46 protein-coding genes and 1 tRNA gene (1 of these 47 running past the window's edge) are annotated in these 57,671 nt (G+C 71.0%); 23 read left to right on the top strand and 24 right to left on the bottom strand.

Features of this window, described 5'->3' with window-relative positions:
• Positions 1–638 carry the 5' portion of a translational GTPase TypA gene (gene typA, locus JNK30_RS05735; protein ID WP_293481018.1) on the bottom strand. The gene continues 1,198 nt to the left of window position 1, outside the view, so only the first 638 of its 1,836 coding nucleotides appear in the window; its start codon is at positions 636–638; its stop codon lies off the left edge, out of view.
• Positions 639–918: 280 nt separating this feature from the next.
• A complete protein-coding gene (locus JNK30_RS05730) occupies positions 919–1,575 on the bottom strand; it encodes a response regulator transcription factor (RefSeq protein WP_293481016.1) in 657 nt (218 codons plus the stop codon).
• 128 nt (positions 1,576–1,703) lie between these two features.
• On the opposite strand from JNK30_RS05730, the gene JNK30_RS05725 reads away from it, so the two are divergent.
• Positions 1,704–3,905: an ATP-binding protein gene (locus JNK30_RS05725; RefSeq protein ID WP_293481014.1), complete on the top strand. Its 2,202-nt coding sequence runs from the start codon at positions 1,704–1,706 to the stop codon at positions 3,903–3,905.
• Positions 3,906–3,908: 3 nt separating this feature from the next.
• Here JNK30_RS05725 and JNK30_RS05720 read toward each other — a convergent pair whose 3' ends face one another.
• Positions 3,909–4,814: an N-formylglutamate amidohydrolase gene (locus tag JNK30_RS05720; RefSeq protein ID WP_293481175.1), complete on the bottom strand. Its 906-nt coding sequence runs from the start codon at positions 4,812–4,814 to the stop codon at positions 3,909–3,911.
• A gap of 116 nt (positions 4,815–4,930) precedes the next feature.
• Between JNK30_RS05720 and cpdR the strand changes: the two genes are divergently transcribed.
• Entirely contained in the window at positions 4,931–5,287 is a 357-nt protein-coding gene (gene cpdR / locus JNK30_RS05715) for a cell cycle two-component system response regulator CpdR (RefSeq protein WP_293481013.1), read from the top strand.
• A gap of 67 nt (positions 5,288–5,354) precedes the next feature.
• Positions 5,355–5,429, top strand: a tRNA-Val gene (locus tag JNK30_RS05710).
• A gap of 185 nt (positions 5,430–5,614) precedes the next feature.
• Here the strand turns inward: JNK30_RS05710 and JNK30_RS05705 are convergent.
• The 3 genes from JNK30_RS05705 to JNK30_RS05695 form a co-directional block, all read right to left on the bottom strand.
• Positions 5,615–6,706 carry an alkene reductase gene (locus JNK30_RS05705; protein WP_293481012.1) on the bottom strand — a complete coding sequence of 364 codons (1,092 nt, stop codon included), beginning with the start codon at positions 6,704–6,706 and terminating at the stop codon, positions 5,615–5,617.
• 46 nt (positions 6,707–6,752) lie between these two features.
• Positions 6,753–7,763 (bottom strand): HWE histidine kinase domain-containing protein, encoded by a 1,011-nt coding sequence (locus JNK30_RS05700; protein ID WP_293481010.1) that lies wholly within the window; start codon positions 7,761–7,763, stop codon positions 6,753–6,755.
• Positions 7,764–7,848: 85 nt separating this feature from the next.
• Complete coding sequence (locus JNK30_RS05695) at positions 7,849–8,235, bottom strand: ATP-binding protein (RefSeq protein WP_293481008.1); 387 nt, start codon at positions 8,233–8,235, stop codon at positions 7,849–7,851.
• A 64-nt stretch (positions 8,236–8,299) separates the two neighbouring features.
• Here JNK30_RS05695 and JNK30_RS05690 point away from each other — a divergent pair, with 64 nt between their 5' ends.
• The gene (locus JNK30_RS05690; protein WP_293481006.1) at positions 8,300–8,737 is read left to right on the top strand and encodes a FecR family protein; all 438 of its coding nucleotides are present in this window, start codon (positions 8,300–8,302) and stop codon (positions 8,735–8,737) included.
• Positions 8,734–9,315 carry an OmpA family protein gene (locus JNK30_RS05685; protein ID WP_293481004.1) on the top strand — a complete coding sequence of 194 codons (582 nt, stop codon included), beginning with the start codon at positions 8,734–8,736 and terminating at the stop codon, positions 9,313–9,315. Before JNK30_RS05690 ends, JNK30_RS05685 begins: the two co-directional genes overlap by 4 nt.
• A gap of 16 nt (positions 9,316–9,331) precedes the next feature.
• On the opposite strand, the gene JNK30_RS05680 is transcribed toward JNK30_RS05685, so the two are convergent.
• Genes JNK30_RS05680 through JNK30_RS05670 form a run of 3 tightly spaced genes read right to left on the bottom strand, consistent with a single transcriptional unit; the run spans position 9,332 to position 12,766 of the window.
• Complete coding sequence (locus tag JNK30_RS05680) at positions 9,332–11,476, bottom strand: CHASE2 domain-containing protein (RefSeq protein WP_293481002.1); 2,145 nt, start codon at positions 11,474–11,476, stop codon at positions 9,332–9,334.
• On the bottom strand, positions 11,451–12,431 hold the full coding sequence (locus JNK30_RS05675) for an MBL fold metallo-hydrolase (protein WP_293481000.1): 981 nt from the start codon (positions 12,429–12,431) through the stop codon (positions 11,451–11,453). The genes JNK30_RS05680 and JNK30_RS05675 overlap by 26 nt, the downstream gene beginning before the upstream one ends.
• Positions 12,431–12,766 (bottom strand): STAS domain-containing protein, encoded by a 336-nt coding sequence (locus tag JNK30_RS05670; protein WP_293480998.1) that lies wholly within the window; start codon positions 12,764–12,766, stop codon positions 12,431–12,433. Before JNK30_RS05670 ends, JNK30_RS05675 begins: the two co-directional genes overlap by 1 nt.
• A gap of 368 nt (positions 12,767–13,134) precedes the next feature.
• Here JNK30_RS05670 and JNK30_RS05665 point away from each other — a divergent pair, with 368 nt between their 5' ends.
• From JNK30_RS05665 to JNK30_RS05645, 5 genes are all read left to right on the top strand, one after another.
• Positions 13,135–16,041 carry a TonB-dependent receptor gene (locus JNK30_RS05665; protein ID WP_293480996.1) on the top strand — a complete coding sequence of 969 codons (2,907 nt, stop codon included), beginning with the start codon at positions 13,135–13,137 and terminating at the stop codon, positions 16,039–16,041.
• Positions 16,042–16,379: 338 nt separating this feature from the next.
• Complete coding sequence (locus tag JNK30_RS05660) at positions 16,380–19,259, top strand: TonB-dependent receptor (protein WP_293480995.1); 2,880 nt, start codon at positions 16,380–16,382, stop codon at positions 19,257–19,259.
• Positions 19,260–19,480: 221 nt separating this feature from the next.
• Complete coding sequence (locus JNK30_RS05655; RefSeq protein WP_293480994.1) at positions 19,481–22,453, top strand: TonB-dependent receptor; 2,973 nt, start codon at positions 19,481–19,483, stop codon at positions 22,451–22,453.
• 265 nt (positions 22,454–22,718) lie between these two features.
• Positions 22,719–25,832 (top strand): TonB-dependent siderophore receptor, encoded by a 3,114-nt coding sequence (locus JNK30_RS05650; RefSeq protein WP_293480993.1) that lies wholly within the window; start codon positions 22,719–22,721, stop codon positions 25,830–25,832.
• A 278-nt stretch (positions 25,833–26,110) separates the two neighbouring features.
• On the top strand, positions 26,111–29,281 hold the full coding sequence (locus tag JNK30_RS05645; protein ID WP_293480992.1) for a TonB-dependent receptor: 3,171 nt from the start codon (positions 26,111–26,113) through the stop codon (positions 29,279–29,281).
• 69 nt (positions 29,282–29,350) lie between these two features.
• Here JNK30_RS05645 and JNK30_RS05640 read toward each other — a convergent pair whose 3' ends face one another.
• From JNK30_RS05640 to motA, 4 genes are all read right to left on the bottom strand, one after another.
• Positions 29,351–29,758 carry a DUF6491 family protein gene (locus tag JNK30_RS05640; protein ID WP_293480991.1) on the bottom strand — a complete coding sequence of 136 codons (408 nt, stop codon included), beginning with the start codon at positions 29,756–29,758 and terminating at the stop codon, positions 29,351–29,353.
• Positions 29,759–29,813: 55 nt separating this feature from the next.
• Complete coding sequence (gene mnmD / locus JNK30_RS05635; protein WP_293480989.1) at positions 29,814–31,589, bottom strand: tRNA (5-methylaminomethyl-2-thiouridine)(34)-methyltransferase MnmD; 1,776 nt, start codon at positions 31,587–31,589, stop codon at positions 29,814–29,816.
• Between the two features lie 72 nt (positions 31,590–31,661).
• On the bottom strand, positions 31,662–31,916 hold the full coding sequence (locus JNK30_RS05630; protein ID WP_293480987.1) for a hypothetical protein: 255 nt from the start codon (positions 31,914–31,916) through the stop codon (positions 31,662–31,664).
• Positions 31,917–32,150: 234 nt separating this feature from the next.
• The gene (motA, locus tag JNK30_RS05625) at positions 32,151–33,020 is read right to left on the bottom strand and encodes a flagellar motor stator protein MotA (protein WP_293480985.1); all 870 of its coding nucleotides are present in this window, start codon (positions 33,018–33,020) and stop codon (positions 32,151–32,153) included.
• 106 nt (positions 33,021–33,126) lie between these two features.
• Between motA and JNK30_RS05620 the strand changes: the two genes are divergently transcribed.
• Positions 33,127–34,434: an MFS transporter gene (locus JNK30_RS05620; protein WP_293480984.1), complete on the top strand. Its 1,308-nt coding sequence runs from the start codon at positions 33,127–33,129 to the stop codon at positions 34,432–34,434.
• On the opposite strand, the gene JNK30_RS05615 is transcribed toward JNK30_RS05620, so the two are convergent.
• Positions 34,431–35,723: a lytic murein transglycosylase gene (locus JNK30_RS05615; protein ID WP_293480982.1), complete on the bottom strand. Its 1,293-nt coding sequence runs from the start codon at positions 35,721–35,723 to the stop codon at positions 34,431–34,433. The genes JNK30_RS05620 and JNK30_RS05615 overlap by 4 nt on opposite strands.
• 142 nt (positions 35,724–35,865) lie before the next feature.
• On the opposite strand from JNK30_RS05615, the gene ykgO reads away from it, so the two are divergent.
• From ykgO to JNK30_RS05600, 3 genes are all read left to right on the top strand, one after another.
• Positions 35,866–35,991: a type B 50S ribosomal protein L36 gene (gene ykgO / locus JNK30_RS05610; RefSeq protein WP_111513452.1), complete on the top strand. Its 126-nt coding sequence runs from the start codon at positions 35,866–35,868 to the stop codon at positions 35,989–35,991.
• A 17-nt stretch (positions 35,992–36,008) separates the two neighbouring features.
• Positions 36,009–36,611, top strand: coding sequence for an HAD family phosphatase (locus JNK30_RS05605; protein ID WP_293480980.1), 603 nt, complete (start codon positions 36,009–36,011; stop codon positions 36,609–36,611).
• Between the two features lie 149 nt (positions 36,612–36,760).
• Positions 36,761–37,417, top strand: coding sequence for a PEPxxWA-CTERM sorting domain-containing protein (locus tag JNK30_RS05600; protein WP_293480978.1), 657 nt, complete (start codon positions 36,761–36,763; stop codon positions 37,415–37,417).
• 63 nt (positions 37,418–37,480) lie between these two features.
• On the opposite strand, the gene folE is transcribed toward JNK30_RS05600, so the two are convergent.
• Positions 37,481–38,065 carry a GTP cyclohydrolase I FolE gene (gene folE / locus JNK30_RS05595; protein WP_293480976.1) on the bottom strand — a complete coding sequence of 195 codons (585 nt, stop codon included), beginning with the start codon at positions 38,063–38,065 and terminating at the stop codon, positions 37,481–37,483.
• A gap of 134 nt (positions 38,066–38,199) precedes the next feature.
• On the opposite strand from folE, the gene JNK30_RS05590 reads away from it, so the two are divergent.
• The 4 genes from JNK30_RS05590 to JNK30_RS05575 all read left to right on the top strand — a co-directional run bounded on the left by JNK30_RS05590 (position 38,200) and on the right by JNK30_RS05575 (position 41,445).
• A complete protein-coding gene (locus JNK30_RS05590) occupies positions 38,200–38,469 on the top strand; it encodes a DUF2312 domain-containing protein (RefSeq protein WP_293480974.1) in 270 nt (89 codons plus the stop codon).
• Positions 38,466–38,789: a hypothetical protein gene (locus JNK30_RS05585; protein ID WP_293480972.1), complete on the top strand. Its 324-nt coding sequence runs from the start codon at positions 38,466–38,468 to the stop codon at positions 38,787–38,789. The genes JNK30_RS05590 and JNK30_RS05585 overlap by 4 nt, the downstream gene beginning before the upstream one ends.
• A gap of 81 nt (positions 38,790–38,870) precedes the next feature.
• Positions 38,871–39,671, top strand: coding sequence for a hypothetical protein (locus JNK30_RS05580; protein WP_293480970.1), 801 nt, complete (start codon positions 38,871–38,873; stop codon positions 39,669–39,671).
• An 85-nt stretch (positions 39,672–39,756) separates the two neighbouring features.
• Complete coding sequence (locus JNK30_RS05575) at positions 39,757–41,445, top strand: amidohydrolase (protein ID WP_293480968.1); 1,689 nt, start codon at positions 39,757–39,759, stop codon at positions 41,443–41,445.
• A 41-nt stretch (positions 41,446–41,486) separates the two neighbouring features.
• Here the strand turns inward: JNK30_RS05575 and JNK30_RS05570 are convergent, their stop codons facing one another.
• A complete protein-coding gene (locus JNK30_RS05570; RefSeq protein WP_293480967.1) occupies positions 41,487–42,965 on the bottom strand; it encodes a sigma-54 dependent transcriptional regulator in 1,479 nt (492 codons plus the stop codon).
• 233 nt (positions 42,966–43,198) lie between these two features.
• Here JNK30_RS05570 and JNK30_RS05565 point away from each other — a divergent pair, with 233 nt between their 5' ends.
• On the top strand, positions 43,199–44,641 hold the full coding sequence (locus JNK30_RS05565) for a PLP-dependent aminotransferase family protein (RefSeq protein WP_293480965.1): 1,443 nt from the start codon (positions 43,199–43,201) through the stop codon (positions 44,639–44,641).
• Between the two features lie 93 nt (positions 44,642–44,734).
• A complete protein-coding gene (locus JNK30_RS05560; protein WP_293480963.1) occupies positions 44,735–46,885 on the top strand; it encodes a PQQ-dependent dehydrogenase, methanol/ethanol family in 2,151 nt (716 codons plus the stop codon).
• Here the strand turns inward: JNK30_RS05560 and rocD are convergent.
• A complete protein-coding gene (gene rocD / locus JNK30_RS05555; protein ID WP_293480961.1) occupies positions 46,882–48,102 on the bottom strand; it encodes an ornithine--oxo-acid transaminase in 1,221 nt (406 codons plus the stop codon). The two genes, JNK30_RS05560 and rocD, sit on opposite strands and share 4 nt — an antisense overlap.
• Positions 48,103–48,113: 11 nt before the next feature.
• Positions 48,114–48,983 (bottom strand): dimethylarginine dimethylaminohydrolase family protein, encoded by an 870-nt coding sequence (locus JNK30_RS05550; protein WP_293480959.1) that lies wholly within the window; start codon positions 48,981–48,983, stop codon positions 48,114–48,116.
• A 118-nt stretch (positions 48,984–49,101) separates the two neighbouring features.
• Here JNK30_RS05550 and JNK30_RS05545 point away from each other — a divergent pair, with 118 nt between their 5' ends.
• The gene (locus JNK30_RS05545) at positions 49,102–49,527 is read left to right on the top strand and encodes an Lrp/AsnC family transcriptional regulator (protein ID WP_293480958.1); all 426 of its coding nucleotides are present in this window, start codon (positions 49,102–49,104) and stop codon (positions 49,525–49,527) included.
• A 49-nt stretch (positions 49,528–49,576) separates the two neighbouring features.
• Positions 49,577–51,367: a M3 family oligoendopeptidase gene (locus JNK30_RS05540; protein WP_293480957.1), complete on the top strand. Its 1,791-nt coding sequence runs from the start codon at positions 49,577–49,579 to the stop codon at positions 51,365–51,367.
• A gap of 4 nt (positions 51,368–51,371) precedes the next feature.
• On the opposite strand, the gene JNK30_RS05535 is transcribed toward JNK30_RS05540, so the two are convergent.
• From JNK30_RS05535 to JNK30_RS05525, 3 genes are read right to left on the bottom strand one after another with little or no spacing between them, the layout of a single operon-like run.
• On the bottom strand, positions 51,372–52,250 hold the full coding sequence (locus JNK30_RS05535; RefSeq protein ID WP_293480956.1) for a hypothetical protein: 879 nt from the start codon (positions 52,248–52,250) through the stop codon (positions 51,372–51,374).
• Positions 52,247–53,110: an ABC transporter ATP-binding protein gene (locus JNK30_RS05530; protein WP_293480955.1), complete on the bottom strand. Its 864-nt coding sequence runs from the start codon at positions 53,108–53,110 to the stop codon at positions 52,247–52,249. The genes JNK30_RS05535 and JNK30_RS05530 overlap by 4 nt, the downstream gene beginning before the upstream one ends.
• A 3-nt stretch (positions 53,111–53,113) precedes the next feature.
• Positions 53,114–53,473: a GntR family transcriptional regulator gene (locus JNK30_RS05525; RefSeq protein ID WP_293480953.1), complete on the bottom strand. Its 360-nt coding sequence runs from the start codon at positions 53,471–53,473 to the stop codon at positions 53,114–53,116.
• Positions 53,474–53,639: 166 nt separating this feature from the next.
• Here JNK30_RS05525 and JNK30_RS05520 point away from each other — a divergent pair, with 166 nt between their 5' ends.
• Entirely contained in the window at positions 53,640–54,683 is a 1,044-nt protein-coding gene (locus JNK30_RS05520) for an AraC family transcriptional regulator (RefSeq protein ID WP_293480951.1), read from the top strand.
• Between the two features lie 3 nt (positions 54,684–54,686).
• Here JNK30_RS05520 and JNK30_RS05515 read toward each other — a convergent pair whose 3' ends face one another.
• The 3 genes from JNK30_RS05515 to JNK30_RS05505 all read right to left on the bottom strand — a co-directional run.
• Positions 54,687–56,318 carry an EAL domain-containing protein gene (locus tag JNK30_RS05515; protein WP_293480949.1) on the bottom strand — a complete coding sequence of 544 codons (1,632 nt, stop codon included), beginning with the start codon at positions 56,316–56,318 and terminating at the stop codon, positions 54,687–54,689.
• A gap of 76 nt (positions 56,319–56,394) precedes the next feature.
• Positions 56,395–56,874, bottom strand: coding sequence for a GFA family protein (locus JNK30_RS05510; RefSeq protein WP_293480947.1), 480 nt, complete (start codon positions 56,872–56,874; stop codon positions 56,395–56,397).
• The coding region (locus tag JNK30_RS05505; RefSeq protein WP_293480946.1) for a hypothetical protein at positions 56,871–57,671 on the bottom strand (801 nt) is incomplete at its 5' end. The genes JNK30_RS05510 and JNK30_RS05505, both read right to left, overlap by 4 nt.

Genomic DNA, 57,671 nt, shown 5'->3' with positions numbered 1-57,671 from the left:
GACAGCATCTGGAAGGGCTCGGCCTTGCGGGCCTCGGCCTTGGGCGGCGGCACGTGGTCGACGATGAGGTCGAACAGCGGCGCCAGGTTGTCGTTCGGCTGGCTCATGTCGAGCGTGGCCCAGCCGGCCTTGCCCGAGGCGTAGATGTGCGGGAAGTCGAGCTGCTCGTCGGTGGCGCCCATGGCGGCAAACAGGTCGAAGGCGTCGTTGTGCACGCGGTCGGGGTCGGCGTGCGGACGGTCCACCTTGTTGAGGCAGAGGATCGGGCGCAGCCCCATCTTCAGCGCCTTGCCCAGCACGAACTTGGTCTGCGGCATGACGCCTTCCTCGGCGTCCACCAGCAGGACGCAGCCGTCCACCATGCCCAGGATCCGCTCCACCTCGCCGCCGAAGTCGGCGTGGCCGGGCGTGTCGATGATGTTGATGCGGGTCTCGCCGGCCTTGCCGTTCCAGAGGACCGACGTGCACTTGGCGAGGATGGTGATGCCGCGCTCGCGTTCCTGGTCGTTGGAATCCATGGCGCGCTCGACCGTCGCCTCGTTGGCGCGGAAGACGCCCGACTGGGCGAGAAGCTGGTCGACGAGCGTGGTCTTGCCGTGGTCGACGTGGGCGATGATGGCGATGTTGCGGAGGGACATGAGGCGGCGGAGGTTCTTTCGAGGGCGCGCGCTTGTACGGGAAGCCGCCGCCAACCGCCAGCATGTTGTGCGCCGCACCTACTTCGCGCGTGCGGCTGACGTAACGTGATTTCCTGATTTTGAAGGAAAATCAGCCCGGCGGGGCGATCCAGGCGAAAAAAAGATTCCTGGGCCTATTGCCAATTTGTGCATTGCACCCTAGCTTGATCCTGCCCTTCGGGGCGTTTCCTCCCTATGAACTGGCCGCGCCTCGTGCGCGGCTATTTTTTTGCGCCACGCCCTAGGTCAGCCCGCGCTGCGCGGCCGCCAGCGCCGCCTCGGCGCGGCTGGTGATGTGCAGCTTCTGGTAGATCACCTTCACGTAGCCCGCGACCGTCTGGGGCTTCAGCCCGAGAACGCGCGCGGCCTCGGGCGAGGACAGGCCACGGCCGATCAGGGCCAGGACCTCGGTCTCGCGCGGCGAGAGGCCGGCGTCGTCCGGTTCCGGCTTCGGCGTCGGCGGGCGCAGCCGCTCCAGCATCCGCCGGGCGATCGAAGGCGACAGCGGCGGCTCCCCGGCCTCGATGCGGCGCAGCGTCTCGGCCACCGCCTGCGGGTGCTCCTGCTTCAGGATGTAGCCCTGCGCGCCGGCGGCGAGGCTGTCGAAGAGGTGGGTGTCGTCGTCGTAGATGGTGGCGACGACCGGCGCGGCCTGCGGGAAGTCCCGGGCGATCTCGCGCACGAGATCGACGCCGGAACCGTCGGGCAGCCCCAGGTCCACCAGCGCCACCGACAGCTCGAAGGCCGGCCGGGCGGCGAGTTCGGCCAGGATGCGCCGGGCGTCCCGCAGCGACCCGGCGCCCGCCACGCGGATGCCGGGGAAGGCCTCGGCGACGACGCTCTGCAGCCACTCGCGCGTGTCGGGCCGGTCCTCGACCACCAGGCAGCCGCGCGCCATCGCGGCTTCGTCGGGGGCATCCGGGTGGGACATCGGCACGCAACGCCTGCTGAAAACGGCGGAACAATAGTCTGCTGCGCTGACGCTGGAAGCCGATTCCCTTAAAGATCGGCGTCTCGCGCCGGGGGATGTGCGCGTGGGGGGAGTTCATGGGGCAGGGCGTCGCCACGGCGGGCCGAGCGGCGCGGGGCGCGGGCGTGCGGACGACGCCCGTGCGGCTGCTGGCCGCCGCGCTCCTGGTCGTGGCCCTCGTGCTGGGCGGCGCCGTCGCCACGGCGGTGACCCAGCCCTGGCTGGGCCTCGATCTGCGGTTCGACGCGCGCGCCGGCGGAGCCGTCGTGGAATCGTCGGCCGGTCCGTCCCGCGCCATTCCGCGGGGGACGGTCATCCGGTCGGTGGCGGCGGGCGGCGACCTCCTGACGATCGAGCCCAAGGACCTCACGGGCCAGGTGGACGGGAGCTTCGGCCCGTTCGCCGAGTACCAGCGGTTCATGGCGCGCCAGGGCCGCTACGCCGGGATGATGCGCCAGCCCGAAGTCACCTTCACCGACGTCGCCGGGCGCAGCTACACGATTCGCCCCGACGCCGCCGGGCGGCCGATCACCTCGCTGGGCCCCGACTTCTGGATCGGCATGGTGGTGGGCGCCTTCTCGTGGCTGATCGCGGCGGCCATCTTCGTGTTCCGCCCCAACGAGACCAGCGCCCGCTACGTCCTCCTGAGCGGGGTGGCCGCGCTGCTCTTCGTGCCGATCGGGCCGATCTACACGAGCCGCGAGCTGGGGCTGCCCGAGACCCTCTTCTACGTCATCAACGGCATGAACTTCCTGGGCGGCAGCCTCTACGCCGCGGCGACCTTCGCGCTCCTGCTCTACTACCCGTCGAAGCTGGCGCCGCGCTGGGTGGGCTGGGCGGTCGTGGCGGTCTTCCTGGCCTGGTACGTCGCCCAGGCGGCGGGCCTGTTCGCCGACCTCACCTTCGCGCGCCGGGCCCTGGTGCTGGCGGCGCTCTGGGGCGCGTTCGGCCTCGGCGCCGTCCACTGGGTGCGGACGCGCCGCGATCCCGTGGCGCGCGCGGCGCTCAGCTGGTTCCTGCTGTCGTGGCTGGTGGTGGTCTCGGCGTTCGGGCTCGTCATCCTCGCGCCGCAGATGTTCGGCGTGGATACCGGCGCGGCCGAGCCCTACGCCTTCCTTCTCTTCCTGCTGACCTACGGCGGCCTCGCGGTCGGGATCATGCGCTACCGGCTCTTCGAGCTGGGCGACTGGTGGGCGCGGATCATGGCCTGGACCCTCGCCCTGGTCCTGCTGGCGGCGCTGGACATGCTGTTCCTGGTGGGGCTGCAGCTCTCGGCCGGGCTCAGCCTCTCGCTCGCCCTCCTGGTGTCCGGGCTGGTCTGGCTGCCCCTGCGCGGCTTCATCGCCGAGAAGATCCTGCGCCGCGGCCGGGCCGACGAGCGCGCGCTGTTCGAGGGCGTGGTCCAGATCGGGCTCACGGCCGACGCCGCGGACCAGCTTGCCGAATGGACCCAGGTGCTGAAGGCGCGCTTCGATCCGCTGCGGCTCGACATCGCCCCGGATCCCGCCGATGCGCCCCGGCTGGACGACCACGGGCTGGCGCTGGTGACGCCGCCGGTGGCGGGGCTGCCGTCGTTGCGGCTGGAATACGCGCACGGCGGGCGCGCCCTCTTCTCGCCGGCCGACGCCGCCCAGGCCCAGGCGCTCTGCGACATGGTCCGGTTCGTGGTCGACAGCCGCGACGCCTACGCGCGCGGGGTGACGGTGGAGCGCAGGCGCATCGCCGGCGACATCCACGACAACCTCGGCGCGACGCTGCTGAGCGCGCTGCACAGCCGCGACGGCGAACGCAAGGACCGCTACATCCGCGAGACCCTGGCCGACCTGCGCAGCATCGTCACCGAGCCCGCCGGGGCGGACGCAGGCCTTGCCGAGACGCTGGCGCGCAGCCGCAAGGAGATGGCCGAGCGCCTGGCCGCCCGCGGCGCGACCCTGCTGTGGTCCCTGGAGGACGCGCCCCAGGTCGAGGTCGAGTCCAAGGTGGCGCAGTCGCTGCGCGCCATGCTCCGCGAGATCACCAACAATGTCGTCAAGCACGCGGACGCGCGGACCGTGCGCGTGTCCCTGGCGGCCGGGGACGGCGACCTCATCCTCGATGTCGAGGACGACGGCGTCGGCTTCGACCCGGCGACGATCGCCCGCGGCGCCGGCCTGGACGGCCTCTCCGAGCGCGCGGCGCGTCACGGCGGCTCGGTGGCGTGGTCGCCGGGCGAGGGCGGGCGCGGGACGCGGGTGACCGTGCGGCTGCCGCGGGCCTGACCCTCAACCGGCCCGAAGCGCCGACCAGTCGGCCGCGGTGAGCCGCTGGGTGAGCTGTTCGATGTGGGCGCGGAGGGTCTCGAACCCCGAGGTCGGCGCCAGGGTCGCTTCGTCGAGATAGAGCGCGCGGTTGATCTCGATCTGCAGCGCATGCGCCCGGCGGCCGGGCTGGCCGTAGTGCTCGGTGGTGTATCCGCCGGCATAGGGCGTGTTGCGCGCGACGCGGTAGCCCAGGGCCTCGAGCTCGCGCTCCACCCGGGTGGGCAGCACGCCCGCGCAGGCGGCGCCGAAGCGGTCGCCCAGGACGATGTCGCACGGCCGCTCGCGCCCGCTCGACCGGGCCGCCGCGGCCGGCATCGAATGCCAGTCGATGAGGATCGCGAAGCCGTGCGCCCTGCGGACCTCGGCGATCAGGGCCTCCAGCGCCTGGTGATACGGCCGGTGCGCCCCTTCGATCCGGGCCCGCGCCTCGGCGTAGGTCAGCTTGCGGCGGTAGATCTCCTGGCCTTCCGACACCACGCGGGCGATGGCGCCCAGCCCCGCCGCCACGCGCGCCGTGCGCGAGCGGGCGAACTCGGGCAGCTCGTCGGCGAACATCGCGGGGTCCAGCTCGAAGGGCTCGCGGTTGAGGTCGATGTAGGCGCGGGCGAAGCACGCGGTGATCACGGTCGCGCCGTAGGCGGGCGCATGCGCGATCAGGTCGTCGACGAACGCGTCCTCCGAGCGCCGGATCGAGACCGCGTCCAGGGCCGCGGCGTCCATCATGTCGTCGGGGTAGAGCCGGCCGGAATGCGGCGAGGCGAAGATCAGCGGCGTGGGCGGCGGCTGGCCCTCGGGCGCCGCGCGGCGCAGCACGAACGCGGCCGTGGCTTCGGCGGGGTCGGAAAGTCGCGGATCGACGGCGTTCATCACGGGCATACAACGCCGCGGACGGGGTAAGCGTCAAACGGACCTGCGGCGTTTCCCTTCATGGCCCCTTTACCGGTTCGAAAGTAAGCTGCGCGATCAACAGTTCGTTTGGCCCCATGTCCAGAATCCTCCTCGCCGAAGACGACGATTCCCTGCGCGGTTTCCTGGCGCGCGCGCTCGAACGCGCCGGCCACGAGGTGACCGCCTGCGCCGACGGCGACGAGGCGGTGACCTTCCTGGACGAGCCCTGGGACCTCCTGCTCACCGACATCGTCATGCCGGGCCTCGACGGGATCGAGGTCGCCCGCCAGGCGGCCGCCCGCCACCCGGGCCTGCGGATCATGTTCATCACCGGCTTCGCCGCCGTCGCCCTCGCCGCCGGCGAGAAGGCGCCCGCGGGCGCCAAGGTGCTCTCCAAGCCGATCCACCTGCGCGAGATCGTCTCGGAAGTGGAGCGGATGATCGCGGCCTGACGCCGCCCCCAGGCGCCTTGCTAACGCCAAAAGCCGTCTGTATATCCCCGCCTTCCCCGAATGGAGCGGACGCATAGCTCAGCGGGAGAGCACTACGTTGACATCGTAGGGGTCGCTGGTTCAATCCCAGCTGCGTCCACCATCCTGCTTCGCCCTGACGGGCTTCGCAGGACAAGTCCCAGACATATCCGGCGAAGCAGGATGCCCTCCGAAGCCTTGGCGAAGGAGGGCCGCCGCTGAAGCTTGCACCCAGCACCCGCCCGTCCCGGCGTTCGCCCGGACGATCGGACGCCGTTGAAACCGCCGATCTCGAACTGAGCCCGGCCCCTAGGCGGTCTCCTCCTCCAGCGTCGGGAAGTCCGTGTAGCCGCGGGCGCCGCCGCCGTAGTAGGCGCGGGGGTCGGCGACGGTGAGGGGCGCGTTGCGGCGCAGGCGCTCGACCAGGTCGGGGTTGCCGATGAAGGGCCGTCCGAAGGCGATCATGTCGGCCGTGTCGTCGGCGCGCGCCTGCAGGGCCAGGTCCCGGTCGTAGAGGTTGTTGGCGATGGTCACGCCCTTGAACAGGCGGCGCAGCTTCTGCAGGTCGAAGCTGGGCTCGGCGGTGCGCGAGACGCCGGTGTCGCCCTCCACCAGGTCCATCCAGCCCACCTTCAGGTCGTTCAGCCGCTCCACCACGTGGGTGAACAGGGGCTCGGGATCGCTGTCCCAGGCCTGGTAGGCGTGGCCGATGGGCGCGATGCGGATGGCCGTCCGCTCGGGGCCCCAGACCTCGATGATCGCCTGCAGGATCTCCACCATGAACCGCGCGCGGTTCTCGATGGAGCCGCCGTAGCGGTCGGTCCGCTTGTTGGTCATGTCGCGCAGGAACGCGTCGACCAGGTAGCTGTGGGCGGCGTGCAGCTCGACGCCGTCGAAGCCGGCCGCCTTGGCCCGGACGGCCGCCGCGCGGAAGAAGCCCACCATCTCGGCGATCTCGTCCAGCGAGAGGGCGCGGGCTTCCTCGTAGTCCTGGGGGCCCTGGGGCGTGAAGACCTGGCCCGGCTGGCGGTAGACGGACGGGGCGATCGGCGCGTGCCCGCCGTTGAAGCCCGAATGGCTGAGGCGCCCGGCGTGCCAGAGCTGGCTGAAGATCACCCCGCCCTTCGCGTGGACGGCGTCGGTCACCTGCCGCCAGCCGGCGATCTGGTCGTCGCTCCACAGGCCGGGGATGTTGGGCCCGCCGCGCCCGCCGGGCGTGACCGGCGTCGCCTCGGTGATGAGCAGCCCCGCCGAGGCGCGCTGGGCGTAGTAGAGGGCCTGCAGCGGCCCCGCTTCGCCGGCGTCGTTCGACCGGGTCCGCGTGAGCGGCGACAGGGCGATGCGGTTCTGCAGGCGCAGCCCGTTGAACTCGCACGGATCGAAGAGGTCGGTCGCGGTCATGAAGGGGCCTCCGTTGCGCGGCGACCCTGCGCGCGCCGACCCAGCGTCAGTCCAGCGGCTTCCCGTAGGCGCGCGCGGCCACCTCGAACGTCAGCGTCGCCTGCAGGCCCTCGGGCCGCCACGCCCAGACGATCTCGCCGCCGAGCTGCCGGGCGAGGCTGGCGATGAGGCGCGAGCCGAAGCCCCCCTCGACCGGAGCGGTGACCGGCGGGCCGCCCGCCTCCGACCACGTCAGCAGGGCGCGGCCGCCGCGCTGGCGGGTCCAGGTGATCGCGAGCGCGCCGCCCGGCGCCGAGAGCGCGCCGTACTTGCAGGCGTTGGTGGCCAGCTCATGGATCGCCATGCTCATGGCCTGGACATGCTCGGGCGGCAGGGTGATCGCGGGACCCGCCGCCTCGTAGCGACCCGTCGGCGACAGCGCGGCCAGCTCGGCGCGGATGATCTCGGCGAGGTCGGCGCCCTCCCAGCGGCGGGCGGCCAGCGAGGTCTGGGCGCGGGCCAGGGCCTCGACCCGGCCGTCCACGACCCGGCGGAACTGCTCCAGGGTGTCGGCGGTGGTGAGGCGCAGGAAGGACTGCACGATGGTGAGCGCGTTGCGGGCGCGGTGGTCCACCTCGCGCATCAGCAGCCGGCGCGCCTCCTCGCCGCGGCGCTCCATCACCTCGCCCGTCACGTCCTGGGTCGAGCTCAGGATCTGGATCACGCGCCCGTCCGCCAGGATCGGCGTGTTGGTGGCGCTCACGAACCGCTCCACCTCGGCGCCGTCCGCGCCGCGCGCCATGTACGGCCGCATCGGCATCTGATCGGGCTTCCCGGTGGCCAGCACCTTGTCCAGCGAGGCCCGGATCGCGGTCATGAGCGCGGCGGTGGACGGGTCGGGCGCCGCCGGGAACACCTCGAACAGTCCCCGGCCCACCAGCGCCTCGCGGCTCGTGGCGAAGGCGCGCGCGTGCGCAGGATTGGCGGCCAGCATGGTGTATCGGGGCGCATCCGCCGCGATCACCAGCAGCGGGCGTGGCGACGCGTCGAAGGCTGCGCCGAAGTCGGGCGCGGGCAAGGTTGGGGCGTTCGGCAGCGGGGGGCTCCTGCGAAAGCGCGGTGCAGGGGGCCCCGTACCGCGCCCTTCTGTCAACGCCCCTGCGTCATGCGACGGGCAGTTCCAGGACGATCCGGTTGCGGCCGGCCCGGCGGCCGTAGGCGGCGATCCGGCTCCAGGCCCGGATCAGCTCCAGCCCCGCGCCGCCGCCCCGCTCGAGGTCGGGTCCGGCGAAGGCGGCGGTCCGCGGATCGAAGAACGCGCCCGCGTCGGTGATGGTCAGCCGCACCAGCCCGGGTTCGCGCACGAGGCTCACGCCGATGTGGCTGCCCGCGGGCGGCGCGCCGTGCTCGATGATGTTGGCGATCCACTCCTCGACGATGATGGCCAGCTTGTCGGCGCACATCGACCCCAGCCCCGCGGCCTCCGAGAACCGCCGCGCGACGCCCAGGGCCCGCGCGACCGCGCTCGGGTCGGCCGGGAGGCGCGCCACCGCGGGGGATTGGGAAAGGGCGTCAAGCTGGGCTATGTCTAGGGCCTGTCTTCGGGAGGACTGCATGCGTCGGGCATGGGTGGCAGGATTGCTGATGGCGGCGATGCTGTCGACGCCAACCGTGGCGTTGGCCGAGATCGGCCGCATCAAGACGGTGGTGGGCGCGGCTTCGGTGGTGCGCGGCAAGGCGGCGACGCCGGCGACCCCCGGCCTCCAGTTGCAGGTGTCGGATGTACTGCAGACCGGCAAGGACGGACGCATCGGCGTGACCTTCGTCGACAACTCCCGCTTCTCCATCGGGCCGAACAGCCGGGTGTCCCTCACCCAGTTCGAGTTCGACGACACCACTCATCGCGGCAAGTCGCTGACCACCGTGGATCGCGGCTCGCTGGGCGTGGTGTCCGGCCAGATCGCCAAGGAGAACAAGGACGCCATGCGCGTCCGGACCCCCACCTCGCTCCTGGCGGCGCGCGGCACCCGCTTCGTGGTGAAGGTCCCGTGAGGGCGGTGGTCGCCGCCGCGGCCGCGGCGCTCGTCGCCGGGTGCGCGAGCCAGTCCGTGACGCTCCTGAACAACGAGGGCGGCGGGCAGGGCGCCGTCGCCGTGCTCGACCCGGAGACGGGGCGCGAGCTGGGCCAGGTGACGACGGCCGACACCGAGGCGAGCCTCGGTCGCGGGTCCGTCGAGGCGAAGGCGCTCCGCAAGGACAGGAAGCCCTGGTTCGGCGACCTCGTGGCCCGGGTGCCCTACGCGCCCGAGACCTACGTGCTCTACTTCTACGAAGGCACCACCGACATCACCGCCGAGTCCGAGTCGGTCCTCGCGGCCCTGCGCGAGGCGCTGAAGCCGGATTCCGAGGTCCAGATCACCGGCCACACCGACACGGTGGGCGACGCGGCCCTGAACGACCGGCTGTCGGTGGAGCGCGCCCAGCAGATCCGCACCCTGCTCGCGGCCTCGGGCCTGCCGACCGACGGCTGGAAGGTCACCGGCCGCGGCGAGCGCGAGCTGCTGGTGGCCACCGGCGACGGGGTCGACGAACAGGCGAACCGGCGGGTCGAGGTGGTGATCCGCTACTGAGCGGAGCGCCCGGCGCTCAGCTGCGCAGGCGCACCGCCAGCACTGTCAGGTCGTCGCTGGGGTCGCCGCCGGCCTCGAAGTCGCGGACCCGCGCCACCAGGGCGTCGAGCATGCCGGTGAGCGTCACGGCCCTGGCCGCATCCGCCACGGCGGCGATCAGGTCGCTGCGCTGGAAGAGCGTCCCGTCCGGCGCCTGGGCCTCGGTCAGCCCGTCCGTGAACAGCAGCAGCGTCTCGCCCCGGACGAGGCGGTGGGTCTCGATCGGGTAGGGGAAATCGTCCGCGACGCACAGGGGCGGCCCGCCATCCAGCGTCAGCTCCCGCACGGACCGGTCCGCGCCCACCACCAGCGGGTTCTCGTGCCCGGCGCTGATGAGCTCCAGCCTGCCGTCGGCCGGGTGCAGGACGCCCACCAGCAGCGAGACGGCCATGGCCTCGCGGTTGTCGCGCGAGAGTTCCCGGTTGATCTCCCCGACGGCCACGTCCAGCGGCGTCGCCGGGCGCATCAGCAGGCTGCGCGACAGGGCCTTCGACAGCGCCATGAAGAGCGACGCGGGCACGCCCTTGCCGGTGACGTCGCCCACGAGGAAGCAGACGCGGCCGTCGTCGAACGGGAACGCGTCGTAGAGGTCGCCGCCCACGGTCTTGGCCGGCTTCAGCAGCGCGTCGATCTCCACCAGGGGCGAGACCTGGGCCAGCTCGACCCTCGGCAGCAGCATCCCGGACTGGATCTCGCTCGCGGCCGCCAGCTCGCCGGCGATGCGCGCGGCCGACACCTTCTGGTCCTCGATCTGGCCGCGGAGCCGCGCCTGCACGCGCCGCCCTTCAACGAACAGCAGCGCCACCATGACGGCCGAGGTGGCCGCGCCCGGCGCCAGCATCGGGAGGGGGTCGACCAGCACGTTGTTCTGGAACGCGACCCAGCTGGCCACGAACGCGGCGACGATCTCGACCACGGCGCCGATGGTGATCGGCGCAAGCTGCACCCGCGGCACCGTCAGCCAGGCCAGCATCACCAGGGCGAAGCCGATCCCCCACTCCACGGCGGGCGCCCAGGCGGGCCGGCGCAGGGCGGCGCCCCGCAGGATCGCGTCGACGGCCTGGGCCTGCACGAACACCCCGTAGGTGACCGTTTCGCGCGGCGTCGTCACCACGTCCGACGTCCCCGCCGCGGTGAGGCCCACCAGGACGATCTTGTCCCTGAAGGCGTCGTCCGGCACGCCCCTTCGCAGGAGGTCGGCGGCGGAGATCGTCACGAACTCGGCCCGCCGCTCGCCGCGCGCGTCGGGCGGGGCGGCGAGGCGAAGCTCGACCCGACCGCCGGGATCGACCGGCACGCGGTGGTCGCCCACGCGGATGGCGACGAGTCCGTCGCGGTCGCCCTCCAGGCGGATCACGTCCGCGCCCTCGGCGACCCGGACGAGGTCCAGCGCCAGGCTGGGCGTCAGCGCGCCGGCGGCCTTGCCGAGCAGCGGCACGCGGCGGATGACCCCGTCGGAATCCGGCGGCCCGTTCGCCAGTCCGTGGCCGAGCGCCGCCCCGTCGAGGATGTCCAGGTTGGCGACCACGCCGGGGTAGCTGGGGATCGCCGCCGGGGTCGGACCTTCGAAGCGCACGTCCGGAGGCAGGGCGCCTCGCTCCGCGTCGCCTTCCAGCTTGTCGAAGGTGTCGCCGCCCACGCCCGCGCGGGCCAGCACCACGGGACTGCGTCCGATGACGCGCGCGAACACGGCGTCCATGGACGGCAGGTCGGCGACCTCCGAGGCCGCGCCGGGCGACAGCTCGGGGTAGAGCTTGATGAAGTCCTCGGGCGCCTGGCGGTCGCGTTCGGGGAAGAGGAAGTCGAAGCCGATCACCTTCGCCCCGCGGCCGGCGATCTGCTCGGTGAGCCGCGCCATGGTGTAGCGGGACCAGGGCCAGCCGCCCACGGCGTCGATGCTCTCGCCGTCGATCGCCACCACCTGCACCGCCGAGGTGGTGGCGGGCGGCGGCGTCACGCGCTGGAACAGGTCGAACAGCGGCTGCCGCAGCGTCGAGCCGGCGGCCAGCAGCAGGAGCCCTGCGGCGATCGCGGCCGCGAGCCCCAGGACCCGGACCCGGATCCTCGCCCAGCGATCGAGCCCCTGGAGGGCGTCGTCAGATGCGGACCTCGAGGCCGTCATAGGCGCACAGCACCTCCAGGGCGGGCCGGTCGGCCCGGACGAGTTCCTCGTAGCGGATGGTCTCGCCGTGCATGCGCTGGATGTCGCGGTCCGAGTACGTCGGCTCGTGGTGGAACAGCGCAAGGCGCTTGGCGTGCGCGGCGTGGCAGAGGTCGACGGCCACCACGTTGGACGAGTGTCCCCAGTCCTGCTTCAGGCTCACCGTGTCGCCCAGCGAGTACATGCTGTCGAAGATCACGAGATCGGCGTCGCGGAAGAAGGCCTCGAAGAACGCCTCGTCCTCCATGTTGTCGAGCTTGTGCTCGGAGTCCGTGGAGTAGATCACGGCCTTGCCGTTCTTCTCGAACCGGTACCCGTAGCTGTCGTGGCTGTGGTGCTGGCTGGCCAGCGTCACCGTGACGCCGGCCACCTTGAAGGGCTCGCCGGGCTTGTGGGTGATGAACTCGAACCGGGCCTTCAGCCAGTCGAACGGCACCGGGAAGCTGATCTCCTCCTGCTGCCGCCGCAGCGCCTCCTCGGCGTCGGCGTGGCCCGAGTGGATGTAGATCTTCGCGCCGGGGTCGAAGGCCGGCCCGAAGAACGGGAAGCCCATGATGTGGTCCCAGTGCAGGTGGGACAGGAAGAAGTGGTAGACGCGCGCGTGGCCTTCGGCGTAGCGGCGGAAGGCGTCGATGCCGAACTCGCGCAGGCCCGATCCCATGTCGCACACGAGGAAGCAGTCCTTGCCGCCCTCGATCTCGACGCAGGAGCTGGCGCCGCCATAGCTGCCGTAGGTCGAGAACTCGAGGTTGCTGCGGGCCCAGGCGTGCGCCTCGAGCTCGTCGTTGAACTTGCGTCCCCCCGCGGCCACCAGCGCGCGGGCGATCTTGCCCTGGATGGCGAGGGCCGGCCGCGCCACGGGGAGCGAGCCCCGCGTGCCCCAGAAGCGCACGAGCATTCCGTTGTCGCGCGGCATCAGCCTGCGGACCCGACGCTGTCGGTGATCGTGAACAGCTTGTCGTAGCGGCTGATGGCCAGGATCTCCCGCATCCGGTCGTTCGGCGCCGCCAGGGTGATCGACACGGCCTCGCCGGCCTCGCGCCGCGCGATCGTCAGGGCCCGCAGACCCCGCGAGGACATGTAGTCGAGCGCGGTGAGGTCCACGACCAGGGGCAGGCCGGCCGCCGCGGCGTCGCGCACCGCGGCCGTCAGGTGACCGGAGAACGCCTCCCAGGTCGTCTCGTCGACGCGGCCGTCCGGCGAGCCGACCAGCCTGTCGCCCGCATTCGTAAGCCGCCAACTCAAGCTCATACCCAGCCCCCGACGTCGAACAGGCGTCGTTGCGGGGAACAGCCCCGTCCCGCCCCCGCCCGCCAATCGCGCAAGGTGAACGCGCCGAAGTCGCCTTCGCAACTGGATTCGCGCGGCAGGGGCGCGTGGGCGGGGTCGCAGTTGCGCTCCGGGCCCGCGGGCCGCCGCCGCTGCAGGGGGCCTGGGCCGGCTGCTCACCCAGATTCGTGAACAAATATTGCGCGCGTGTAACGAATTCCCGTGACGGCGCGAAACTTCTTGCCCTCAATTGCCTGTGCAGGTCGGCCCGCAAAACTGAGGCCGCCGCGGGAGGAAGTCATATGGGAAAACACAGGTTCCTGTGCGGCGTTTCTGTCATAGCCGCGTCAGTGGCGTTCGGAGCCTCGGGCTCCGCGTTTGCGCAAAGCTCCGGGCCCTCGGGCCAGGCCTCCACGGAGGTCACCGAGGTCGTCGTCACCGGCTCGTTCATCGCCGGAACGCCGAAGGACACCGCGATTCCGGTGGCCGTGATCGGGCAGGAGGAACTGGAGCGGCGGGGCTCGCCCTCGGTGCTCGAGATCATCAAGACCCTGCCGGTCAGCGGCCCGGTGCTGGGCGACTCCAACCAGTTCTCGGTGGCGGCGCAGGGCCGCTCGGGCGGCGGCACGATCAACATCCGCGGGCTGGGCTCCCAGCGCACCCTGGTGCTGATGAACGGCCGGCGCTTCTCGGGCTACGTCTCCGACACCAACCTGCTGCCGGTCGCGGCGATCGGGCGGGTGGAGATCCTGAAGGACGGCGCCGCGGCCACCTACGGCTCGGACGCCATCGGCGGCGTGGCCAACTTCATCACCCGCACCAACTTCGAGGGCCTCGAACTCCAGGGCGACTATCGCTTCGTGGACGGCTCCAAGGGGGACTACGGCGCCAGCGCTCTCTACGGCTGGCGCAGCGAGACCACGAACCTGCTGGTCAGCCTCGCCTACCAGCACCGCTCGGAACTCGCCATTCCCGACCGCGACTGGGTGCTGCAGCCCTACCTGCGCAATCCGTCGGGCTGGTCGGTGCTGGGCAACCCGGGCGCCTACACCATCCGCAACGCGGCGGGCGGGGCGATCGGCTTCGCGGTGGACGCCAACTGCAACGCCGTCGGCGGCTTCGCCGGGTTCACCGGCGCGACGCCGGCCTGCTACTTCAGCTACCTGCCCTTCGACAACCTGGTCGAGGAGGAAGACCGCTACCAGGCCTACGCCGAGTTCAACGCCGACGTGGGCGAGACGGGCAAGTTCCACGTCGAGGCGTTGTATTCCCAGACCAGCATCCCGGGAATCCGCTTCTCGCCGGGCTACCCGCCCACCTCCGGTCCGAACGGCCCCGGCAGCGTCAACGTCTATTCGATCCCGGCCTCGAACCCGGGCTTCAACACCTTCCTGCAGCAGACCGGCAACACGGCGCTGATCGGCACGGCGCAGAGCGCGCTGGCCACGCTCTGGCGGCCGTTCGCCAACGGCGGCAACAACTCGACCGGCGGCCTGGGCGGCCAGAAGGGCAGCCGCAAGTACGAGGAGTGGCGGATTTCCTCCTATCTCCGCGGCGAGACGGGCTTCTTCGGCATCGGCTACGACATCGGCCTCACCTACATCAAGGAGAAGCAGGACCAGCAGACGACCGACATCCTGATCGACCGCCTGCAGCGCGCGCTGAACGGCCTGGGCGGGCCGAACTGCACGGGCAACACGCCCGGCGCCAACGGCTGCCAGTACTTCAACCCGTTCTCCAACGCCTACCCCGGCAACCCGGCGCTGGGGCTGACGAACCCCGGGTTCGTCTCGGCCAACGCCAACAGCCGCGAACTGGTGGCCTCGCTGTTCGACCGGCAGAAGTTCCTGGCCACGCAGGACACCTTCGTCCTCGACGTCGTCCTGAACGGGACGCTGCCCATCACCCTGCCGGGCGGCGAGATCGGCTGGGCCGCCGGCTATCAGTACCGCAAGATCGACTACAACCAGCGGATCGGCAGCCCGTTCTACAACGCCCAGGTCACGCCGTGTCCGGTGGCGGGCAGCACGTCGTGCACGTTCCGGACGGGGCCCTACATCTTCCTCGGGCAGAACATCCCGCTCGATCTGGAGCAGGACGTCTACGCGCTGTTCACCGAGCTGAACGTGCCCATCACCGAGGCCCTCAACGCCCAGCTCGCGCTGCGCTACGAGGACTACGGCGGCGCCACCGGCTCCACCACCAATCCCCAGGCGCGGGTGAAGTGGCAGGTCCTGGACGCCCTGGCGTTGCGGGGCTCCGTCGGCACGTCCTTCCGCGGCCCGACCGCGGGCAACGTCGCGCCTACCGGCGTCACCGGCCTCTCCGGCATCACCGCCGCGGGCAACAACTTCAAGTCCGTGGACTTCTTCGGCAACCCGAACACGGGGCCCGAGAAGGCGCTGACCTACTCGGTGGGCGCCATCGTGCAGTGGGGCAACCTCACCGCCACGGTGGACTACTGGTACTACCGCCTGAAGGACCAGATCACGACGGTGCCGGCCAACATCGTCGCCACCGCCGTGGCCGGCATCGGCAACGGCAGCCAGGCCGTGAACTGCGCGAGCCCCCTGCGGTCGCTGATCACCTTCAACAACAACAACGCCTGCACCCAGGGCGTGACGGTCGGCAACGACATCGCGCGCGTCCGGTCGGACACCACCAACGGTCCGACCATCAAGACGACCGGCCTCGACGTGGAGGTGAACTATCGGTTCGACGACCTGATGGGCGGCTCGCTCGATGTGGGCGGGACGGTCAGCTACGTCTTCGACTTCAAGCAGGCCGCCTTCGTGTTCGGCGGCGTGACGGTCTCGCCGGCGTACGAGGCGGCCGGCTTCACGAACTATGACCGCCTGCCGGGCACCATTCCCGACTGGCGGGGCCAGTTCTACGCCGACTACCACCGCGACCGGCACAGCCTGCGCTGGACGATCAACTACGTGGACGGCGCCACGGACAACCGCGGCCCCACCACCGTCCAGACCGGCCCGTCCACCAACTGCACGGTGGCCAACGCCCGGGCCGGCACGGCGACCAACTGCCAGCTCACCACCCTGGGCCTGCGCGTGCGCAAGTTCATCACGCACGACCTGACCTACCGGCTGGAGTGGGGCGACGACGTGGTGATCACCGCGTCGGTGCTGAACCTGCTCGACCGCGAGCCGTCCAAGGCCCGCCTCGAGCTCAGCTACGATCCCTTCATCGGCAACCCCCTGGAGCGGACCTTCAAGATCACCGCGAAGAAGACGTTCTAGGCCGATCGGCTCCACCGGCCCTCGCCGGCCTCTCCCGTCGCGCCGCGCCGGGGGAGGATCGGGCGAGGGCCGGCTTGGCCGTCCCGCGGACGACCCGAGGATCCGTCTCCCCCCGTTTCGAATGTAACTGTGCCGTAACATAACCGGCGCTCCGACACGTCGCTCCAGGGCGCCGTGGCGTCAGGATTTCCTTACGTCACAAGTTGTTGCGTCGGCGCCGCGCCGCTCGCGAACGTTGCGCGCGCCCGGCGATTCGCGTGGCGGTGCTGAAATATCCATCTTCATATTTCCCCGCTCCGGCAGGCCCGATCAGAGGCCTCCGGAGGGGAGGAACATCGATGTCCAAGGGCAGATTCTTCTGCGGCGCGTCCCTGCTCGCGGCCGCGCTCGGCCTCGCGGCGCAGGCCCAGGCTCAGACCGGTTCGACCGAGGTCGGCGAGGTGGTGGTCACGGGCTCGTTCATCCGCGGCACGCCGGAGGACGCCGCGCTTCCCGTCGACGTCATCGGCGGCGAGGACCTGGCGAAGCAGGGTTCGCCTTCGGCCGTCGAGCTGATCAAGGCGCTGCCGTCCAGCCAGGGCGTGCTGGGCGACTCCAACCAGTTCGACGGGCGCTCGCAGGGCCAGGAAGGCGTGGGCACCATCAACCTGCGCGGGCTGGGCGCGGCGCGGACCCTGGTCCTCTTCAACGGGCGGCGCGTGGCGCTCTCGGCCAACGGGGCCGTCGACACGAACCTCCTGCCCCTGGCGGCGGTCGGCCGCATCGAGGTGCTCAAGGACGGCGCCGCCGCCACCTACGGTTCGGAAGCGATCGGCGGGGTGGTCAACCTGATCGCGCCCACCACCTTCGACGGACTGGAGCTGCACGGCGACTGGACGTTCATCGACGGCTCCGAGGGCGACTGGGGCGGCTATGTGAAGTGGGGCTGGTCGAACGACCGGGCCAACGCCTTCGTCGCCGCCGACTTCCGCCACCGCTCGCGGCTGCAGTTCACCAAGCGCGACTTCACCAGCCTGCCGTTCGCCGCCAACCCCGAGGGCGGCTGGAGCTCGATCTCGCTGCCCACCTTCATCGACCTGGCGAGCGGTCCGGCCGCCGTGCGGTTCGACAGCGGCTGCACGCCGCTGGGCGGCACGTTCACGCCCGTGGGCTGCCAGGTGCAGTTCGGGCTGAACGACAACCTCGTCGAGCCCGAGGACCGCTACTCGATCTACGGCCAGTTCAACTTCGACATCGACGAGGACACCACCTTCCACATGGACGCCATGTACGCCCGCGGCGTGGTGACCATGAGCACCAGCCCCGGCTATGCGCTGCTGGCGGGCCCGTCCTCCACGTTCTCGCCGGTGGCGGGACGCTACTTCGTGCCCGCGTCCAACCCGGGCCTGCGCGACTATGTGGCCAAGAACCCGGGCCAGTTCCCGAACGGGAACGCCGGCGTCGTGCTCGCCGCCTACCGGCCCTTCGCCTTCGACGGCAACCCGCTCTTCAACGGCCGCGGCCCGGCCCAGGGCAAGCGCGACTACGAGATGTGGCGGGTCTCGGGAGACGTTCGCGGCAAGCTGCCGGTCGCCGACATCGGCTGGAACCTGGCGCTCACCTATTCCCAGAACTCCTCGTACCTCAGCCAGTCCGACACCGAGATCAGCCGCTTCCAGCTGGCGTTGAACGGCCTCGGCGGCCCCGACTGCAACCGCACCACCGGCACGCCCGGGGTGGGGCCGTGCATGTACTTCAATCCGTTCTCCAACAGCGCGGCGGCCAATCCGATCACGGGCGGGACCAACCCCGGCTTCACGGCGAGCTCGCCCCGCAATTCGCCCGAGCTGGTCCGCTGGTTCTTCCGCGAGAACTCGCGGGAGGTCGTGAACCGGCTGGTCGTGGCCGAGCTCGTGTTCGACGGGACCCTTCCGGGGCTGTCGCTCCCGGGCGGCGAGATCGGCTGGGCCGTCGGCGCCCAGTACCGGCGCAACCAGACCGAACAGAGCGTCTCGCCCGGCTGGGACGTGGCCATCAACCCGTGCCCCGACACGCCGATCACCGGCAACCGCAGCTGCGCGCTCGAGACCGGTCCGCTCGCGTTCCTCGGGACCTTCGCCGAGCAGGATCTCGAGCAGGACGTGTACGCGGCCTTCGCCGAGGTCCAGATCCCGATCACCGACGACCTGAACGTGCAGGCGGCGGCCCGCTACGAGGACTACGGCGGCGGCGTCGGGGGCACCTTCGACCCCAAGGTCTCGGCCCGCTGGCAGATCAACGACATGTTCGCCGTCCGCGGCTCGCTCGGGACCACGTTCCGCGCGCCGCCGGCCAACAACCTCGAGGGTCGGGTCACGACGCTGCAGTTCTTCGGCGGCAACTACCGGCCGGTGGACATCGTGGCCAATCCGTCCCTGAAGCCCGAAAGCGCCGTCACCTGGAGCGTCGGCGGCATCGTGCGGGCCGGCGGGCTGCGCGCGACCGTGGACTACTGGAGCTTCGACTTCCAGAAGCCGATCGTCGCCGAGCCGTTCGACGCGATCGTCGCCACCATGTTCCCGGGCGGCGCCTCGACGAACTGCGGCAACCCGGCGTTCGCGGGCCTGCAGGCGCGGTTCCAGTTCTTCTCGGGCACGGCCTGCGCGGTGACGAACGTCGCGCGGCTGCGGACCGGCGTGATCAACGGGGCCGACCAGAAGACCTCGGGCATCGACGCCCTGGCGGACTTCGACTTCCCCGAGCCGATGTTCGGCGTCGACGTGACGATCGGCGGCAGCTTCAGCTACGTCCTGGAGTACAAGGTCGACCGGACCGAGGTGGAGGGCCTGGTCGTCCAGCCGGCCTTCAACGCCGTGAACTTCCTGAACCAGGGCCAGAGCGTGGTGCCCCTGCCGGACTGGAAGGCGCAGGCCTATGTCGAGCTCACGCGCGGCGTCCACAACCTGCGTTTCACCGCCAACTACATCTCCAGCTACATCGACCAGCGCGCGGCGCCCTACCTGCCGCTGGCGTCGCTGGGCGGGCAGGCGGTGCTCCGCGGGCGCAAGATCGACGAGACGCTGCTGGTCGACGCCGCCTACCGCGTGCTGCTGCCCTGGGACACGACCCTGGTCGTGCGGGTCCAGAACGTGTTCGACGACGACCCGTCGTTCGCGCGCCTGGCGCCCGGCTACGATCCGTTCACGGGCAATCCGCTGGGCCGGACGCTCAAGATCGGCGTGACCAAGAAGGTCTGGTGACGATCGGCCGCGGGCCGGCCGGGAAATGGCGCGCCGCCGGGAGCCCGGCGGCGCGCTTTCCCTTACGGGGCTTAGTGTTCCGGAAGCCACGCTGTGGCCGAGATCGTAGAAAACACGGTTCCATTTTTTGCAGAACCCGTTCAAAGAGATGGTGATCCCGGCCACGGATCCGCGCCCAAGACGCGGAACGTCACGCCGCAGGAGGGGAAGGAAAGATCAAGATGAACAAGCGCAGTCAGTTCTGCGGCGGCTCGGTTGTGGCCGTCGTCGCCGCCCTCGGCGTCGTCGCGCCCGCCGCGGCCCAGACCGATCAGGCCAGCACCACGTCCGAAGTGCAGGAGGTGGTCGTCACCGGTTCGTTCATTCGGGGCACCCCCGAAGACGCGGCCCTTCCCGTCGAGGTGATCGGCGCGGAAGAACTCCAGAAGCGGGGCTCGCCCAACACGATCGAGCTCATCAAGAGCCTGCCGGTCTCCGGCCCGGTGCTCGGCGACACCAACCAGTTCTCTACCGCGGCCCAGGGCCAGGTCGGCGCGGGCACTATCAACCTCCGCAGCCTCGGCAGCCTCCGCACCCTGGTGCTGGTGAACGGCCGCCGCGTGGTGGCCTCGGCCGGCGCCGGCAGCGGCGGCGTCGACACCAACCTGCTCCCCGTCTCGGCCATCGGCCGGGTGGAAGTGCTGAAGGACGGCGCCGCGGCGACCTACGGCTCGGACGCCATCGCCGGCGTGGTGAACTTCATCACCCGCAACAAGTTCGACGGCCTGGAAGTCAGCGGCGACTACCGTCTCGTCGACGGCTCGGGCGGCGACTACACGGCCAACGCCATCTACGGGAAGACCTTCGACAACGCCGACATCATGGTGTCGGCCGGCTACCAGCACCGCTCGGAGCTGAAGACCACCGACCGCGACTGGTCGTACCTGCCCTACCTGGACAACCCGTCCGGCTACTCGGTTCTGGGCCAGCCGCCGTCGTTCCTGCCGCTCAGCGCCACCGGCGCGCCGACCGCGGGCGTGACGCGCGACCCGAACTGCGCCTCCGTCGGCGGCTTCGCCGGTTTCACCGGCACGACCCCGGCCTGCTACTTCACCTACATCCCGTTCGACAACCTGATCGAGGATGAGGACCGCTACCACATCTACGGCCAGGTGAACGTCGACCTGGACGACAAGACCAAGTTCCACCTCGACGCCTACTGGGCCAAGACCGACATCCCGCACATGCGGTTCTCGCCCGGCTTCCCGCCGATCCAGGGTCCGAACGGTCCGGGTTCGGTCGGCGTGTTCTCGACGCCGATCACCAACCCCGGCGCCCGCACGGCGCTGCAGCAGGCGGGCCTGTCGGCGGCCGCGATCGCGGCCACCAGCCGCGTGTCGCTCACGCTGTTCCGTCCTCTGGGTTCGGGCGGCAACCCGATCTTCGGCGACGGCGGCCAGGTCGGCTACCGCAACTACAACGTCTACCGCGTGTCGGGCGGCCTGACGGGCGAACTGCCCTTCGCCGGCATCGGCTACGACCTGGGCGTGAGCTTCTCGCGCACCCAGAACCGCCAGTCGACGCCCGACATCTTCATCGACCGCCTGCAGCGGGCGCTGAACGGCTTCGGCGGCCCGAACTGCACGGGCGCGGTGGCCGGCGCCAACGGGTGCCAGTACTTCAACCCGTTCTCGAACGCCTACGCGGGCAACCCGGCGCTGGGCCTGACCAACCCGGGCTTCGTGTCGGCCAACGCCAACAGCCCCGAGCTCGTCGGCTGGATCTTCGAGCTGAACTCGCAGACCCAGCAGCGCCAGGACCTCTTCGTCGTCGACTTCGTGCTGAACGGCGAACTGGGCATCGCGCTTCCGGGCGGGAACATCGGCTGGGCCGCCGGCGCGCAGTACCGCGCGTCCGACTTCCAGTCGTCGCTCCGCAGCCCGTTCCAGGACTCGCGCGTCGCGCCGTGCCCGGTGATCGGCGCCACGAACTGCGCGTTCCCCACCGGCCCGTACATCTTCCTGGGCCAGGGCACGCCGCAGCAGCTGGATGACTCGGTCTACGCGTTCTTCGCGGAAACCAACCTGCCGATCACCGACACGATCAACGCGCAGGCGGCCATCCGCTACGAGGACTACGGCGGCCTGACCGGCTCGACCACCAACCCGAAGCTGGCCCTGAAGTGGCAGATCGCCGAGCAGTTCGCGCTGCGCGGCTCGATCGGCACCACCTTCCGCGGCCCGACCCCGGGCAACCGCTCGAACAACGCCGTGACCGGTCTCTCGGGCATCCAGGCGGCCGGCAACAACTTCAAGTCGGTCGACTTCACCGGCAACCCGGCCATCGGCCCCGAAAAGGCGTTCACCTACAACGTGGGCGGCATCTTCGAGGTCCAGGGCCTGCGGGTGATCCTCGACTACTGGCACTTCAACGTCGAAGACCAGATCACCACGGTTCCGGCCCAGATCGTGGCCACCGCCGTGGGCGGCGTCGGGAACGGCACGCAGTTCGTGAACTGCGGCAGCGCCCTCCGCGGCCTGATCACCTTCAACAACAACAACACCTGCACGCAGGGCGTCACCGTCGGCAACGACATCCAGCGCGTCCGCTCCGACACCGTGAACGGCCCGCGCATCAAGGTCACCGGCATCGACGGCAACGTCGACTACCGGCTCCGCGACGTCATGGGCGGCGATGTCACCCTGGGCGCCTCGTTCAGCCGCCTGGTGAAGTACGACATCGGCGAGTTCAACCTGAACGGCGTGCTGGTCTCCACGGCCTACAGCGCCCTCGGGTTCACGAACTACGACCGCTTCCCCGGGACGGTGTCGAAGCTCCGCGGCGCGGCCTACGCCGAGTACAGCCGCGGCCAGCACAACCTGCGTATGGACATGACGTACGTCGGCGGCGCCACGGACAACCGCGGCCCGACCACGGTGCAGACCGGCTCGTCGCCGAACTGCAACGTGGCGAACGCCCAGGCCGGCACGGCCACCAACTGCCAGCTGACGACGCTGGGTCTGCGGGTGAAGGAGTTCTACACCTTCGACCTGACCTATCGCCTGCAGCTGCCCTGGGACACCACGGTCACCGCCTCGGTGTTCAACATCTTCGACCGCGATCCGTCTGCGGCGCGCCTGGAAGCGGGCTACGACCCCTTCATCGGCAACCCCTACGGCCGCACCTTCAAGATCGGGGCCCGCAAGAAGTTCTGATCAGACCTCCGGGCGACCGGAGCCGATCTTCAGCGCCGCCGGGTCCGCCCGGCGGCGTTTTTCTTTCGCCCGCCGCCAGGTTCGGAGCGCGGGTCCGCCGCGTACGGCGACGCCTGCCCGGACCCGGGCCGGGGGTTTCAGAAGTCCGGTACGTTTCCTCCGCGGAATCTGCTGGCGCATTCCCGAAATTGCGCCGATCATTCGCATACCAAGGGTCGGAGAACGCTGCGCGCTAGATGCAGGCCGTCCGCGGGGGAGGAAAGACATGACCAAGCGCAGCTATCTCTGCGGCGGCTCCATGCTTGCCGTCGCGATTTCATTTGGCTTCTTCGGCGCCGCCGCCGCGCAGACCGCCGCGAACGCGCCGTCCGAGGTCGAGGAGGTCGTGGTCACGGGCTCGTTCATCCGGGGGACCCCGGAAGACGCCCCGTTGCCCGTGGACGTGATCACCAACCAATCGCTCAAGGAGCAGGGCAGCCCGTCCCTCGTGGACCTCGTCCGCACGATCCCGTCCGTCTCGGGCGGCAACATCGGCGAGTCCAATCGCTTCCTCGGCGGCGCCGCGGCCGGCGTCGCGACCATCAATCTGCGGGGCCTCGGACTGACCCGCACGCTGTCGCTCATGAACGGCGAGCGCCTGTCGACGATCACCGCCGCCGGGGGCCAGGAGTTCGTGAACGTCAACGTCGTCCCGACCATCGCGATCGGTCAGGTCGAGGTGCTGCGCGACGGCGCGGCGGCCACGTACGGGTCGGACGCTGTGGCCGGGGTGGTGAACTTCATCACGCGGAAGGACCTCGAAGGCTTCGAGGCCAACGGGAAGTACGCGCTCATCGACGGATCCAACGGAGACTACGAGGCGTCCGTCGCCTGGGGCAGGAAGTTCGACAACGGCAACCTGTTGCTCGCGGCCTCCTACCGGCATCGCAGCGAGCTCAACGGCGACGACCTGCCCTGGACGCTGCCCAACGCTGTCTTCCCCGACACCGTCAACATCAGCGGGATCTCGGGCGCCAGCAATCCCGGCGGCTACAACGCGATCCTGGGAACGCCGGTCCTGGGGCCGAACGGCGGCTTCCTGCCGGACCCGGCGCGCCCGGGCCAGCCGCTGGGCGGCACCCTGTCGGCGACCTTCTCGGACGCCGGCTGCACCCAGCTCGGCGGCCTTTCGTTCGTGCCCAACGGCCAGTGCTTCTACCCGTTCACCTATCACGACACCCGGGTGGCGCATGAGGACCATTACCACCTGTTTGGCGAGGCCAACTTCAACCTGAGCGAGCGGCTCCGCTTCCATGGGGAAGTCCTCTGGTCGCGTACGGACGTGCCGCACGACCGCGTGTCGGCGTCCCAGTCCACCGTCCAGTTCCCCACGCCGATCGAGGCGAGCGGCTCGTCGCCGGGGGGCGGAACGTCGCCCTATCCGGCGGCTCCGGGCGCCATCCAGTCGCGCTACTACGTGCCGGCGAGCAATCCGGGCCTCCAGGCCCTCTTCAACCCGTGCCCGACGGCGACCCAGCCGCAGATCACCGCGGCCATCTGCGCGGCGGCGCTGACGAACGGGGTCGCCATGAACCTGACCCAGTGGCGTCCGGTGGCCATGGGCGGCAACCCGCTCCATGACTTCGACGCCGACCGGCAGAGCAACCAGATCACGTCCTTCCGCGTGGTGGGCGGCTTCATCGGCGAACTGGAAAACGGCTGGGAGTGGCGGACGACCCTCAACTACATGCGGGCCGAGCAGATCGCCCGGACCCCGGACCGCTACGTGAATCGTATCCAGCTTGCCCTGCGTGGGCTGGGCGGGCCGAACTGCAACCCGGTCACGGGAACGCCCGGCGTCGGGGCCTGCCAGTACCTCAACCCGTTCGCCAACTCGATCCAGCAGTCCAGCATCAACGGCGCGAACTATGCGCAGGCCACCGGCCTGCGCCAGGGGCCGGCGATCGACCCCGCGCTCTGGGCCTGGCTGCAGGACGACGCGGTGGCCACCACGACCCAGCAGCTGATCACGGCGCAGGCGCAGCTGACCGGGGACTTCGGCGGCCTGAGATTGTGGACCGACACGCCGCTCAGCTGGGCTGTCGGCGCGCAGTGGCGCTTCAACGAGCGGCGCATCTCCCTGTCCTCGAACTTCGACGGCGAGAAGACGCCCTGCGTCGACAGCCAGCCCTACGGCGACGGTCTGCCGACCTGCGCGGTGCCTGGAGGCGGCCCGTTCACGTTCATCGGCTCGGGCCGCGAAAGCCAGGAGGACCGGCACGTGGTCGCCTTCTTCGGCGAGCTGCAGGCCCCCGTCACCGACGACGTGGTCGTGAGCCTGGCCATCCGCAATGAGCGCTACGGCGGCAATGTCGGCGCGACGACCAATCCCCGCGCGTCGATCCGCTGGCAGATCCTGCCCTGGGTGGCGGTCCGGGGCTCGGCGGGCACCACCTTCCGGGCGCCTCCCATCGCGGCCCTGGATCCGGGGTTCGGCTTCATCCAGGCCCAGTTCACCAACCCCATCACGGGGGCGCCGCTCTATCGCCCGGTGCAGACGTTCGGAAATCCGGACCTCGATCCCGAGACGGCCGACACGTTCAACGTCGGGTTCCTCTTCGAGACCGGCGCCTTCCAGGCGCAGATCGACTTCTTCAAGTTCGCCTTCAAGAACGAGATCACGACCGAGACCGCGGCGCGGATCTATACGTCCATGTTCCCGTCGGCCAATCCGGCCAGCTGGCAGTGCGGCAGCACCGCCCTGTTCGACCGCTTCCGGTTCGGGACCGACACCGTCAACTCCACCCTGTACGGCGGCCGCACCGTGCCGACCTGCCACCCGAACAACCTGCTGTCGGTGCGCAACAACGTCATCAACGGGCCGAACACCGACATCACCGGCATCGATCTCAACGCCTCGTACTTCTGGGACGAGATCTTCAACGGCCGGCTGACGATCGGCGGCGACGCCAGCATCCTCACGGACTACAAGCGCGGCGCGGGGCTCCTGCTGGGCACCAACGTCGTGTTCGACGGAGCGCTGAACCGGGTCGGCAAGTCCGAACTCCTGTCGGCCTTCTACTCGTACCCCCGCCTGCGCGGGAACATCTACGCGAACTACGCCCTCGGCGGTCACAACCTCCGCTGGACCACGCGCTACTGGTCGGGCACCGACGACGTGAACGCCGTCGTCGCCGGCAGCCGGCTCAAGCGCAAGGACCGGTGGGTCCATGACGTCACCTATCGGCTGACGTACCGGGAACGGTGGACGGCGACGCTCTCGGTCAAGAACGTGCTGGACGACGTGCCGCCGTTCTACAAGAGCCAGTACAACTACGACTACATGACCCAGAACCCGCTGGGCCGCGTGTTCGAGTTCGGCCTGCAGACGAAGTTCTGATCTGCATCGCGCACGCCGCCCCCGGGCGGCCGGACATCCACAGCGCCGCGGGGTCCGCTCCGCGGCGCTGTTCGTTCCTAAGCGCGGCGCGCCACGCTCGATATGGGCCTCTCGCCTGAGCGGGCCGCCGTGCGGGGCCCGGACGACGGCTTCCTAATTTCGGTACGTTTCCCCTGCGGAATTCGCTGGCGGTTTCCCGAATTGTCGCCAATCATCCCTCTACCGAAGGCCGGAACGCCACACATCAGATGGGCGCCGTCCGCGGGGGAGGAAACATTATGCTCAAGCGTAGTTATTTCTGCGGCGGCTCGATGCTGGCCGTCGCCATTTCATTCGGACTTTTCAACACCGCGGCGGCTCAGACCGCCGCGACCGCGCCCTCGGAAGTCGAGGAGGTGGTCGTCACCGGCTCATTCATCGCCGGCACGCCCGAGGACTCGGCCCTGCCGGTCGACGTCCTCTCGACCGAGGACCTGGAGAAGCAGGGCTCGCCCACCATCGTCCAGCTGGTGAAGACGATCACCGCCTCGCAGTCGTCGCTGGGGGAATCCAACCGCTACAACGGCGGCGCGGGCACCGCGACCATCAACCTGCGGGGCTTCGGCGCGGCGCGCACGCTGACCCTGATGAACGGCCGGCGGCTTGCGGACAGCCCCGCGGCGGCCTTCCAGGGCGGCGGCGCGAACCTGAACTTCATCCCGACGGCCGCGGTCGGCCGCATCGAGATCCTGAAGGACGGCGCGGCCGCGACCTACGGCTCGGACGCCATCGGCGGCGTGGTGAACTTCATCACCCGAAAGGACCTGGACGGGCTTGAGATCGACGGCGAGTACGCCCTGATCAACGACACCAACGGCGACTACAACGCCAACGCCGCCTGGGGGAAGAAGTTCGACAACGGCAACGTCCTGCTGACGGCCGGCTACCGCCACCGCTCGCGCCTCGACATCCATGACCGCGACTTCGCGCTGAAGCCGTTCGACTTCGCGGGCTCCTCGGGCGCCGCGGGCTTCACCGGCGCGTCCAACCCCGGCTTCTACGTGGCCGGCGCCACCGCCTTCCGCGACAACGGCTGCGAGGAACTGGGCGGGACGCTGACCCGCAACGTCACGTTCCAGAACCCGCTCGCCGGCCAGCCCAACCAGGGCGCCACCGTGTCCTTCGCGGTGCCGACGGGCGCGCTGAACCCGGCGACCTCGGGCACCGGGACCGGGTGCCGGTTCCAGTTCTCCAACTTCAACGATCTCGTGAACCGCGAGGACCACTACCAGATCTACGGCGAGGTCAACTTCGACTTCTCCGAGAACCTGTCGTTCCACGGCGAAGTGGCGTGGACCAAGAACGACACGCCCGTGCAGCGGATCTCGCCGTCCAACCTGACGGCGCAGTACCCCTCGCGCGTGGCCGACGGCGGCACGTCGTTCTCGCCCAGCGCGGCGACGGGCGCGAACCTCTCGGTGCCGTTCAACGTGCCGGTGAACAACCCGGGCTTCCTGGCGCTGATCAACGACTGCCGGGCGCCGCTGACCGCCACCGAGTGCGCGGCCATCCGGGCCGGCGCCTTCAGCACCACCGGCGCCCAGCCGGGCGCGCCGGGCGGGGCCCGGGGCGTCGATATCGTCCAGCTGGGCTGGCGGGCGCTCTCGTTCGGCGGCAACCCCACCTACAAGGACGGCGCGGACCACCAGTCCATCGTCAACGAGGGCTTCCGCATCTCCGGCGGGTTCAAGGGCAACCTGTGGGCGGGGATCAAGTACGACACCGCGGTGACGTACATGGAGCAGAAGAACACCGCGACGACGCGGGACATCCTGGTGCGCAACCTCCAGCTGGCGCTCCGCGGCTTCGGCAGCAAGGCCGGCGCGGCCGACCAGTGCACCGCCGCCGAGACCGCCAACTTCACGACCGGCGCCGGCAACGCGGCCCTGGGCTGCTTCTTCTTCAACCCCTTCACCAACGGGGTCCAGAGCAGCCTGGTCAACGGGCAGCCGAACCCCTTCTTCAACTCGTCGGTGGCCAACGACCGCGATGTGGTGGGCGGGCTGTTCGGGACCTACACCAACGTGCTCACCAACCAGATCCTGGTCGTCGACGCCGTCTTCTCCGGCGAGACGGGCCTCGACCTGGGCGGCGGCGCCGTCGCCTGGGCCCTGGGCGCGCAGTACCGCTACAGCCGCGAAATCCGGAAGTACGGCCCGTTCTTCAACGCCGCCGAGAACCCCTGCCCGGATCGGCCCTCCTGCGCCGACGCCACCGGCCCGCTGCAGTTCTTCGGCTCGAACGTCGATCGCGACGACGACGCGAACGTGAAGGCGGTCTTCGGCGAGCTCCAGGTGCCGATCACCGACGCGCTGAACGTCAACTTCGCGATCCGCCATGAGGACTACCAGGGCGGCATCGGCTCCACGACCAACCCCAAGGTCGCGGTGAAGTGGCAGGCGACCGACTTCCTCGCCCTGCGCGGCAGCGCCAGCACCACGTTCCGCGCGCCCGGGCCGGGCCTGACGGGCAACAACTGCAACAACGGGGTCCGCGTGCTGGGCAGCGCCTATCGCGCCTTCCAGTCCTGCGGCAACCCCGACCTGAAGCCCGAGAAGGCCGACACCTACAATATCGGCGCCATCGTCGAGTTCGGCGGCTTCCAGGCGACGCTCGACTACTTCAATTTCAAGTTCAAGGACGAGATCATCGAGGAAAGCGGCTCTCGCCTCTACGCCACGATGTTCCCGAACAACAGCAACGTGAACTGCGGCCAGGCGGCCTTCGCCGACCTGCAGGCGCGCTTCACCTTCGCCGGCGTCTGCGGCGCCGCGAACGTGGCGCGGCTCAAGAGCTTCATCATCAACGGTCCCAACACCAAGACCTCGGGCCTGGAGTTCCGGGCCCAGTACGACTGGGACGGCTGGTTCGACGCCAACTGGGCCGTGGGCGTCGAGGCGACCTACCTGATCAAGTACAAGCGCGGCGCCGTGCCGCTGAAGGACTCGAGCACCATCAACATCGCCCCGGCCGAGGATCGCGCCGGCCTCAGCGACATCCTGAACGACTTCTTCTCGTACCCCGAGCTGAAGGCGAACGGGTTCCTGGCCTATGTGAAGGACGGCCTGTCGGTGCGCTGGCAGACCCGCTACTCCGAGGGCACCTCGCCGGCCTTCGGCTCGCCCTTCTTCATCACCGTGCCGGACGCCTCGGCCACCACGCCGGCGGCCACCTGCGCCTCGACGTCGTGCGCGGGCCGGACGCTGAAGCCGGTGGGCAAGTCGGACGACTACTGGCAGCACGACCTGGTCGTGCGCTGGGAAGCGCCGTGGGACGTCACCCTGACGGCGAGCGTCCAGAACGTCTTCGACGAGGACCCGCCCTACGTGCCCTCGCCGTACAACTACGACCTGACCCAGGGCAATCCGCTGGGCCGGGTCTTCGAGGTGGGCTTCCGCAAGCGCTTCTAGGGCGCGACCCGCCAGACCTCACGAAGGGCGCCGGAGCGATCCGGCGCCCTTTCCGTTCAGGGCCCTGACCTAGGGCCGGGCGCCCTTGGGCAGCGCCTTCACCTCCTCCGCGGTCAGCTTGCGGACGGTCCTGACCGGGCAGCGGTGGGCTCCCAGGGTGCTGGGCGTGATGATCTCGGCGTCGAGGCCCGAGCAGATGTACGACGAGCCCCGCGAGCGGACGGCGATGTTCTGCGCCCAGTCCACCTCGCTGCACCGGCCGAACATCTCGAACTGGTAGACGTCCTTCACGCCCACCCGGACGTTGACGATGCGGTCGTCCACGCTGGCGAAGTTGTTGATCTGGCGCGTCCAGAAGCACTGCTTGCGCGCGCCCGCGGCTGCGCCCGTGTCGGCTGGCGTCGCAGCGGCCGCGGGCGCGGCGGTCGCGAGGGCCGCCAGCGCGGCGGCCAGGGAGAGGGCGTGTCTTGGCGTCATGGTCGGATCCTCGGGCCGTCCCCCGACGCCCGACATATAGTCCAGCCGGCGGCGCTTAGGAACGCCGCGCCGCGCGCCGGGCGAACCGGCCGGGATCGACGAGCTCGGCCGCCGCCCGACCGATCGGGGACGGCGCGCCCGCCGCGAGCGCCGCCACATGCTCCGCCAGCAACGGTGCGAGCGAGAAGCCGCGCGAGCCGAAGCCGGTGAGGGCGAACAGCCCGTCGCCCAGCGCGCCCGCGAGCGGCAGGCGGTCGGGGGTCACGGCGCGGACCGACGCGCGGCCCGACAGCGGCCGCTCGGCGAGACGGCCCGCGAGGCCGGGCAGGGCCTTCGCCAGCGTCGCCACGTTGCGCGGGTGGTCGCCGGCCCGCAGGTCGGCCCGGTCGTCGTCGCGATCGTGCGTCGCGCCGAACAGCACGCCGCCGCGCGTGGGGACCACATAGCCGCCCCAGGCCGCCGCAGGGACTGGCGGCTCACCCTCCGCGATGCTGGCCTGGCCCCGGACAGGCTGCAGCGGCGCCTGCGGGTTCAGCTCGCGCGACCCCAGCGCCGCCGCGAGGACGACCACGTCGGCGGCGGCGATCTCGGAACCGGCGGCGTCGAGCAGACGCCAGCGCCCGTCCCGCCGTTCAAGGCCGGCGACCCGCGCGGTGGAGACCTCGCCCAGCCAGGCGGCCAGCACGCGCGCGGGCTCGACGACGAGGGCGGCCGCCTGGTCGAGCGCGTCTCCCACGGCCTCGCCCAGGCGCGCCGACGCGCCCGCGCCGTCCAGAGGCGAGAGCGCGCCCGGCTCGAAGATGTCCGACGCCGCGATCCGGGCGAAGCGGTCGGCGTCGCGCGGGGCGGCGGCCAGCTGCAGGACCCCGCGGGAGATCACCGCGTCGGGCAGCGCCTTGTAGAGCTGGACGGCGCGCGCGAAGGCCTGGGCGAACAGCTGGGCGGCGTCGCCGAGCCCCGCGTCGAGGCGGGGCATCACCAGGGCGGCGGGATTGCCCGACCCGCCGGCGCCCGGCCGGTCGGCTTCCAGCACCGTGTGGGCGACGCCCAGGGCGCGAAGCGCCCGCGCGGCGGCCGCGCCCGCGATCCCCGCGCCCACCACGGCGACGCGCGGCGGCGCCGCCGCTTCGGCCGGCCCGCCGGACAGCCGCGCCTCCAGCCGCTCGCGCTTGCGGCCGAAGCCCGGGCGCTTGGCCACCTCGAACCCGGCCGCCGTGAGCCCGCGGCGCACCTGGCCCGCCACCGTGAAGGTCGCTGCCCGGGCCCCCGGCTGCGAGCGGACGGCGACAAGCCCCAGGACCTCGTCGGTCCACATCTGCGGGTTCGCGGCGGGGGCGAAGCCGTCGAGGAACCACGCGTCGGCGCGTCCCTCCCAGCCGTCCAGGGCGGCGCGCACGTCCATGACGGCCAGATCCAGGATGGCCGAGACCTCGGGCAGCTCCACCCGATGGCGGCCCCGGGCGCGGCCGGGCCAGGACGCGACCAGCCGCTCGGCCACGGGCGCCAGCTCGGGCCAGCGGGCGAGGGCGCGCGCGGCGTCGTCCGCGGAGAGCGGATGGGCTTCGACGGAGAAGATGTGCAGCTGGCCCCCGGCCGGGCGGGCTTCGCGCCAGAGCTGCAGCAGGGCCGCGATGTTCAGCCCGCTGCCGAAGCCCAGCTCGCCCACCACGAAGCGCCGCCGCCCGGCCCAGGCCTCGGGAAGGCCGCAGCCCTGCAGGAACACCGCGCGGCTCTCGGCGAGGCCGTCCTCGGCCGAGAAGTAGACGTCGCCGAAGGCGCGGGAGCGGGGGAGGCCGTCGTCGGTCCAGTCGACCGGGCTGTCGGCGGGCATTCAGGCAGGTCCGAAACGAAGAAGGGCCGCCCCAGGGGCGGCCCTTCCGTAACGCGAATTGCGTCGAGAAGCTTACTTCTTCTCGGGCTCGGCAGCCGGAGCGGCCGGAGCAGCAGCGTCGGCGGCCGGAGCAGCGGCGGCGTCGGCGGCCGGAGCGGCAGCGGCGTCGGTCGCGGCGGCGGCGGCGGCGTCGGCGGCCGGGGCGGCCGGAGCGGTCGCGGCGGCGTCGGCGGCCGGAGCTTCAGCCGGGGCCTCTTCCTTCTTCTGGCAGGCGGCGAGCGACAGCGCGGCGGCGGCAGCGGCCACGGTGATCAGAACGTTCTTCATGGGAATCCCAGTCCTCTAGACGGTGTGTCGGCGCGACGGTGCAGCTGCAAGCCGCCCCCGACGCGGCGGTAGAACTACCGCTCACAGGCCTGTGATAGCAAGCGCTAAGTCACGGGTTCGTGATGACAATCTTCGCCTGTGGCGCGAGCGCCACCATAGGTGAAGGGAGTGTTGACGGAGAGCCGGCCGCAACTGCACCGAGACTGCACGAAAGCCCCGCGCGGCCTGCGCGCGTCAGGCCTCGGTCGGGATGTTCGACAGGGTCTCTTCCAGCTCGAGGAAGCTGGGCTGGGCGCCCGAGGGCACGTTGCCGCGGCCGATCTCGACCGAGATCTGGGCGGCGTTGCCGTGCAGGTGGGCCACCAGGACGGCCTGGATGATCTTGTAGAAGGCGCTCTCCTCCTCGACCACGTCCTTCATGCGCGCGGCCATCGGGCCGACCATGCCGTAGGCCAGGAACACGCCGAGGAAGGTGCCGACGAGGGCGCCGCCGATCATGCCGCCCAGAACCTCGGGCGGCTCGGTGATCGCGCCCATGGTCTTGATGACCCCGAGCACGGCGGCGACGATGCCCAGCGCGGGCAGGGCGTCGGCCATGTTCTGCAGCGCGTGGCTGGGCGCCAACGCCTCGTGGTGGTGCTTCTCGAGCTGCTTCTCCATCGCGTCTTCGACCTGGTGGGGATCCTCCAGGTTCATGGTCATCATCCGCAGCGTGTCGCAGATGAAGTCGATGGCGAAGTGGTCCTTCCCGATCTTCGGGAAGCGCGTGAAGATCGAAGACTCGTGCGGGTTCTCGATGTGGCTCTCCAGCGCGATGACGCCCTTGGACTTCATCGTCTTGGTGAGCAGGAAGAGCAGCGACAGCAGGTCGCGGTAGTCCGAGGCCTTCCACTTGGGGCCGCCGAACACCTTGCCGAAGCCGCCGCCGACGCCCTTGATCACGGGCAGGGAGTTCGAGATCAGGAACGCCGCGACCGCGGAGCCGCCGATCGCCATCATCTCGTGAGGCAGGGCGTGCAGGATCACGCCCATGTTGCCGCCAGCCATGATGTAGCTGCCGAACACCATGCCAAAGAGCAGCACGAGACCGATAATCTGGAACATCGAGACCCCCGGAAGTGCGGGGACGATGCCGGTTAATGCTTAATGCCTCGTGATCGGGTCGCGTTTAGGGGTTGCGGCGCGACCGCGACCGCTTAAGCGGATCGCGATGGCCAGCCCGACCTCCAGCCTGCCCCGCCGGTCGTTCGCGATCATCTTCGCCGTCTCGGCGGCGACGGCCATGGGCAATGTGGGGCTGATCTCGGTGCTGCCGGCGATCGGCCGCTCCACCGGGATCCCCGACTTCCTGATGTCGGGCGTCTTCTCGCTCTCGGCGCTGCTCTGGGCGGCGTCGTCGCCCTACTGGGCCCGCGCGTCCGACCGCCATGGCCGCAAGCCGCTCATGCTGCTGGGGCTCGCCGGCTTCTCGGTCTCGATGCTGCTCTGCGGCGGCGTGGTCAGCGCGGGCCTGATGCACCTGGCGCCCCCGATGATCATCTTCGCCATGTTCCTGCTGGCGCGGGCGCTGTTCGGCCTGTTCGGCGCCGCCTCGAACCCGGCCACCCAGGCCTATGTGGCGGAACGGACGCCGGTGGAGAACCGCACCCAGGCCATGGCCAGCCTCGCGGGCGCCTTCGGCCTCGGCACGGTCATCGGCCCCTTCCTGGCGCCGCTCTTCATCTACCCGGTCATCGGGCTGGCGGGACCGCTCTACACCTTCGCGCTGATCGCGCTCGCCATGCTGTTCGTGGTCTGGCGCTGGCTCCCGGACAGCCGGCCGCCGCCCGAGGCCCAGCGGCCCAAGCGGCCCGTGGTCGCCGGCGCGCCCAAGGACACGCCCATGTGGCGCGACCCCCGGATCACGCCGTTCCTGATCTACGGCTTCATCGCCGCGACGTGCCAGACGGCGCAGGCCCAGACGCTCGGCTTCCTGATCCTCGACAAGCTCGAGATGAGCCCCGCGCAGGCCCAGTACTTCATCGCGATCGCCATGATGTTCGGCGCCGTGGCCGGGCTGCTGGCCCAGTGGGGCCTGATCCGGATGTTCGAGATGACGCCGCGCCAGCTGCTGCGCTGGGGCGTGGGCGTGGCGGCCCTCGGCAACCTGATCGTGGCGCTGTCGCCCGGCTACTACGGCGTGGTGGCGGGCTACGCCATCTCCAGCCTGGGCTTCGGCCTCGCGCGGCCGGGCTTCACCGCCGGCTCGTCCATCGCGGTCGGGATCGACGAGCAGGCCCGGGTGGCGGGCGCCATCGCCGCCGTCAACGGCATCAATGTGATCCTCGCCCCGGCGTTCGTGTTCCTCTACCAGCACTACGGCCCGCTGCCCTTCGTGCTGAACACCCTGCTGCTGGTCGCGCTCCTGGTCTACGCCTTCCGGAACACCGCCCTGAAGAACGCCGACCCCAAGCCCGTCCCGCGCGAGGCGGCCACGATGGCGACCCTGGAGAAGAGCGACGAGGGCGGCTCCCTCTAGACCGCCCCGGCCGCGTCCGCCTCGCTGCGGAGCCGGCGCACCATCTCGGGCGAGAGATAGCCGTCGGCGGTCAGGCCGCGCGCCTTCTGCCAGGCCCGCAGCGCCTTGCGGGTGCCCATGCCGACCACGCCGTCCGCCTGCCCGGCGTCGAAGCCGAGCGCGTTCAGGGCCCGCTGCGCGGTCATCCGGTCGATCAGCGGCAGGGGCGTCTCGACCGGCCACGGGCGCACGAGCGGCGCCGCCCCGGAGAACCGGTCGGCCAGCAGGCCCACGCCCAGCGCATAGGCGACGCTGTTGTTGTACTGGCGCAGCGCGAAGTGGTTGGGGAACAGCAGGAAGAGCGGGCCCGCCGCGCCGGCCGGCGCGACCAGCTGGGCCTGCGCGTCGGCGTCCGCCGCCGACCAGGGCTGGCCGTCGGCGCGGCGCACGCCCTGGGCCGCCCACTCGGCCGGGGTCAGGCGAGGGCCCTCCGTGACGCTGAAGTCGAAGCCGGGCGGCGCGACGACTTCCCGCGCCCAGCTCTGCCCCCGCACCCAGCCGGCCTTGGCGAGCAGGTTGGCGGCGGATCCGAGGCTGTCGGCGTTGGAGCCCCAGATGTCGCGGCGTCCGTCGCCGTCCTGGTCGACGGCCGTGGCCAGGAAGGTGGTGGGGATGAACTGGGTCTGGCCCATCGCGCCCGCCCACGACCCGCGCAGCCGCTCGCGCGGGTGCTCGCCGGACTGGATGATCCTCAGCACCGCGATCATCTCGCCCTCGGCCCAGGCGCGACGCCGGCCCTGGGCGGCCAGGGTCGCCAGCGAGCGCAGGGTGTCGTAGCTCCCCTGGATCGAGCCGAAGCCGCTCTCCAGGGCCCAGACGCCCAGCAGGATGTCGCGGGGGACGCCGTAGCGCTGCTCGATGGCGTCCCAGGCGGGCAGCGAGGCGCGGTGGCGCAGGCCGATGGCCTGCCGGTCCGCGGTCACGACCCCCTTGATGTACTCGCTCAGCGGCTTGGAGAACTCGGGCTGGCGGGTGTCGAGCGAGGCCACGCGCGGATCGGGCGTCAGGCCCCGCATCTCGCGCGCCAGCACGGCGGGATCGATCCCGGCCTGCAGGGCGCGGCCCTGGAACTCGGAGGCCCAGGCGTCGAAGATCATGTCGCCCGAGGCGGTGGGCGGCGCGACCGAGGATTGCTGCACCGGGACCGCGGCGTCGTGCGCCGCGCGCGCCATCGGAGCCTGGGGCTCGGGCCGGGGCGGGCTGGCGCACCCGGCGAGGAGGACGAGAACGACGGCGATGGGGCGACGCATCCGCCTGAATCTAGGGTGCGTCGGGGCGGCTCCCAATCAATTCGCCGTCAGGAGCGCCGGTTGACTTGATCGGGGCCTCCCCGTATATGCGCGCGCTCTGTTCGCCACCGGCCGGGCTCCCGGCCTGCTGAGATTTGGGTCCATGAAGGTCAGAAGCTCGCTCAAGTCGCTCAAGACGCGTCACCGCGACTGCAAGCTCGTGCGCCGCAAGGGCCGGGTCTACATCATCAACAAGACCGACCCGCGCTTCAAAGCCAAGCAGGGCTGAGCCCCGCGGCGGCGTCCGTGCCGAAGGCCGTCCTCTGGGACTTCGGCAACGTCATCGTGCGCTGGAATCCGCGCACGCTGTATTCGAAGATCTTCTCCGACCCGGCCGAGTGCGATCGGTTCCTCGCCGACGTCTGCACGCTCGCCTGGCACGCGCCGACCGACTGCGGCGTGACCTTCGCCGACAACGTCGCGGCCCTCGTCGAGAAGCATCCCCACCACGAGCCCCACATCCGCGCCTGGCATGAGCGCTGGGACGAGATGTTCTCGGGCGCCATCGCCGAGACCGAGGCGGCCATCCACGCCCTCCACGCGCGCGGCGTGCCGCAGTACGGCCTCTCCAACATCAGCCACGAGACCCTGCATTCGACCCTGGCCATGAGCCCGGCGTTCGCCCGGCTCGACGGCTACGTGGCCTCGGGCCTCGAGGGGGTGATGAAGCCGGATCCGGCGATCTACCGCCTCTGCTGCGAACGCTTCGGCCTCGGGCCGGGGGATTTCCTGTTCGTGGACGACAGCGCGCGCAACGTCGCCGCCGCCGCCGAGCTCGGCTTCGACACCCATCATTTCACCGACCCGGCCGCCCTGCGCCCGGCGCTCGCGTCGCGCGGGCTGCTGTAGCGCTTTCGGGGGCGGCGCCCGCCCTCCGCCGCGCCCGCGGCCCTGCATCCGGGCGATTCACTCCGACGTAACGGCGTTCGTGGCATGGCTCGTGCTGAACCGGCTTCAGAACACGCAGCCCCGTGCCAATCCAGAACGGACCAGACGAAATGACGACCTTCCGCGCCCTCCTCGCCGCCGCCGCCGTCGCGGCCGCCGCGAGCCCGGCCGCCGCCGCGGTGACGGTCACCCTGTCGAACCAGGGCCAGCCCTTCGCCATCCCGGTGAACCAGGAACTGATCGCCACCTTCGACGACGCCAACAACCCGACCGAGACCTTCGTCGACGGCGTCACCCTCAGCCTGAACGGCGCCACCGTCGGCGTCTGCGAAGGCTGCAGCGGCTATTCGGGCACGCTGCCGAACGACAACACCCACTACCTGACGATCTCCGGCGGCAAGAGCGCCACCTTCGACTCGCTGCGCCTGATGAGCAGCTTCAGCCTCTTCATGGGCTCGCCCGACACCTACAACCGGATCGAGTTCTTCGGGATCAACGGGTACCACGAGGTCCTGAACGGCACGAACATGTTCCAGGGCGACGTGAACCAGTCGTGGGCCTGGGGCAAGCGCGTCAACTTCGACTTCGGCGGCTACAACGTGAACAGGGTGGTCCTGTCGTCGTCGGGCAACTCGTTCGAGGTCGACACCGCCGCCGGCAGCTTCGGCGCCGTGCCCGAGCCGGGCGTCTGGGCCCTCATGATCGCCGGCTTCGGCGCCGTGGGCTACATGATCCGCCGCCGCCGCGCCGCCTTCTCTCTCGCCTAGAACTCTCCACTAGCGCGAGCCAGACTGGGCCCCCCGTCTCCCCGGCGGGGGGTCTTTTCGTGCTCAGGCGTCGCTGCGGACGAGGTCGAAGAACTCCTGCCGCGTCCTGGAATCGTCGCGCACGGCGCCCAGCAGGGACGAGGTGGTCAGGCGCGAGCCGGGCGTGTTCACCCCGCGCATGGTCATGCAGCTGTGCTCCGAGACGATCACCACGCCGACGCCCTTGGGCTTCAGGATGTCCTGGATCGCCTCGGCGATCTCGGCGGTCAGCTTCTCCTGGATTTGCAGGCGCCGCGCGAAGCCGTGGACCACGCGGGCCAGCTTGGAGATCCCCACGACGCGGTCGCTCGGCAGGTAGCCCACGTGCGCCTTGCCCAGGAAGGGCAGCATGTGGTGCTCGCAGAAGCTGACCACGCGGATGTCCTTGAGGATCACCAGCTCGTCGTAGCCGGCCACCTCCTCGAAGGTCCGTTCCAGGTACTCGCGCGGATCGGCCTCGTAGCCGGCGAAGAGCTCGCGGTAGGCCTTCACCACGCGCCGCGGCGTGTCCAGCAGGCCTTCCCGGTCGGGGTCGTCTCCGGCCCATTCGATGAGCGTGCGGACGGCGGCCAGGGCGTCGTCTTCGCTGGGGCGGGGGCGGTTCGGCATGGCGTCTCCAGGGCGGGTCTCCCCAGAACGGCCGGTCTGCGGCGAAGGTTCACGCGCAAGCCTGCCTGGAAAGCGGGGATAACTCGCGCCCGCCCGCTTCCGTCCACAGCCCTTCTCGCCTAGAGGCATGGGCCATGGCCGACGACGCTTCCGCACATTCCGACGTCCTCAACGCGACCGCGCAGGGGCAGCTCAAGAGCATCATCGAGCGCGTCGAGCGCCTCGAGCAGGAGAAGGCCGAGATCGCCGAGCAGATCAAGGAGGTCTTCGCCGAGGCCAAGGGCAACGGCTTCGACGTCAAGGTCCTGCGCAAGGTGATCCGCATCCGCAAGCAGGACCGCGCCAAGCGCCAGGAGGAGGAGGCGATCCTCGACCTCTACCTGTCCGCCATCGGAGAGATTTGAGGAAGAAGCCGCCGGTCTCGCCCTTCGAGGCGCGCAAGGCCGCCGCCAAGCGGGCGGCGCTGAACGCCCTGAAGCGCGCCCGGCGCACGGCCGACAAGGCCGGTGTGAAGCTCTCCGACTGGGAGGGCGAGTTCCTCAGCGAGGTCTCCGACCGCGTGAAGACCTACGGCCGCGCCTTCGGCGATCCCGAGAAGGGCGCCCCCGGCGAGGCGCTCAGCGCGCTCCAGACGGTGAAGCTCAGGGAGATCGCCGCCAAGGCCAAGGGCGAGAAGAAGCCGCTCCAGCGACGGCCGTTCCGCCGAAAGGGCCGGGAGGGCTAGCGGCGCGGGCCCCCCGGCGCGCGCGCGGATTCACCATCCCTCTTCACGATGTCTTGGCCGCGGGAAGGCCTAATCCGGGCCGTGCGCGCGCCCCGATCCATACCCGCCCTGGCGGCGGCTCTCGCGGTCCTGGCCGCGACGCCGGCCTCGGCGCAGGCTTTCACGGAAGCGCACTTCGCCGCGGTCATGGACCAGGTGTTCGGCCGCGGCGGCTGGCGCATGACGGGCGGCTACCGGACGCCCGAACGGGAGAACCAGCTGCGCGCCCAGGGCGCGATGACGGTGCGCCCCGGCGGTCTCTCGCGCCATTCGCTGGGCCGTCCCGGCGCGCCGGGCGCCTACGACCTGGTCGTCAACGGCATGAGCCCGTTCGAGGCCGCCGACCGCCTGCGCCGGGCGGGCGCTCCGTTCGCGCGATACCAGCCCAAGGGCGCGCACGGCACGCAGGGACCGCATCTGCACCTCGAACCCTACGGCTTCGGGCCGACTCCGGGCGGCGGCTTCCAGGTCGCGTCCGCCCCTGCGCCCAAGGCGGAAGACGGCCGCCGGCGCTCGATCACCATCACGATGCCCGCCGCGGGCCCGCGGCGCCTGGCCGATGCGCGCGAGGACCTGCGCCGGCTGCATGCGGCCGCCGGCGCCGGCGCCGCGGACGCCCAGCTCGAGCTCGGGCGGAGCTACCTCCTGGGCTATGCGGTCGCGCGCGACTTCGGCGAGGCCTACGCCTGGCTCTCCGCGGCGGCCGACAACCCCGCGGCCGGGCCCGAAACCCGCACCGAGGCGATCTCCACGCTCGCGCAGCTGCCCGCGCTCATGGAGGCGGACGAGGCCGGCGCGCCCGCCCGTTACGCGGACCTGAGAAGCGGGGACGCCGGGCGCTAGCGCCCGGGAAGCGTGGCCGCCGACGCTGAAGCCGTGACATGTCCGGCCCGACGCGCAACTCTGCGCCGGGGACGGGGAGAGGACCATGGCGAAAACAAGCCGGCGGATGTTCCTGGGCGGCGCCGGGGCGGCCTGGTCGGGCGCGGCGTGGGCGGCGATGTCGCCGGACGAACCCGACCTCGTCGTCGTCAACGCGAATGTCCTCACGGTGGACCCGAAGCAGCCCCGGGCCGAGGCCTTCGCCGTGAAGGACGGGCGCTTCGTCGCCGTGGGCGCGAGCGATGACGTCCGCAGCCTGATCGGCCGGCGCACCCAAGTCTACGACGCCCGGCGGATGACCGTCGTCCCGGGCTTCATCGACACCCACAACCACCCGGTGGGCGACGTGCTGCTCTACGAGGTGCTGGTCGGCAATCCCTTCGAGGTGGAGTTCGTCACGATCGATTCGATCGTGGACAAGCTGGCCGCCAAGGCCCGGACGCTCCCGCCGGACACCTGGGTCTCGGGCCACTTTCACGACGACACCAAGCTCAAGGACAAGCGCCAGCTGACCCTGGCCGACCTCGACCGGGTGTCGAAGGACCACCCCGTGGTGGTGAACCATCGCGGGGGCCACACGGCCTTCTACAACAGCCGCGCCTTCGCCCTGGCCGGGGTGACCAGGGCCACCCCCAACCCGGTGGGCGGCACCTTCGATCGCGACGCGGCGGGCGAGCTCACCGGCCGGGTCACCGACACCGCCATGGACGTCTTCGACAACGTCGGAAGGCGGCCGACCTTCTCTCCCGAGGAAACCGCGCGCCGGGCCCGCGACGGCCTGGCGCATATCTCGAAGCAGTTCGCCCGCTATGGACTGACCACGGTCCACCACCAGGGCGGCGACCTCGGCGCCCTGCAGGACGTGCGCGCCCGCGGAGATCTGCGCCACCGGGTCAGCTACGAGCCGGTCGGGCCCACCCTGGAGGCGATGATCCGGGCGGGGCTGAAGACCGGGTTCGGCGACGACTGGATCAGGCTGGGCGCCACCTTCGAGCACCTGGTGGACGGCTCGTTCTCCGAACGGACGCTGGCCTGGAGCCAGCCGTTCCCCGGCCGCTCGCCGCCGTACTACGGCAACCTGGTGGAGGACCAGCCGACCCTGGACGCCTGGGTCGAGCGGGTGCACCGGGCCGGGATCGACGTGAACTGCCACGCCAACGGCGACCGCGCGATCGCCAGCGTCATGACGGCCTACGAACGGGCGCAGAAGCTGTTCCCCAGGCCGGAGGCGCGCTTCAAGATCACCCACTGCACGCTGGTGAACCCGGACCTCGTGCGGCGGATCAAGGCGCTGGACGTGACGCCGTCCTGCTTCACCACCTACGCCTACTACAACGCCGACAAGTTCGGCTTCTACGGCGAGGCGTTCATGGAGAACGCCATGGCCTTCCGCAGTTTCCTGGACGCGGGCGTCAACGTCGCGGCGGGGTCGGACTTCTACCCCGGTCCGTTCGCGGCCCTGATGGGCATCCAGGGCATGGTCACGCGCACCGGGTGGAACGGCGAGACGTGGGGCGCGAACCAGCGCATCACCCCGGCCGAGGCGCTCAGGATCAACACGTACAACGGCGCGTACGCGGCGCGGGAGGAGCACATCAAGGGCTCGATCACCGCCGGCAAGCTGGCCGACTTCGTGGTGCTCGCCGACGACCTGACGACGATCGCGCCCGAGAGGATCAAGGACATCCAGATCGTCCGCACCGTCGCCGGCGGGACGGTGACTCACCAGGCCTAGGCGGGCGGCGGCTCGGATCTGCTCCGGGCGCGGCTGAGACCCTACGCCGCCGCGGCGTCGGCCTCGGACTCGCCGCCCTTCACCAGGCCTTCGAGGCCCTGTTCGCGGACCTTCCGGTAGAGGGTGGAGCGGCCGATGCCGAGGCGGCGGGCCACCTCGCTCATGTGGCCGGCATAGACCTCGATGGCGAGCTGGATCATGTCGCGCTCGACCTCCTCGAGCGTGCGCAGGTGGCCGCGCCCGTCGAGGATGCGCACCGGCTGGTCCTGGACCGGAGCGCCCGCGGGCGCCGCGCCGGCCAAGGCCGCGGGCATGGGCTGCGCCACGTACTCCGGCGGCGGCGCGGCGACGCCCGAGATGGCCGGGAAGTCGTGCGGCTGCAGGTAGGGCGCATCGGCGAGCACGATGGCGCGGTAGACCGCGTTCTCGAGCTGGCGGACGTTGCCCGGCCAGTCGTGCGCCGTGAGGAAGGCCAGCGTCTCGGGGCTCGCGCCCACCACGGCCTTGCCCTCCTCGACGTTGAAGCGGCGGATGAAGCAGTCGACCAGGGCGGGGATGTCGTCGCGCCGCTCGCGCAGCGCCGGCGCCTCGATCGGGAAGACGTTCAGGCGGTAGTAGAGGTCCTCGCGGAACCGGCCCTCGGCCACGGCCTGCGAGAGGTCGCGGTTGGTCGCCGAGACGATGCGCACGTCCACCTTGATCGAGCGCTTCGAGCCGATCGGGTCGATCTCGCTCTCCTGCAGGGCGCGCAGCAGCTTGACCTGCATGTCCAGCGGCAGTTCCCCGACCTCGTCGAGGAACAGGGTGCCGCCGTTGGCCTCCTGGAACTTGCCCAGGTGCTTGTCGGTGGCGCCGGTGAAGCTGCCCTTCTCGTGGCCGAACAGGATCGACTCCACGAGGTTCTCGGGGATGGCCCCGCAGTTGACCGCCACGAAGGGCTTGCCGGCGCGATCCGAGCTGCCGTGGACGGCGCGCGCGATGACTTCCTTGCCGACCCCACTTTCGCCGGTGACCAGGATCGGGATCGAGGACTTGGCGGCCCGCTCGCCCAGGCGCTTGACCATCAGCATGGCCGGGGAGGCGCCGATCAGGTCGTCGAAGGTGGTGCGCCCGGTGGCGTGCTTCTTCAGCCGGTCCACTTCGCTCTTGAGCGAGCCCATGCTGAGGGCGTTGCGGATGGAGACGTTGATGCGCTCGGGGCTGGCGGGCTTCACGAAGAAGTCGCTGGCGCCGGCCTGCATCGCCTGGACCACCGTGTCGATCCCGCCCGTGGCGGTCAGCACGATCACCGGCAGGGAGAAGCCCCGGGCGCGCATTTCCTTGAGGGTGTCCTGGCCCGACATTCCCGGCATGACCAGGTCCAGCAGCACCACGTCCACGGCGGCGCCGGACGACAGGTGCTGGATGGCCTCGTCACCGTTCTGGGCGTGGGCGACGGCGAAGCCGTCGCGCTCCAGGACCGCCTGTATCAGGCGGCGTTGGGTAGGGTCGTCGTCGACGACCAGGACCGTTTTGGCCATATGAAAACACCCACCGGACTGGGACGCTCGCCGTTCTGACGAGGCCTCTGTTCTTGTCCCCGTTTGGTACAGGGCAAGAGTAAAGGCGGCGTTTCGCAGACCTGAGTCAGGCGTTAACGGAGGCGTGGAGATCGCCGCCCCAGTCGAAGCCTGAAATACTCGGCCGCCGCGCGAAGGGCCAGCTGCGCCGAACTGGACCTGTTATGTCAGGCCAGTTGTGCGAGCATGGCGGCATGAACGCTCACCGTCGCATCGGCCCGGCCTCGCTCGCGCGCCTGCTCGGCGCGTGGCGGGGCGAGGGCGGCGGCCCCGCCTATCGCCAGCTGGCCGACGGACTGCGCCTGCTGATCCTCGACGGCCGCTTGCCGCTCGACGTCGTCCTCCCCGGAGAGCGCGAACTCGCTGCGGTGCTGGAGGTCAGCCGCACGACCGTGACCGCGGCGATGGCGCGGCTGCGCGACGACGGCTTCCTCGAGCGCCGTCAGGGCGCCGGCGCGCGCACGCGGCTGCCGGCCGGCCCCGGCGCCCGGGGCGGCGGCCTCATGGCCCTGAACGAGGCCGAGGGTCTGATCGACATGGCCTCGGCCGCGCCCCCGGCGGCGGACGTCGTCCACGCGGCCTTCGCCGCCGCGCTCGCCCAGCTGCCGGCGCATCTCCCCAATCATGGCTACTCCGCCGTCGGTCTTCCGGTCCTGCGGGAGGTGATCGCCGAGCGCTACACGCGCCGCGGCCTGCCCACGACGCCGGACCAGATCATGATCACCAGCGGCGCCCAGCATGCGCTGGCGCTGCTGATCCGTCTGGCCTGCGGCCCGGGCGACCGGGTGGTCATCGACCATCCGACCTATCCGCACGCGATCGACGCGATCCAGCGCGCGTCCTGCCGGCCCGTGCCTGTGGGCCTGCCCGACGAGGGCTGGGATGTCGAAGGCCTCGCCGCGGCCTTCCGCCAGGCCGGCCCCCGGCTGGCGTACTTCATCGCCGATTTCCAGAACCCCACCGGCCGCTGGATGTCCCCCGACGCGCGCGGCGCGATCGTCCAGGCGGCCGCCCGGGCGCGGACCACGGTGATCTTCGACGAGACGCTGATCGACCTGTGGCTGGACGGGCCGATCCAGCCCTACGCCTTCGACGCGCGCGCGGACACGGTGGTCTGGCTGGGCTCGACCGGGAAGAGCTACTGGGGCGGGCTGCGCCTGGGTTGGATCCGCGCCGACGTGCCGACGATCCAGGCGCTCGGGCCGCGCCGGGTCTCGATGGACCTCGGGACGCCGCTGCTGGAGCAGCTCGCGGCCGCCCATCTGCTAAGCGGCGACGAGGCGTCCCTGGTCGCGCGGCGGGACATGCTGCGCGCGCGCCGCGACGTCCTGATCGGTCTCGTGCGCCAGAAGCTGCCGGACTGGAAGGTCGAGGCGCCGCCCGGCGGCCTCTCGCTCTGGGCCGAGCTTCCCGCCCCGGTCTCCACCTCGCTCGCGGCCGCGTCCGAGCGGTTCGGCGTGCGGCTGGCGGCCGGGCCCCGGTTCGGGGTCGACGGGGCCTTCGAGCGCTTCCTGCGGCTTCCCTACACCCAGGCGCCCGAGGTGCTGGCCGACGTCGTCGAGCGGCTGGCCTCGGCCTACGGCCGGCTGCGGCCCGCGCCGGCCGGGCAGCGGCCTCAGGTGGGGACGCTGATCTGACTTCCGCTGCGACAGGCTTGCCGCAAGGCCGCTCCACGGCATAGTTCCGCCAAACCGCCGATCGCATCAGAAGTCGGCTGCCGGGAGGGCGTCATGAAGATCATCCGCTTGGGCCTTGCCCTGGTCATGGCCGCCGGCCTGGCCGCAGCGTGCCAGAAATCGCCGGGGGCGGTGGACGCCAAGCGTCTCGCCGCGGCCGCGGGCAACGCCGAGTGGCTGTCGTACGGCAAGGACTACAACGAGCAGCGCTTCAGCCCGCTCGACAAGGTGTCGGCCGCCAACGTCGGCGAGCTCGGCCTAGCGTGGCACGCGCAGTTCGACACCGACCGCGGCCAGGAGGCGACGCCGCTGATGGTGGACGGGGTGCTCTACACCTCGACCGCCTGGTCGAAGGTCTTCGCCTTCGACGCCAAGACCGGCAAGCTGCTCTGGAAGTACGACCCCAAGGTCGAGGGCGCCAAGGGCTTCGACGCCTGCTGCGACGTGGTGAACCGGGGCGTCGCGATCTGGGACGGCAAGGTCTTCGTCGGCACCATCGACGGCCGCCTCGTGGCCCTGAACGCCAAGACCGGCGCCGTGGCCTGGGAGCAGCAGACCACCGACAAGTCCAAGCCCTACACCATCACCGGCGCCCCGCGGGTCGTGAAGGGCCGGGTGCTGATCGGCAACGGCGGCGCCGAGTACGGCGTGCGCGGCTACATCAGCGCCTACGACGCCCAGACCGGCAAGCTGGCCTGGCGCTTCTACACGGTCCCCAATCCCAACGGGCAGCCCGACGGCGCGGCCTCGGACAAGGTGTTCGCCGAGAAGGCCGCCGCGACCTGGTCGGACGGCGACTGGAAGAAGACCGGCGGCGGCGGCACGGTCTGGGACTCCATCGTCCACGATCCCGAGCTGAACCTCGTCTACATCGGCGTGGGCAACGGCAACCCCTGGAACCACCGCATCCGGTCGGGCGGCAAGGGCGACAACCTGTTCCTGTCCTCGATCGTGGCGCTCAACGCCGACACGGGCGAGTACGTCTGGCACTACCAGACCACCCCGGCCGAGACCTGGGACTACACCGCCACCCAGCACATCATGCTGGCCGACCTGAACATCGGCGGCGCGGTCCGCAAGGTGCTGATGCAGGCGCCGAAGAACGGCTTCTTCTACGTGATCGACCGGGCCAACGGGAAGCTGATCTCGGCCAAGCCCTACACCAACATCACCTGGGCCACGGGGGTCGATCCGGCCACCGGACGCCCGATCGAGACGGCCAACGCCCGCTACGCGGCCGGCCCGGAACTGCAGGTGCCGGGCCCGCTGGGCGCGCACAACTGGCAGCCGATGGCCTTCAACCCGAAGACGGGCCTCGTCTACATCCCGACCAACATCGCGCCGTTCCAGTACACGGACGAGAAGGGCTTCGCCTACAAGGCCGGCGCCTGGAACGTCGCCGTCGACTTCACCGCCAACGCCACGCCGCCGGATCCGGCCACGCTGGCGCAGCTCAACAAGATGATCCACGGCCAGCTCCTGGCCTGGGACCCCGTCGCGCAGAAGGCGGTCTGGACGGTCGAGCATCCCCACTTCTGGAACGCCGGCGTGCTCTCGACGGCCGGGGGCCTCGTCTTCCAGGGCAACGCCCAGGGCGAGTTCGCCGCCTATGACGCCGCCTCCGGCAAGAAGCTGTGGTCGTCGCCGGTGGGCAACGGCGTGATCGCCGCGCCGATGACCTACGAGCTCGACGGCGAGCAGTACGTGGCGATCATGGTGGGCGCGGGCGGCGGCGGCCAGATCTCCGCGCCCGGCTCGCTGCCGGCCCGGCCGCGCCTGCCCGGCCGCCTGATGGTCTACAAGCTGGGCGGCAAGGCCGCTCCGCCCGCCTTCCCGGCGCCGCCGCAGCTTCCCCCGCTGGACCTGAACCAGATCAAGTCGTCGGGCGACGCGCAGCACGGCTTCGCGCTGTTCCACCAGAACTGCCAGGTCTGCCACGGTCCGAACGCCTCCGGCGGCTGGATGCCCGACCTGAAGCGCTCGCCGATCACGGCCAGCGCCGAGAGCTGGAAGCAGGTGGTCATCGACGGCGCCAACGCCTCGCGCGGCATGGCCAGCTTCGCCCGCTTCCTGTCGCCGAAGGACGCCGAGGACATCCGAGCCTATGTGCTGTCCGAGGCCAGGACCGCGGCCGCGGTGGCCACGCCGGCTGCGCCCGCCGCAAGCCAGCGCGCGCGCGCCCCGGCCGCAGGCGGCGGACGCTAGGGCAGAGCCGCGGCGAACTGATCGACGATCCAGTCCGCCTGGTCGTCGGTCAGGATCAGCGGGGGCGCGATGCGGATCGTGTGGTCGTGGGTCTCCTTGGCCAGGAGGCCCCGGCCCTGGAGCGCCTCGCAGACCCGCCGCGCGCCGCCGGCGTCGGGCTCCAGCTCGACCGCCAGCATGAGGCCGCGCCCTCGCACCTCCCGGACCGACGGGGTCGCGACGGACGTCAGGCCCGCCTTCAGGCGCTCGCCGACCCGCGCCGCGTTCTCGATCATGCCCTCCTCGGTGAGCACGCGAAGCGCGGCGCGCGCGATGGCGCAGGCCAGCGGATTGCCGCCGAAGGTCGATCCGTGCTCACCCGGGCGCAGGACGCTCATCACCTCCGAGTTCGAGAGCACCGCCGAGACGGGATAGAAGCCGCCCGAGAGCGCCTTGCCCACCAGCGTGAGGTCGGCCTCGATCCCTTCGTGTTCCTCGGCCAGCAGCCGTCCGGTGCGGCCGAGGCCGGTCTGGATCTCGTCCAGGATCAGGATGACGTTGTGCTGCGTGCAGAGCTCGCGGGCGCGCCTCAGGTAGCCCGGGGGCGGGATGATGACCCCGGCCTCGCCCTGGATCGGCTCGACGAGGAACGCCACGGTGTTCGGCGTGATGGCGGCCTCCAGCGCCGCGGCGTCGCCGAACGGAACGGTGCGGAAGCCCGGCGCGAACGGGCCGAAGCCGCCCCGCGAGGCCGGGTCGCTGGAGAAGCCCACGATGGCCACGGTGCGGCCGTGGAAGTTGTCGGCGGCGACGATGATCTCGGCCTGGCCTTCGGGCACGCCCTTGACCTCGTAGCCCCACTTGCGCGCCACCTTGAGCGCGGTCTCCACCGCCTCGGCGCCCGAGTTCATCGGCAGCACCTTGTGCGACTTCGTCAGCGCGCAGATCTCCTCGTAGAACGGCGCCAGCTGGTCGTTGCGGAACGCGCGCGAGGTCAGCGTCAGCCGCTGCGCCTGCTCGACCATGGCGGCCAGGATCTTCGGGTGGCAGTGCCCCTGGTTCACGGCCGAATAGGCCGACAGGCAGTCGAGGTAGCGGCGGCCGTCCACGTCCCAGACATGGACCCCTTCGCCGCGCGTCAGCACGACGTCGAGGGGCTTGTAGTTGCGGGCGCCGAACACGGCTTCGGTCTCGGCGAAGCGCGCGCCGGGCGAACGCTGGAGGGCGATGTCGTTCATGCGCGGGCTCCCTATTCGGCGGCGTGGCGCAGGGCGGCCGGCGCCGAGGTGCGGTCCAGGCGCAGCGTCATGCAGTAGGCGGCCCCGCCGGAGAGGATGAACGGCCCGAGGTCGACCTCGGTCAGGGCGTAGCCCCGCGCCTGCAGCTTTGCCCGCAGGGACTCCGGCGCGCGGGCCATGACGACGCGCGGGCCCAGGTTCACGGCGTTGACGCAGAAAGCGGCGGCCTCCTCGTCGGTGGCCTCGATCCGGTCGGGCTCGGCCACCCTGGCCCGGAGCGTGGCGAGCGCGGCCGGCGTGAACGCCGCCGGGTAGTAGAGCACCTTGCCCCCCGCCAGCGGGCAGAAGCAGGTGTCGAGGTGGTAGAACCGGTCGCTGGCGAGCTCCAGCGCCACGGTCTCCTGTCCGAACGTGCGCCGCACCACCGCGATGGCGCCCTTCGACGAACGCGGGCCGTAGCCGCACCAGAAGAGCCGGCGGTCGGCGTCCCAGATCGCGTCCCCGGCCCCCTCGTGGAACAGGCCGTCGGGCAGGTCGAGAACCTCGCGCACCAGTCCGCGCGCCTTCAACTTCTGGAACGCGGCGCGGAACACCGGCTCCTCGCCCTGGCGCTCGGGATGGCGGAAGCGGGCCAGCAGGACGCGGCCGTCCAGCACCACCGCGGCGTTGGCCGGGAACACGAGGTCGGGGAGTCCGCGCACCGCCCCCACCGTCTCCACCCGGGCGCCCGCGGACTCCAGCGCGCGCCGCAGGTCGCGCGAGCCTTCGCACGCGGCGCGGGCCTGCGCCTGGGTCCAGGCGTCGGGCTTCATCCAGGGATTGATGCGGTAGCTGACGTCGTAGCAGCCGGGGTCGGTCATCAGGAAGAACGGGCGGTCCATGCGCACTCCGGCGAAATCCTCGGGCCGGCAGCGTCGGACACGCCTGCGCTAGCGAAAAGCGACCAAGATGTTAGGTTTGGGCATCCGATCCCGCAAAACGCCAGGCCCGGCTGCCGATATGATGGACACCCTCGATCGTGACCTGATCGCCCTGCTGCGGGCAGACTCGCGCAAGCCCGCCGCGGCGCTGGCCGCTGCGCTCGGGGTGTCGCGCGGCACGATCCAGAACCGCATCGAGCGGCTGATGCGCGAGGGCGTGATCCAGGGCTTCACGGTCAAGACCCGCCCCGACGTCGAGGCGAACCGTGTCCGCGCCGTGATGACCATCGCCATCGAGGGCGAGCGGTCCAGCACCGTCGTGCGCGCCCTGCGTGGCCTGCCCGAGGTGGCCGCGATCCACACCACCAACGGCCGCTGGGACCTCGTGGCCGAGCTCGACGTCGGGACGCTGGCCGACTTCAGCCAGGCGCTGGACAGGATCCGCCAGGTGCAGGGGATCGCGGCGACGGAAACCTCGATCCTGCTGGCGACCCAGAAGCTGTAGGCCAATTCGGCGCCAGACTCCCACGTGCCGGGACGCTAAGCTCAAGCGCATGAACGCCCCCTTCAAGACCGACGCGCTGCCCGAGTGGCGGCTGGACGACCTCTACGCCGACCGCGAGGACCCGCGGATCGCCGCCGACCTGGAGCGCGCAGAGCAGTTGAACGGCGAACTCGCCCGTCTCGAGGGGCGGCTGATCGCCACCCGGTCGCGGCCGGCCGAGCTGGGCGGGATCATCGACCGCGGGATCGAGCTGTACGAGCAGGCGACCAACGCCATGTGGGCCGTCGGCGCGTTCGCCTCGCTCGCGGCGTCCACGGCGCGGAACGACCCGGCCTGGTCGAAGTTCGAGTCCGACCTGCGCGCGCGGACCTCGCAGATCGCCGCCATGAGCCTGTTCTTCACGCTGGAGATCAACCGGCTCGAGGACGACGAGCTGGAGATGGCGCTGAAGGCGAACAAGTCCGCCCAGCGCTGGCGGCCCTGGCTGCGCCGGGTCCGGGCCGGCCGCCCCCACGAACTCGCGGCCGACCTCGAGAAGCTGCTCCTCGACAAGGCGCCGGCCGTCGCCAACTGGGGTCGCCTCACCGACGAGACCCTGGCCAGGATGACCGGCCGGGTCGACGGCGAAACGCTGACGCTCAACGAGATGCTGAACCGCATGTCCGGGCCCGACGCCGGCATGCGCAAGGCCGCGGCCGGCGCCCTGGCCCGGGCGCTGGGCGCGCGCGCCGACACCCTCGCCCTCAGCCTCAACACCCTGGCCTTCGAGAAGCAGGTCGAGGACCGCTGGCGCAAGTTCGCCAGTCCCGCCGCCGGCCGGCACCTGGCCAACGAGGTCGACGCCGAGGCCGTGGACGCGCTGGAGGCCGCCGTCGTCGACGCCTACGAGTCGGTCAGCCACCGCTACTACGCCCTGAAGGCCCGCGCGATGGGCCGGCCGTACCTGGACCACTGGGACCGGAACTGCCCCCTCGACGCCGCGCCGCCCCGCACCTACAGCTGGGACGAGGCCAAGGGCATCGTGCTCGAGAGCTTCGAGGCCCTGGCGCCGCGCTTCGCCGACACCGCCCGGACCTTCTTCGCCCAGCCCTGGATCGACGCGCGGCCGCGGCCGGGCAAGCAGATGGGCGCCTACTCGCATTCGGTCACCGCCGAGCGCCACCCGTACGTCTTCCTGAACTACATGGGCGAGCGCCGCGACGTGCTGACCCTGGCCCACGAGCTCGGCCACGCCATCCACCAGACGCTCTGCAAGCCGCTGGGAACGCTGCTCGCCGACACCCCGCTGACGCTGGCCGAGACGGCGTCCATCTTCGGGGAGGGCCTCGTCTTCGAGAAGCTCCTGGCCGAGGCTCCGAAGGCCGAGCGCCGCGGCCTTCTGGCCGGCAAGATCGAGGACGGCATCAACACCGTCGTGCGCCAGATCGCCTTCCACCGGTTCGAGACCCGCTTCCACGCCGCGCGGCAGCAGGGCGAGCTGTCGGCGGACGAGATCGGGTCGCTGTGGACCCAGGTGATGAGCGAGAGCCTCGGGCCCGCGGTGCGGCTCGACAAGGGCTACCGGCACTACTGGGCCTACATCAGCCACTTCGTGCACGCGCCGTTCTACGTCTACGCCTACGCCTTCGGCGACCTGCTCGTCCGGGCGCTGATGGAGAAGCGCCGCGAGGATCCCAAGGCGTTCGCGCCCGTCTACGAGAAGCTGCTCGCGGCGGGCGGCACCAAGACCTACGTGCAGGCGCTGGCGCCGTTCGGCCTCGACCCGCGCACGAAGTCGTTCTGGGCGGCCGGGACGAAGCAGCTGGAGCGCCTGGTCGACGAGTTCGAAGCCCTGGTCTGACGGCTCAGAGCGGCTCGTGCCGGCGGCGGAGCCAGACGCAGGCCGCCAGGCAGGCCGCGCCGACGACCAGCCCGCCCCAGAAGCCGGGATCGCCGATGAACCGCATCGGATCCACCTGGGCGAGGGAGGTGACCGCCACGTTCTCCTGGCCGGTGACCGTATAGGCCCGGTCGAAGCCGCCGAACACGCGCTCGCCCACAAGCTCGGCCACGCGCCGGGTGCGGAAGACCAGGAACTCGAACAGCATCGCGGCCAGCCAGGGCCCGACCGCCCACACGAACGTGGCCCGCTTGGCCCAGGCCGAGACGAGCAGCAGCCAGCCGTAGAAGGGGACGTCCCACAGGGCGTTCATGACCAGGCCGTAGGGCAGCATCGCCCACATCAGCGGCAGGTGCAGGTATCGCCAGTACTCCGACGGGTCGTTGCCGCTGACCAGCATGACGAACGAGCCCCAGACCAGCATGACGACCTGGCTGGCCACGGCGATCACCAGCGCGATTGCCGGCTGCACCGCCAGGGGGATGGCGGCCTTCGCAAGCACGGTCGTCGTGTCGGACACGGGCAGCGACTTCCAGAACAGCAGGCTGCGGTCCCGACGCTCGCCGTTCAGGGCGCCGAGCGCATAGAAGACGACGACGATGAAGCTGACGAAGAACGCCGCCGCGGCTGCCGCCGAGTAGGGCAGGGCCAGCTGCTGCCCGGTCCGCGCCGCGGCCACCATGTCCGGCAGCCGGAACGAGGCGACGAAGAACGCGAGAAGGACGACCGCCTGCACCACCAGCGGCGCCATCCACAGGGCGCGGTTCTCCCACAGCTCCCGGCGGACCGACCAGTAGAAGGGGCGGACCTTCGGGGGCGCGGCGGCGTCGGTTGCGGCGCTCATGCGGCCTCCGTCGTGGCTGGGCCCATCAGGGCGACGAAGAGGTCGGCGAGCCCGGCCGCCCGCACTTCGCCCAGGGTGGCGAGACGCTCGCGCGGCGCGCCGTCGAACAGGAAGATGCTGCGGCCGAAGACCTGGCGCTCCCGGATCGGCCCCAGGCCCCGGGCCTCGGCCAGCCGGTCCGGAGCCGCCATGACCTCCAGGTACCGGGCCTCGAGGTCTTCCATGCGCGCGTCCAGCACGACCCGGCCGTGGTTCAGGAACACCACGTCCGTGAGGATGTGCTGGATCTCCTCGACCTGGTGCGTCGAGACCAGGATCGTCCGCTCGCCGTCGAAATAGTCGCCCAGCAGACTGTCGTAGAAGGCCTTGCGGTAGAGGAGGTCCAGGCCCAGCGTCGGCTCGTCCAGGACGAGCAGCCTGGCGTCGATGGCCATCACCAGCGCCAGGTGCAGCTGGGTGACCATTCCCTTCGAGAGCTCGCGGACGCGGCTGTCGCGGCGGATGTCGGTGCGCGCCAGGAACGCCTCGGCCTTGGCGCGGTCGAACCGCGGGTGGACGCCCGCCACATAGTCGAGCGCCTCGCGCACGCGGATCCAGCGCGGCATGACCGCCACGTCGGCGATGAAGCAGACCTGCGTCATCAGGCGGTCGCGCTCGGTCCACGGATTGCAGCCCAGCACCGACAGCTCCCCGTCGCAGGGGGTAAGGCCCAGGATGGCGTTGAAGGCGGTGGACTTGCCGGCGCCGTTGGGACCGATCACGCCGACGATGCGGCCGGGCTCCACGGTCAGGTTCACGCCATCGAGGGCGACGTTGCGGCCGAAGCGCTTGCGCAGGTTGCGGGCGGTGAGGATGGCCATGGCTCAGGCGCTCCCCGTCGCGGGCCACAGGTCCTGGGGCGTCAGGCCCAGCCGCTGGATGGTCGCCCGGATGGCGGGCCACTGGTCGTTGAGGAAGCGGTCCCGCTCGAGCTTCAGCAGCCGGTCGCGGGCGCCGCGGTCGACGAACATGCCCAGGCCGCGCCGCTTCTCGACGAGCTTCTCGTCGGCGAGCTGCTGGTAGGCCTTCAGCACCGTGAGCGGATTGACCCGTGACTCGGCGGCCACGGCCCTGACCGAGGGGAGCGCGTCGCCGTCCTTGAGCAGGCCGTCGAGGATCATGGCCACGACCCGGTCCCGGATCTGGCGGTAGATGGGCTGGCTCTCATTCCACTCCGGATCCATGCCGTCCTGACACCTGAGACACCCCGAGGGCCGGGGCTGCTCGAATCTAGTTGCTCGGTGTTATACCGCACTATAACACTAGTCGACATGCAAGCCCTTCGGCGTGGCGTCGGGGGCAGGTTCGGGCCGCGGGAGCCGCTGGAACATGACGGCGCACGTCAAAATCATGGCCGCAGGTTGCAGGCCGCTCTCGGCCGCCCCGGACCTCACGATCGCGGCGGGCATCGCCCGGGGCCTCCTCAAGTTCGCCGTTTCGCGCGGGGCCCGGCCGTCGGATCTCGCCGCGAGGTCGGGGATGGATCCCGCCGACCTGTGCGACCCGGACGGCCGCGTTCCCTTCGAGCGGTACGCCGCCCTCATGCGCGCGGCCAAGTCGCTGACGGGCGACCCCGCGCTCGCCCTGCACTACGCCGAGCACGTGGACTTCTCGGAGATCTCGGTGGTCGGGCTGCTGACCCTCGCGTCCGAGACCATGATCGAGGCCTTCGATCAGATGAACCGCTACGGCCGCCTCGCGGTCGAGGTGGAGGGCGTCGGCGCCGGCGACCGCTTCGTCCACAGCCACGAGCGCGACGGCTACTGGCTCACCGACCTGCGCCGCAATCCGAACGCCTTCCACGAACTCACCGAGACGACCTTCGGGCGGATGGCCTGGGGCACGCGCCAGTTCGGGACGACGCCCTTCGTGCTGGAGGTCCAGGTGACCCACGACGACCCCGGCTACGCGGACGAGTACGCGCGCATCTTCCGCGCGCCGGTCAGGTTCGGGGCGCCGCGCAACGCCCTTCGGATCGACCCGGCATGGTCCACCCACCGGGTCGCGGCCATGCCGCGCTATGTCTTCGGGGTGCTGAGCGAGCGGGCGGACGCGCTGCTGAGGAGCCTGGAGAGCAACCGCACCGCGCGCGGGCGGGTCGAGAGCCTGATCATGCCCATCCTGCACAAGGGCGAGGTCGGCATGGACGCCGTGGCGGGCCAGCTCGGCCTTTCGCGCCAGACGCTCTTCCGACGCCTGAAGGCGGAAGGCGTCACCTTCGAGGGCGTTCTCGACGACCTGCGGCGCAGGCTGGCCGAGCACTACCTGACCGGCCGCAAGGTCTCGGTGAACGAGACCGCCTACCTCGTGGGGTTCGCCGATCCGGCGGCGTTCTCGCGGGCGTTCAAGCGGTGGACCGGCCTCAGCCCCAAGGCGTGGCGCGAGGCGGCCTGAGCCCTACTGCCAGGTCTCCACGGTCCCCCGCCGCCGGGCGAGCAGCGGCTTGCGCTCGATCCACACCGGCTTCGGGACGGGCTTGCCGAACAGCCAACCCTGGCCGAGGTCGATGCCCATCTCCAGGATGCGGCGGGCGGCGTCCTCGGTCTCGACCACCTCGGCGATGGTGGCCACGCCCAGCTCGCGGCACATCTGCGCCAGGCGGCGGAGCATCACCGCGTCACGGGGACGGCTGTCCAGCGACGTCACGAACTTGCCGTCGAACTTCACCACGTCGGTCTCGAGCTGGCGCAGGTACTCGAGCGACGCCGAGCCGGCGCCGAAGTCGTCCAGGCAGACCTCGTGGCCGGTCTTGCGCAGGACCTGGATCTTGGCGTTGGCGTCGCCGAGGTCGCCCAGCTTGTGGCTCTCGGTGAGCTCCAGCAGCAGCCGGGGGCGCAGGCGCGGGTTGGCGGCCGTGCTCTGGACGATCGCGTCCACGAAGCCGGGATGCTCGAGCGAGAAGGCGCTGATGTTGGCCGCGATGCGGATCTCGGACGGGGTCTCCGCGAGCATCGCCACAACCGCCTTCACGACGGTCAGGTCGAACTCGACGACCAGGCCCAGCTCTTCGGCCAGCCGGATGGTGTCGCCGGTTCCGCCGCCGTCCTCGAAGCGCGTCAGCGCCTCGTAGTGGTGGAGTTCGCGGGACTGAAGGTCGACGACAGGCTGGTAGACGAGGTCGAGCCGCTCCGAGCGGATCAGTTCCTTGAACCGGCTCGACTCGGTGACGGTCCGGCGCAGCGCCGCCTCGAAGCTCTTGGTCGCCGCGTTGGGGCCGCCCTCCAGGCAGCGATCCAGCGCATAGCGGATGGCCCGGAGGCTCTCGGCCGGCGAGGCCTTGTCCAGCGACAGCTCGCCGGTTGTGACCTGCACGCCCGGGCCGGCGAGTTCGCGGATGCGCTGCGCGAGATGCTCGGCGTCGGCGTGGTCCGACCGCAGCAACGCGAAGCGATCGGGGCCCAGTCCGGCGGCGGGGACGCCGCCATGCGACGCGGCCTGCAGGGTCGCGGCGAGCTTCTTCTGGGTGGCCTCGGCCACGTCCGGCTCCATGCCGGCCAGGGCGACGGCCAGGCCGGCGACCTCGAGCAGGTCGACCGACAGCGTCGTGCCGTTCTGTTCGGCCTGCCGGATCAGCTCGGCCGTGGCCGCCTCGAAGTCCTCCCGGCTCGCAAGGCCGCTTTCGTCGGTGGGCACCGAGGCCACGCCGGGCTGCCACAGGCTGAAGGCGACAGCGACCCCGCCCCGCTGCGGCATCTGGAACAGGCAGAGGTTGACCGGCTGCGGGCCGCGTGGGCCGTTGAGGTCGATCAGGAAGGGACCGCGCCGCTCGCCCGCGCGGATGCCCTGCAACGCGGCGTCCATGAACTCGGCGTCGCCGTCGGCGACGAACTCGCGCCACGGCCGGCCGACCAGCGTCTCGGCGCTGCGGCCCAGCAGGCGGCCCGCCGCTCCGGTCGCGAAGGTGACCTGTCCGGTCTCGCCGATCTCCATGACGAGGTCGGCGCTCGCGAACACGAAGGCGAGCAGCTGCAGCATGCTGGGCGCCGCCGGGGACTTCCCGGCCGTCGTCGCCGTCGCTGCCTGCGCCATTCCCCCTCACCCAGCCGCTGCCAATCCGGACATGGTGTACCGCGCCATTGGTTACCGGGTGGTGAGGCCGCCGGCCTCAGAACATCGGGTCAGGCGGCTTCTTGCGTCGGCGGGGCGGCGCCCAAGACACGCCGGGATATCCCTTGAGCGGCTTCAGCGGTTCGTCGCGCCAGGCCCAGTCCGGCGCCTCGGCCAGGTGGACGTGGTAGCGCGGTTCGCGCCCGGTCCGCTCGCGGAACAGCGCCCTCGGCACATTGACCATCTGGGGCGACCGCGCGCGTTCGTAGGCGACCGGCGCGCCGCAGCGCCGGCAGAAGCTGCGGACCTCGCCGTGCGCGTCGTCCTCGTAGCGGCCGACATGCTCGTCCCCTGCCGCGATGCGGAAGCGGCTTCGCCAGCTTCCCACATAGGTCACATAAGCGGCGCCCTGGGCGCGCCGGCTCCGCTCGCCGTGATCGTGCCAGGCCCAGCGGGCGGGCACGCCGATCTCCACCTCCACCGCGCCGCACAGGCAGGCGCCGCGGGCCACCCCGGGCTCGCCGGAGCGCCGCGTCACGGCGCGCCCAGCCACGTGAGGATCGGCCCGTTCGCCTCGCGCGGATAGGTGTGCGCCAGGTCCGGGATCTCGAGGTAGGTGACGGCGGCGCCGGCCGCCTGGAGCGCGGCGGCGGCCTCGCGCGCCATCTCGACCGGGAACATCCAGTCGCGCGCGCCGTGGGTGATGTGGATCGGCAGGCCCTGCAGGCGGTCGCGGTCGGCGAAGGTGGTCAGCATGGGATGGAACGCGGCCGAGGCGGGCGCCAGGTGGGTGAACGGCGACGCGGCGTCGAGTCCCGTGACGTAGCTGAAGGTGCCGCCGTCGCTCATCCCCGCCAGCAGCAGGCGGCTTTCGTCGACGCGCCAGTGCTGGCGGACGAGGTCCAGGATGCGCCGCAGGTTGGGCGTGTCGGGGTCCTCGCCCTGAAGCGCCCAGGTGCGGCCGACCGACGAGGGCGCGACCAGGATCGCGCCGCGCGTGCGTGCGTCGCGCAGCCAGCTCCAGAGGAAGCCCCGTCCGTTGCCGCTGCCGCCATGCAGGGCGAACACCACGGGCCAGGCGGCGGAGGCGTCGTAGTACTCGGGCACGTACAGGGAGAAACCGCCGCGCGAGCCGGGCTCGGAGCCTCCGTGGATGACGCCCGTCGTGGCGGACGGCTCCGCCTGGGCCAGCCGCGCCAGCAGGGCGCCGTCGTCGCGGCGATCCGGGTCGAGGAAGAACCGGCTGACCGGCGGCAGGTTCTGGGCCAGCGGGTAGAGCGCCTCCTGCGCCCGGGGCAGGTGGCGGAGGGCGCGGAAGACGGCCCCCAGGCCGTC

This window comes from Phenylobacterium sp., assembly GCF_016793225.1.
GTDB lineage: Bacteria > Pseudomonadota > Alphaproteobacteria > Caulobacterales > Caulobacteraceae > Phenylobacterium.
This window is presented reverse-complemented; position numbering and strand designations above follow the sequence as displayed.

Excerpts from the sequence above, each read along its gene's own strand:
- motA (WP_293480985.1), bottom strand. The coding sequence starts at position 33,020 with ATGTTCCAGATTATCGGTCTCGTGCTGCTCTTTGGCATGGTGTTCGGC.
- JNK30_RS05515 (WP_293480949.1), bottom strand. The coding sequence starts at position 56,318 with ATGGCGCAGGCAGCGACGGCGACGACGGCCGGGAAGTCCCCGGCGGCG.
- JNK30_RS05650 (WP_293480993.1), top strand. The coding sequence starts at position 22,719 with ATGACCAAGCGCAGCTATCTCTGCGGCGGCTCCATGCTTGCCGTCGCG.
- JNK30_RS05590 (WP_293480974.1), top strand. The coding sequence starts at position 38,200 with ATGGCCGACGACGCTTCCGCACATTCCGACGTCCTCAACGCGACCGCG.
- JNK30_RS05545 (WP_293480958.1), top strand. The coding sequence starts at position 49,102 with ATGATGGACACCCTCGATCGTGACCTGATCGCCCTGCTGCGGGCAGAC.
- JNK30_RS05640 (WP_293480991.1), bottom strand. The coding sequence starts at position 29,758 with ATGACGCCAAGACACGCCCTCTCCCTGGCCGCCGCGCTGGCGGCCCTC.
- JNK30_RS05680 (WP_293481002.1), bottom strand. The coding sequence starts at position 11,476 with ATGACGGCCTCGAGGTCCGCATCTGACGACGCCCTCCAGGGGCTCGAT.
- JNK30_RS05660 (WP_293480995.1), top strand. The coding sequence starts at position 16,380 with ATGTCCAAGGGCAGATTCTTCTGCGGCGCGTCCCTGCTCGCGGCCGCG.
- cpdR (WP_293481013.1), top strand. The coding sequence starts at position 4,931 with ATGTCCAGAATCCTCCTCGCCGAAGACGACGATTCCCTGCGCGGTTTC.
- folE (WP_293480976.1), bottom strand. The coding sequence starts at position 38,065 with ATGCCGAACCGCCCCCGCCCCAGCGAAGACGACGCCCTGGCCGCCGTC.
- JNK30_RS05525 (WP_293480953.1), bottom strand. The coding sequence starts at position 53,473 with ATGGATCCGGAGTGGAATGAGAGCCAGCCCATCTACCGCCAGATCCGG.
- JNK30_RS05645 (WP_293480992.1), top strand. The coding sequence starts at position 26,111 with ATGCTCAAGCGTAGTTATTTCTGCGGCGGCTCGATGCTGGCCGTCGCC.
- JNK30_RS05655 (WP_293480994.1), top strand. The coding sequence starts at position 19,481 with ATGAACAAGCGCAGTCAGTTCTGCGGCGGCTCGGTTGTGGCCGTCGTC.
- JNK30_RS05535 (WP_293480956.1), bottom strand. The coding sequence starts at position 52,250 with ATGAGCGCCGCAACCGACGCCGCCGCGCCCCCGAAGGTCCGCCCCTTC.
- JNK30_RS05620 (WP_293480984.1), top strand. The coding sequence starts at position 33,127 with ATGGCCAGCCCGACCTCCAGCCTGCCCCGCCGGTCGTTCGCGATCATC.
- JNK30_RS05530 (WP_293480955.1), bottom strand. The coding sequence starts at position 53,110 with ATGGCCATCCTCACCGCCCGCAACCTGCGCAAGCGCTTCGGCCGCAAC.
- JNK30_RS05730 (WP_293481016.1), bottom strand. The coding sequence starts at position 1,575 with ATGGCGCGCGGCTGCCTGGTGGTCGAGGACCGGCCCGACACGCGCGAG.
- JNK30_RS05720 (WP_293481175.1), bottom strand. The coding sequence starts at position 4,814 with ATGAACGCCGTCGATCCGCGACTTTCCGACCCCGCCGAAGCCACGGCC.
- JNK30_RS05570 (WP_293480967.1), bottom strand. The coding sequence starts at position 42,965 with ATGGCCAAAACGGTCCTGGTCGTCGACGACGACCCTACCCAACGCCGC.
- ykgO (WP_111513452.1), top strand. The coding sequence starts at position 35,866 with ATGAAGGTCAGAAGCTCGCTCAAGTCGCTCAAGACGCGTCACCGCGAC.
- JNK30_RS05550 (WP_293480959.1), bottom strand. The coding sequence starts at position 48,983 with ATGGACCGCCCGTTCTTCCTGATGACCGACCCCGGCTGCTACGACGTC.
- JNK30_RS05575 (WP_293480968.1), top strand. The coding sequence starts at position 39,757 with ATGGCGAAAACAAGCCGGCGGATGTTCCTGGGCGGCGCCGGGGCGGCC.
- JNK30_RS05705 (WP_293481012.1), bottom strand. The coding sequence starts at position 6,706 with ATGACCGCGACCGACCTCTTCGATCCGTGCGAGTTCAACGGGCTGCGC.
- JNK30_RS05520 (WP_293480951.1), top strand. The coding sequence starts at position 53,640 with ATGGCCGCAGGTTGCAGGCCGCTCTCGGCCGCCCCGGACCTCACGATC.
- JNK30_RS05690 (WP_293481006.1), top strand. The coding sequence starts at position 8,300 with ATGCGTCGGGCATGGGTGGCAGGATTGCTGATGGCGGCGATGCTGTCG.
- JNK30_RS05540 (WP_293480957.1), top strand. The coding sequence starts at position 49,577 with ATGAACGCCCCCTTCAAGACCGACGCGCTGCCCGAGTGGCGGCTGGAC.
- JNK30_RS05565 (WP_293480965.1), top strand. The coding sequence starts at position 43,199 with ATGAACGCTCACCGTCGCATCGGCCCGGCCTCGCTCGCGCGCCTGCTC.
- JNK30_RS05670 (WP_293480998.1), bottom strand. The coding sequence starts at position 12,766 with ATGAGCTTGAGTTGGCGGCTTACGAATGCGGGCGACAGGCTGGTCGGC.
- JNK30_RS05630 (WP_293480987.1), bottom strand. The coding sequence starts at position 31,916 with ATGAAGAACGTTCTGATCACCGTGGCCGCTGCCGCCGCCGCGCTGTCG.
- JNK30_RS05615 (WP_293480982.1), bottom strand. The coding sequence starts at position 35,723 with ATGCGTCGCCCCATCGCCGTCGTTCTCGTCCTCCTCGCCGGGTGCGCC.
- JNK30_RS05675 (WP_293481000.1), bottom strand. The coding sequence starts at position 12,431 with ATGCCGCGCGACAACGGAATGCTCGTGCGCTTCTGGGGCACGCGGGGC.
- JNK30_RS05725 (WP_293481014.1), top strand. The coding sequence starts at position 1,704 with ATGTGCGCGTGGGGGGAGTTCATGGGGCAGGGCGTCGCCACGGCGGGC.
- JNK30_RS05560 (WP_293480963.1), top strand. The coding sequence starts at position 44,735 with ATGAAGATCATCCGCTTGGGCCTTGCCCTGGTCATGGCCGCCGGCCTG.
- mnmD (WP_293480989.1), bottom strand. The coding sequence starts at position 31,589 with ATGCCCGCCGACAGCCCGGTCGACTGGACCGACGACGGCCTCCCCCGC.
- rocD (WP_293480961.1), bottom strand. The coding sequence starts at position 48,102 with ATGAACGACATCGCCCTCCAGCGTTCGCCCGGCGCGCGCTTCGCCGAG.
- JNK30_RS05600 (WP_293480978.1), top strand. The coding sequence starts at position 36,761 with ATGACGACCTTCCGCGCCCTCCTCGCCGCCGCCGCCGTCGCGGCCGCC.